General features: G+C 56.1%; 52 protein-coding genes and 1 tRNA gene (2 of these 53 only partly in view). 25 read left to right on the top strand and 28 right to left on the bottom strand.

The genetic code is table 11. The features are described 5' to 3' along the window. Nucleotides 1–1,499: the 5' portion of an alpha/beta hydrolase-fold protein gene (locus tag C0560_RS05660; protein ID WP_248859795.1), read on the bottom strand. The gene continues 70 nt to the left of window position 1, outside the view; only the first 1,499 of its 1,569 coding nucleotides appear in the window; its start codon is at nucleotides 1,497–1,499; its stop codon lies beyond the left edge, outside the window. Between the two features lie 123 nt (nucleotides 1,500–1,622). Here C0560_RS05660 and C0560_RS05655 point away from each other — a divergent pair, with 123 nt between their 5' ends. Continuing rightward, nucleotides 1,623–3,767 carry a TonB-dependent siderophore receptor gene (locus C0560_RS05655; RefSeq protein WP_181827451.1) on the top strand — a complete coding sequence of 715 codons (2,145 nt, stop codon included), beginning with the start codon at nucleotides 1,623–1,625 and terminating at the stop codon, nucleotides 3,765–3,767. A 56-nt stretch (nucleotides 3,768–3,823) separates the two neighbouring features. On the opposite strand, the gene C0560_RS05650 is transcribed toward C0560_RS05655, so the two are convergent. Both C0560_RS05650 and C0560_RS05645 read right to left on the bottom strand, forming a co-directional pair. After that, the gene (locus C0560_RS05650; protein ID WP_020885132.1) at nucleotides 3,824–4,165 is read right to left on the bottom strand and encodes a RamA family antibiotic efflux transcriptional regulator; all 342 of its coding nucleotides are present in this window, start codon (nucleotides 4,163–4,165) and stop codon (nucleotides 3,824–3,826) included. Between the two features lie 35 nt (nucleotides 4,166–4,200). Beyond that, entirely contained in the window at nucleotides 4,201–5,304 is a 1,104-nt protein-coding gene (locus C0560_RS05645; protein WP_123429323.1) for an MBL fold metallo-hydrolase, read from the bottom strand. A 191-nt stretch (nucleotides 5,305–5,495) separates the two neighbouring features. Here C0560_RS05645 and C0560_RS05640 point away from each other — a divergent pair, with 191 nt between their 5' ends. From C0560_RS05640 to nfsB, 3 genes are all read left to right on the top strand, one after another. Further along, nucleotides 5,496–6,086, top strand: a complete 591-nt coding sequence (locus tag C0560_RS05640) for a TetR/AcrR family transcriptional regulator (RefSeq protein ID WP_100777300.1) — start codon at nucleotides 5,496–5,498, stop codon at nucleotides 6,084–6,086. Then, nucleotides 6,076–6,444 (top strand): MmcQ/YjbR family DNA-binding protein, encoded by a 369-nt coding sequence (locus C0560_RS05635; protein WP_100777301.1) that lies wholly within the window; start codon nucleotides 6,076–6,078, stop codon nucleotides 6,442–6,444. The genes C0560_RS05640 and C0560_RS05635 overlap by 11 nt, the downstream gene beginning before the upstream one ends. Before the next feature lie 119 nt (nucleotides 6,445–6,563). Next, nucleotides 6,564–7,217: an oxygen-insensitive NAD(P)H nitroreductase gene (gene nfsB / locus C0560_RS05630; RefSeq protein ID WP_248859794.1), complete on the top strand. Its 654-nt coding sequence runs from the start codon at nucleotides 6,564–6,566 to the stop codon at nucleotides 7,215–7,217. Here the strand turns inward: nfsB and C0560_RS05625 are convergent. Further along, nucleotides 7,214–8,257: a DUF2157 domain-containing protein gene (locus C0560_RS05625; protein ID WP_248859793.1), complete on the bottom strand. Its 1,044-nt coding sequence runs from the start codon at nucleotides 8,255–8,257 to the stop codon at nucleotides 7,214–7,216. The genes nfsB and C0560_RS05625 overlap by 4 nt on opposite strands. Nucleotides 8,258–8,281: 24 nt before the next feature. After that, nucleotides 8,282–9,160, bottom strand: a complete 879-nt coding sequence (locus C0560_RS05620; RefSeq protein ID WP_100777304.1) for a helix-turn-helix transcriptional regulator — start codon at nucleotides 9,158–9,160, stop codon at nucleotides 8,282–8,284. 107 nt (nucleotides 9,161–9,267) lie between these two features. Here C0560_RS05620 and C0560_RS05615 point away from each other — a divergent pair, with 107 nt between their 5' ends. Both C0560_RS05615 and C0560_RS05610 read left to right on the top strand, forming a co-directional pair. Next, nucleotides 9,268–10,695: an MFS transporter gene (locus C0560_RS05615; protein WP_248859792.1), complete on the top strand. Its 1,428-nt coding sequence runs from the start codon at nucleotides 9,268–9,270 to the stop codon at nucleotides 10,693–10,695. 78 nt (nucleotides 10,696–10,773) lie between these two features. Further along, nucleotides 10,774–12,018: a mechanosensitive ion channel family protein gene (locus tag C0560_RS05610; protein ID WP_194512792.1), complete on the top strand. Its 1,245-nt coding sequence runs from the start codon at nucleotides 10,774–10,776 to the stop codon at nucleotides 12,016–12,018. Nucleotides 12,019–12,021: 3 nt separating this feature from the next. Here the strand turns inward: C0560_RS05610 and C0560_RS05605 are convergent, their stop codons facing one another. The 4 genes from C0560_RS05605 to C0560_RS05590 form a co-directional block, all read right to left on the bottom strand. Then, a complete protein-coding gene (locus C0560_RS05605; RefSeq protein ID WP_248859790.1) occupies nucleotides 12,022–12,999 on the bottom strand; it encodes a LacI family DNA-binding transcriptional regulator in 978 nt (325 codons plus the stop codon). A 75-nt stretch (nucleotides 13,000–13,074) separates the two neighbouring features. Next, a complete protein-coding gene (locus tag C0560_RS05600) occupies nucleotides 13,075–14,217 on the bottom strand; it encodes a Gfo/Idh/MocA family protein (protein ID WP_248859788.1) in 1,143 nt (380 codons plus the stop codon). After that, nucleotides 14,210–15,235, bottom strand: a complete 1,026-nt coding sequence (locus tag C0560_RS05595) for a sugar phosphate isomerase/epimerase (protein WP_248859787.1) — start codon at nucleotides 15,233–15,235, stop codon at nucleotides 14,210–14,212. Before C0560_RS05595 ends, C0560_RS05600 begins: the two co-directional genes overlap by 8 nt. Before the next feature lie 15 nt (nucleotides 15,236–15,250). Then, nucleotides 15,251–16,489, bottom strand: coding sequence for an MFS transporter (locus C0560_RS05590; RefSeq protein ID WP_102104236.1), 1,239 nt, complete (start codon nucleotides 16,487–16,489; stop codon nucleotides 15,251–15,253). A gap of 263 nt (nucleotides 16,490–16,752) precedes the next feature. Between C0560_RS05590 and fhuE the strand changes: the two genes are divergently transcribed. Further along, entirely contained in the window at nucleotides 16,753–18,891 is a 2,139-nt protein-coding gene (gene fhuE / locus C0560_RS05585; RefSeq protein ID WP_248859786.1) for a ferric-rhodotorulic acid/ferric-coprogen receptor FhuE, read from the top strand. A gap of 47 nt (nucleotides 18,892–18,938) precedes the next feature. Here the strand turns inward: fhuE and pheP are convergent, their stop codons facing one another. Continuing rightward, entirely contained in the window at nucleotides 18,939–20,333 is a 1,395-nt protein-coding gene (pheP, locus tag C0560_RS05580; protein WP_107704102.1) for a phenylalanine transporter, read from the bottom strand. A gap of 149 nt (nucleotides 20,334–20,482) precedes the next feature. On the opposite strand from pheP, the gene C0560_RS05575 reads away from it, so the two are divergent. Beyond that, the gene (locus tag C0560_RS05575) at nucleotides 20,483–21,403 is read left to right on the top strand and encodes a M14 family metallocarboxypeptidase (RefSeq protein WP_248859785.1); all 921 of its coding nucleotides are present in this window, start codon (nucleotides 20,483–20,485) and stop codon (nucleotides 21,401–21,403) included. 43 nt (nucleotides 21,404–21,446) lie between these two features. On the opposite strand, the gene C0560_RS05570 is transcribed toward C0560_RS05575, so the two are convergent. The 4 genes from C0560_RS05570 to C0560_RS05555 all read right to left on the bottom strand — a co-directional run bounded on the left by C0560_RS05570 (nucleotide 21,447) and on the right by C0560_RS05555 (nucleotide 26,344). Next, on the bottom strand, nucleotides 21,447–23,633 hold the full coding sequence (locus C0560_RS05570; RefSeq protein ID WP_248859784.1) for a TonB-dependent siderophore receptor: 2,187 nt from the start codon (nucleotides 23,631–23,633) through the stop codon (nucleotides 21,447–21,449). 63 nt (nucleotides 23,634–23,696) lie between these two features. Then, the gene (locus C0560_RS05565; RefSeq protein ID WP_123429332.1) at nucleotides 23,697–24,776 is read right to left on the bottom strand and encodes a YncE family protein; all 1,080 of its coding nucleotides are present in this window, start codon (nucleotides 24,774–24,776) and stop codon (nucleotides 23,697–23,699) included. A gap of 286 nt (nucleotides 24,777–25,062) precedes the next feature. Next, complete coding sequence (locus tag C0560_RS05560; RefSeq protein ID WP_142503642.1) at nucleotides 25,063–25,527, bottom strand: hypothetical protein; 465 nt, start codon at nucleotides 25,525–25,527, stop codon at nucleotides 25,063–25,065. Beyond that, the gene (locus C0560_RS05555; protein ID WP_248859783.1) at nucleotides 25,514–26,344 is read right to left on the bottom strand and encodes a transcriptional regulator; all 831 of its coding nucleotides are present in this window, start codon (nucleotides 26,342–26,344) and stop codon (nucleotides 25,514–25,516) included. Before C0560_RS05555 ends, C0560_RS05560 begins: the two co-directional genes overlap by 14 nt. Nucleotides 26,345–26,855: 511 nt before the next feature. On the opposite strand from C0560_RS05555, the gene C0560_RS05550 reads away from it, so the two are divergent. From C0560_RS05550 to C0560_RS05540, 3 genes are all read left to right on the top strand, one after another. Continuing rightward, the gene (locus tag C0560_RS05550; protein WP_102104243.1) at nucleotides 26,856–27,296 is read left to right on the top strand and encodes a winged helix-turn-helix domain-containing protein; all 441 of its coding nucleotides are present in this window, start codon (nucleotides 26,856–26,858) and stop codon (nucleotides 27,294–27,296) included. 152 nt (nucleotides 27,297–27,448) lie between these two features. Continuing rightward, complete coding sequence (locus tag C0560_RS05545; RefSeq protein ID WP_248859782.1) at nucleotides 27,449–29,377, top strand: methyl-accepting chemotaxis protein; 1,929 nt, start codon at nucleotides 27,449–27,451, stop codon at nucleotides 29,375–29,377. Between the two features lie 75 nt (nucleotides 29,378–29,452). Beyond that, complete coding sequence (locus C0560_RS05540; RefSeq protein WP_181827439.1) at nucleotides 29,453–30,301, top strand: EAL domain-containing protein; 849 nt, start codon at nucleotides 29,453–29,455, stop codon at nucleotides 30,299–30,301. 15 nt (nucleotides 30,302–30,316) lie between these two features. Here the strand turns inward: C0560_RS05540 and C0560_RS05535 are convergent. Further along, nucleotides 30,317–30,393, bottom strand: a tRNA-Arg gene (locus tag C0560_RS05535). A gap of 286 nt (nucleotides 30,394–30,679) precedes the next feature. On the opposite strand from C0560_RS05535, the gene C0560_RS05530 reads away from it, so the two are divergent. From C0560_RS05530 to fimZ, 3 genes are all read left to right on the top strand, one after another. Beyond that, nucleotides 30,680–31,414 (top strand): EAL domain-containing protein, encoded by a 735-nt coding sequence (locus tag C0560_RS05530; RefSeq protein ID WP_248859781.1) that lies wholly within the window; start codon nucleotides 30,680–30,682, stop codon nucleotides 31,412–31,414. 10 nt (nucleotides 31,415–31,424) lie between these two features. Next, the gene (locus tag C0560_RS05525) at nucleotides 31,425–32,144 is read left to right on the top strand and encodes a response regulator transcription factor (RefSeq protein ID WP_181827438.1); all 720 of its coding nucleotides are present in this window, start codon (nucleotides 31,425–31,427) and stop codon (nucleotides 32,142–32,144) included. 797 nt (nucleotides 32,145–32,941) lie between these two features. After that, nucleotides 32,942–33,574 (top strand): fimbria biosynthesis transcriptional regulator FimZ, encoded by a 633-nt coding sequence (gene fimZ, locus C0560_RS05520; protein WP_100777328.1) that lies wholly within the window; start codon nucleotides 32,942–32,944, stop codon nucleotides 33,572–33,574. A gap of 51 nt (nucleotides 33,575–33,625) precedes the next feature. Here fimZ and sfmF read toward each other — a convergent pair whose 3' ends face one another. From sfmF to fimA, 6 genes are all read right to left on the bottom strand, one after another. Then, nucleotides 33,626–34,150, bottom strand: coding sequence for a fimbria assembly protein (sfmF, locus tag C0560_RS05515; RefSeq protein WP_371923369.1), 525 nt, complete (start codon nucleotides 34,148–34,150; stop codon nucleotides 33,626–33,628). 10 nt (nucleotides 34,151–34,160) lie between these two features. Continuing rightward, a complete protein-coding gene (gene fimH, locus C0560_RS05510) occupies nucleotides 34,161–35,168 on the bottom strand; it encodes a type 1 fimbria D-mannose specific adhesin FimH (RefSeq protein ID WP_371923368.1) in 1,008 nt (335 codons plus the stop codon). Continuing rightward, a complete protein-coding gene (locus C0560_RS05505) occupies nucleotides 35,161–37,728 on the bottom strand; it encodes a fimbrial biogenesis usher protein (RefSeq protein WP_102104248.1) in 2,568 nt (855 codons plus the stop codon). Before C0560_RS05505 ends, fimH begins: the two co-directional genes overlap by 8 nt. A 14-nt stretch (nucleotides 37,729–37,742) precedes the next feature. After that, the gene (gene fimC / locus C0560_RS05500; RefSeq protein WP_248859780.1) at nucleotides 37,743–38,435 is read right to left on the bottom strand and encodes a type 1 fimbria chaperone FimC; all 693 of its coding nucleotides are present in this window, start codon (nucleotides 38,433–38,435) and stop codon (nucleotides 37,743–37,745) included. Between the two features lie 43 nt (nucleotides 38,436–38,478). Further along, nucleotides 38,479–39,024 (bottom strand): type 1 fimbrial protein subunit FimI, encoded by a 546-nt coding sequence (gene fimI / locus C0560_RS05495; RefSeq protein WP_123429342.1) that lies wholly within the window; start codon nucleotides 39,022–39,024, stop codon nucleotides 38,479–38,481. Nucleotides 39,025–39,089: 65 nt separating this feature from the next. Next, nucleotides 39,090–39,644, bottom strand: a complete 555-nt coding sequence (fimA, locus tag C0560_RS05490) for a type 1 fimbrial major subunit FimA (RefSeq protein ID WP_100777334.1) — start codon at nucleotides 39,642–39,644, stop codon at nucleotides 39,090–39,092. Between the two features lie 307 nt (nucleotides 39,645–39,951). Between fimA and folD the strand changes: the two genes are divergently transcribed. From folD to malI, 4 genes are all read left to right on the top strand, one after another. Further along, complete coding sequence (gene folD / locus C0560_RS05485; protein ID WP_102104250.1) at nucleotides 39,952–40,818, top strand: bifunctional methylenetetrahydrofolate dehydrogenase/methenyltetrahydrofolate cyclohydrolase FolD; 867 nt, start codon at nucleotides 39,952–39,954, stop codon at nucleotides 40,816–40,818. 1 nt (nucleotide 40,819) lies between these two features. Next, complete coding sequence (gene ybcJ, locus C0560_RS05480; protein ID WP_248859779.1) at nucleotides 40,820–41,032, top strand: ribosome-associated protein YbcJ; 213 nt, start codon at nucleotides 40,820–40,822, stop codon at nucleotides 41,030–41,032. Nucleotides 41,033–41,329: 297 nt separating this feature from the next. Then, nucleotides 41,330–42,829 (top strand): PTS transporter subunit EIIC, encoded by a 1,500-nt coding sequence (locus tag C0560_RS05475; protein WP_100777337.1) that lies wholly within the window; start codon nucleotides 41,330–41,332, stop codon nucleotides 42,827–42,829. 83 nt (nucleotides 42,830–42,912) lie between these two features. Continuing rightward, entirely contained in the window at nucleotides 42,913–43,929 is a 1,017-nt protein-coding gene (gene malI / locus C0560_RS05470; protein ID WP_102104251.1) for a Mal regulon transcriptional regulator MalI, read from the top strand. A gap of 71 nt (nucleotides 43,930–44,000) precedes the next feature. On the opposite strand, the gene cysS is transcribed toward malI, so the two are convergent. Then, nucleotides 44,001–45,386 carry a cysteine--tRNA ligase gene (cysS, locus tag C0560_RS05465; protein ID WP_102104252.1) on the bottom strand — a complete coding sequence of 462 codons (1,386 nt, stop codon included), beginning with the start codon at nucleotides 45,384–45,386 and terminating at the stop codon, nucleotides 44,001–44,003. A 173-nt stretch (nucleotides 45,387–45,559) separates the two neighbouring features. On the opposite strand from cysS, the gene ppiB reads away from it, so the two are divergent. The 5 genes from ppiB to mnmH all read left to right on the top strand — a co-directional run bounded on the left by ppiB (nucleotide 45,560) and on the right by mnmH (nucleotide 49,641). Beyond that, nucleotides 45,560–46,054: a peptidylprolyl isomerase B gene (gene ppiB / locus C0560_RS05460; RefSeq protein ID WP_107704116.1), complete on the top strand. Its 495-nt coding sequence runs from the start codon at nucleotides 45,560–45,562 to the stop codon at nucleotides 46,052–46,054. A gap of 3 nt (nucleotides 46,055–46,057) precedes the next feature. Beyond that, nucleotides 46,058–46,780 carry a UDP-2,3-diacylglucosamine diphosphatase gene (gene lpxH, locus C0560_RS05455; protein ID WP_123429440.1) on the top strand — a complete coding sequence of 241 codons (723 nt, stop codon included), beginning with the start codon at nucleotides 46,058–46,060 and terminating at the stop codon, nucleotides 46,778–46,780. Nucleotides 46,781–46,898: 118 nt separating this feature from the next. Beyond that, nucleotides 46,899–47,408: a 5-(carboxyamino)imidazole ribonucleotide mutase gene (purE, locus tag C0560_RS05450; protein ID WP_100777340.1), complete on the top strand. Its 510-nt coding sequence runs from the start codon at nucleotides 46,899–46,901 to the stop codon at nucleotides 47,406–47,408. Beyond that, a complete protein-coding gene (gene purK / locus C0560_RS05445; protein ID WP_123429344.1) occupies nucleotides 47,405–48,472 on the top strand; it encodes a 5-(carboxyamino)imidazole ribonucleotide synthase in 1,068 nt (355 codons plus the stop codon). The genes purE and purK overlap by 4 nt, the downstream gene beginning before the upstream one ends. Nucleotides 48,473–48,570: 98 nt before the next feature. Beyond that, nucleotides 48,571–49,641: a tRNA 2-selenouridine(34) synthase MnmH gene (mnmH, locus tag C0560_RS05440; protein ID WP_123429345.1), complete on the top strand. Its 1,071-nt coding sequence runs from the start codon at nucleotides 48,571–48,573 to the stop codon at nucleotides 49,639–49,641. Nucleotides 49,642–49,645: 4 nt separating this feature from the next. Here mnmH and C0560_RS05435 read toward each other — a convergent pair whose 3' ends face one another. The 6 genes from C0560_RS05435 to ybbA form a co-directional block, all read right to left on the bottom strand. Then, nucleotides 49,646–50,305 (bottom strand): methionine ABC transporter permease, encoded by a 660-nt coding sequence (locus C0560_RS05435; protein WP_100777343.1) that lies wholly within the window; start codon nucleotides 50,303–50,305, stop codon nucleotides 49,646–49,648. Continuing rightward, the gene (gene sfbB / locus C0560_RS05430; protein ID WP_248859778.1) at nucleotides 50,298–51,311 is read right to left on the bottom strand and encodes a virulence-associated ABC transporter ATP-binding protein SfbB; all 1,014 of its coding nucleotides are present in this window, start codon (nucleotides 51,309–51,311) and stop codon (nucleotides 50,298–50,300) included. The genes C0560_RS05435 and sfbB overlap by 8 nt, the downstream gene beginning before the upstream one ends. A gap of 58 nt (nucleotides 51,312–51,369) precedes the next feature. Then, nucleotides 51,370–52,203, bottom strand: coding sequence for a MetQ/NlpA family ABC transporter substrate-binding protein (locus tag C0560_RS05425; protein ID WP_123429346.1), 834 nt, complete (start codon nucleotides 52,201–52,203; stop codon nucleotides 51,370–51,372). A 255-nt stretch (nucleotides 52,204–52,458) separates the two neighbouring features. Then, complete coding sequence (locus C0560_RS05420) at nucleotides 52,459–53,610, bottom strand: porin (RefSeq protein ID WP_181827920.1); 1,152 nt, start codon at nucleotides 53,608–53,610, stop codon at nucleotides 52,459–52,461. A gap of 176 nt (nucleotides 53,611–53,786) precedes the next feature. Beyond that, nucleotides 53,787–56,201 (bottom strand): putative ABC transporter permease subunit YbbP, encoded by a 2,415-nt coding sequence (gene ybbP, locus C0560_RS05415; RefSeq protein ID WP_142503643.1) that lies wholly within the window; start codon nucleotides 56,199–56,201, stop codon nucleotides 53,787–53,789. Continuing rightward, complete coding sequence (gene ybbA / locus C0560_RS05410; protein ID WP_100777348.1) at nucleotides 56,198–56,884, bottom strand: putative ABC transporter ATP-binding protein YbbA; 687 nt, start codon at nucleotides 56,882–56,884, stop codon at nucleotides 56,198–56,200. Before ybbA ends, ybbP begins: the two co-directional genes overlap by 4 nt. Here ybbA and tesA point away from each other — a divergent pair. Both tesA and C0560_RS05400 read left to right on the top strand, forming a co-directional pair. Next, the gene (gene tesA / locus C0560_RS05405; RefSeq protein WP_100780759.1) at nucleotides 56,852–57,478 is read left to right on the top strand and encodes a multifunctional acyl-CoA thioesterase I/protease I/lysophospholipase L1; all 627 of its coding nucleotides are present in this window, start codon (nucleotides 56,852–56,854) and stop codon (nucleotides 57,476–57,478) included. The two genes, ybbA and tesA, sit on opposite strands and share 33 nt — an antisense overlap. A 28-nt stretch (nucleotides 57,479–57,506) precedes the next feature. Next, nucleotides 57,507–57,671, top strand: partial view of an SDR family oxidoreductase gene (locus C0560_RS05400; RefSeq protein ID WP_100777349.1) — the 5' portion only. It continues 606 nt past the right edge of the window; the window shows 165 of its 771 coding nt (coding positions 1–165); it begins with the start codon at nucleotides 57,507–57,509; its stop codon lies beyond the right edge, outside the window.

Raw genomic sequence — 57,671 nt, 5'->3', positions numbered from 1 at the left:
TGGCCGCTGGACCACGGATGGAAGCTCACGCGATAGCCTTTCTCGCGTAATACCTGCTCAAACTTTTCCGTATTGCGATAGATCCCGCCGCCCGGCCCGGAGGTTTCGAAGCGTCCGGCCTGCAGCCAGAAGCGAATCGGATACGTTGGCGACTGCTGATACTGACGCGTGAGCCAGCCCGGCGCATCCTCTTTCGGTGCCCACCAGTACGACCCCGACAAACTCAGCACATTGCCGAACAGATACGGATAGCGCAGCGCCACCCAGGACGACGCAATTCCGCCGTAACTTGATCCCGCCAGCACCGTCTTTTGCCGCTGTAACGCAATCCCCTGCCCGCGCAGCCACGGCAGCAGCTCCTGCGCCATAAAATCGGCGTAATCCGGATTCGGCGGCAGCTCTTTACCGCGACGGGCGTGATCGAGGCTATCAATAAACACCACGTTAATCGGAGGCAGGTGATGGCGGGCGATCAGACCGTCGAGCACATTGGCAAAATGGTACTCATCCTGGTAAATCTGCCCGTCAAACAGGATCAGCGTCCAGCGTGCGGGCTGTGCGCCGCGCGGTTTGTAAATCATCACTTCCCGCGCGTTACCGAGGATATGACTGGTAAACGGCTGGCGCGTCAGCGAGCCATGAGTAAGCGGCTGCGCGGCGGGCTGCGCAGAACAGTAGCGCGCGGGGCTGAGATCGAGCAGCGAATAGCGGTTCCAGCGATCGGCCTGCTGATCGCCGTAGGTTTGTGGATTGAGCGGATCGGCCTGCGCGCTCACCAGAATGGCGCGGCGCTGATCGCGTGCGCTGCCCTCCACGCGCGGCACATCCGGTGCCAGTTTGTACTGCATGATCGTATCCGCCGGCACCACGTAGCTGCGGAACCAGACGTCGGTTTTGCCAAGACGAAACAGCGGATCGTGATCGCCTGCGGGCGATCCGAGAAGAAAAACGTTATCCCGCGCGCCGCGCCATAAGAACGTCACGCGCTTGTGGCTGGCATCGACCGGCTCCACCATCGGCGTTCCCTGCCGAATTTGCGCCTGCCAGAACGCATGCGTATCTCCACCGGCAGCAACCGTTTTAGCCAGCGTTTGCAGCGTCGGGCTTTCTGGCTCAAGCATCTGCGTGCGCGGGAGTGGCGACGTCTCTTTCATCCGCCACGTAAAGCGCCACGGCTTGCCCTCTTCCCCGTGCAGCACCAGAGACGTGCTCTGCTGCACCGGCAGCGCAAACAGCAGTGAGTGCTCGCCATCGCTGGGACCTTTTTCAATCAGCGTACGAATACGGCGGTTTTGCCCGTCCAGCAGCCTGGCATCGGTTACACCGCTCAGCGTCGCGGAAACGTAGTTTTCATCGAGCGCGGGCAGGACGAAACAGACCTCGCCGCTGGCATCGAATTTCCCTTTCTGTTCCCCCTGAATGGAAGGATGCTCGCACGTTGCCGCCAGTGCTGGCAGCGTACTTATCCCTAACAGCAACCCACTCCACGCCCTTTTCATACCGACTCGTTCCCCTGCAAAATTTGTTAGCAACGCTAATGCAAATGGTAATAATTTGCAATATCATCTACGCCGTTATTAGGGTGTTTTTATGGCGATAGCAATTAAGGGATTTTAATAAAAATGTTTAAAAATAATAAGATAATGCAACTCTGGTTGCTGAGTCTGGCCAGCGTCAGCGTGGCGGCTCAGGCAGAAACAAATGAAGAAACGCTTCTGGTCACGCAGAGTATCAGCCAGGAGCCGACCGCTCCGGTGAAGGGGATCGTGGCGACGAAGACCCTTTCGGCGACCAAAACCAGTGCCGATATTGTGAAAACGCCGCAGTCGGTTTCCGTCATTACGCGCGATCAGATGGAGCAGCTGGATGTCACGTCCGTGTCACAGGCCCTGCGCTACTCTGCCGGGGTGTTTACGGAATACCGCGGCTCGTCCAACCGTAACGATGAAGTGTTCGTGCGCGGCTTCAGCTACGTGCCGAAATTCCTCGACGGGCTGAGCTATGGCGCGACGGCCTCCTCGCAAACCGGCACCGTGGATCCGTGGCTGCTGGAGCGCGTCGAGCTGGTGCGCGGCCCGGCCTCAGTGCTGTTTGGTCAGGTCAACCCAGGCGGACTGATCAGCATGACCAGCAAGCGCCCGACCAGTGAGCCTGTCCACAACGTGCAGTTCCGCACCGGCAATCACGATCTCGGCGAAGGGGCGTTTGATTTCGGTGGCCCGCTCAGCGACGATGGGCGCGTGCTGTATCGCGTGAACGGAATTGCCCGCACGCAGCACAACCAGGTGGAGGATTACAAAGAGACGCGGATGGCGATTGCCCCGGCGATCACCTGGTACCCTAACGATCAGACACGCTTTACCCTGCTGACCAGCTACCAGAAAGATCCTGACGCGGGCTATCGCAACTTCCTGCCCGCTTATGGCACGGTGACCAGCGCCAACGGGCGCTATATTCCGCGCGACTTTAACGTCAGCGATCCGGATTACAACCAGTCCTGGCGTGAGCAGACGATGATCGGCTACGAGCTGGAACATCAGTTCGCCGATAACCTCACCTTCCGCCAGAACGCCCGCTACGCCTCGATCAAGCAGAAATATCGCTATCTGGTGTACGCCAACAGCGCGGCAGACAGTACGGTGCTGACCCGCCGCGCCCAGCATGAAGAGCGCACCACCAACGAGTTTGGTCTCGATAACCAGCTGGAATCCCTGTTCACTACCGGCGATGTGAGCCACACCCTGCTCGGCGGGCTGGACTACAAAACCAGCAAAGATAAGCAGTTGCTGGAACGCGGGATGGGCAAACAGTACGACCTCGACTGGACGAAGCCGGTGTATGGCATCAACGTCGATGAGAGCACGTTCAGCACCGCGACGGACGAGCAGCAAAACCTCGACCAGATGGGCGTCTATTTGCAGGATCAGCTGAGCTGGAACAACTGGGAGTGGCTGGTGTCCGGGCGTTACGACTGGACCGAAGTGCGGACCACCGATTTCACCGGCGGCGCGCCGACCCAGCAGAACGATAACAAGTTCACCTGGCGCACCGGGCTGCTCTATGCGTTCGACTTTGGTCTCTCCCCGTACGTCAGCTACAGCACCTCCTTCGAGCCGAGCCTGCAGACCAACCGTGCACCGGGCGTGGCACCGTTTAAACCGACGACCGGCAAGCAGACGGAAATCGGCCTGAAGTATCAGCCGGTCGACTCCACGCTGATGACCCTGGCGCTGTACGATCTGACCCAGAGCAACGTGGCGACCTACAACAGCGCCCAGGGCTGGTTCGAAAACGCGGGCGAAGTGCGCTCCAAAGGGGTGGAGGCCGAGATCCACTCAACGCTGATGGAGAGCATCAACCTCATCGGGTCGTATACCTACACCGATGCGGAAACGCAGAGCACCACGGTGGCAGGCACCGAAGGCAAAACCCCGGCGCGTATTCCGGCACACATGGCGTCGGCCTTCGCCAGCTACACCGTGCCTGGCGGGGCACTGAAAAGCCTGACGGCGGGCGTGGGGATGCGCTATATCGGCACCAGCTATGGCGATGCGAAAAACACCTTCAAAGTGGCCTCGGTGGATCTGTATGACGCGATGATGAGCTATGAGCTGGGTGAGCTGAACAGCAGTCTGAAAGGGGCCAGCGTGCAGTTCAACGTCAATAACGTGGCGGATACCAAGTATGTGGCGTCCTGCGCCAGCGATACGGCGTGTTTCTACGGGATTGGTCGTACGGTAACGGCAACGGTGAATTATCGCTGGTAGTGAGCAATTGCCGGGTGGCGGCACCGCCGCACCCGGCATACAAACGCACACGTTTTTTAATGCGTGCGGCTGTGATTCTCTTTGCGGTACGCACCCGGCGGCTGATTAAAGGTGCGGGTAAAAATCCGCGTAAATGTCTGCTGGGAATCAAACCCGTAGCGCAGACAGATATCATACACCCGTTCGTCGGACTCGCGCAGATCCCGCGCTGCCAGCAGCAGTTTGCGCTCGCGAATGTACCGCCCCAGGCTTTCACCCTTGTATTGCATAAACAACCGCTGCAGATGCCATTTGGAGTACCCCGCGTGACGGGCGATCTCCTCAATGCGCAGCGGCTGATGTAGATTGTCGTCGATCCACTCAACGATGGTGTCGATGACCTGAGCGGAAATAGTCATGCTGCTCTCCCCCTCGACTGCTTGTCGGTTAAACATTATTCCCACCACTCACGAAATTGCTGCGTCGTATCATTCACCCTGACCGGTTCGCCCAGCTCCGGCGTCAGCAGACGAAACTTTTTATCCTGGCTTGCGCGCGTCAGCTGAATTACCGGGTCGTTCCAGCTGTGTTTTGCCAGCACAAAGCGTCCGTAATGGCCCGGCACCACCGCTTTAGCGTTGATATCGGCGGCGGCCTGCGCGGTCTCTTCCGGCAACATGTGAATGTATTTCCAGTCCTGGTCGTACTGTCCGTTTTCCATGATCGCCAGGTCGACCTCGCCGAACTGCTCACCAATGGCTTTAAAGTGCGGGCCGTAGCCAGAATCGCCGCTGTAGTAGACCTTTTGCTCAGGCGTGACGAACATAAAGCTGCCCCACAGGGTCTGATTGCGTTTGAGTCCTCGGCCAGAGAAATGGCGAGCGGGCAGTACGTGTACCGTCAGCTCATCGCTGATGCGCACTGACTGATTCCAGTCGCGCTCGTCGATAATCTGTGGGTCCATTCCCCAGTAGCGCAGATGCGACCCGACGCCGAGCGGCGTGACCACACGCTTCACCTTCGGCATCAGCGCCTTGATGGTGGCGTAATCGAGGTGGTCGTAGTGATCGTGCGAGATGATCAGCAGGTCGATCTCAGGCATCGTTTCCGCGCGCCACGGATATTCCCCGGCAAAGGCTTTGTTGAGGAACGAAAACGGCGCGGCGTAGTTGCTGAAGACCGGATCGATCAGAATGCGTTTGCCCGCCAGCTGCAGATACCACGACGAATGCCCGAGCCAGACCAGCGTCTCCTGCTCCAGCGGAATCGCCGCCAGATCGGTTTTCACCAGCGGCAACGGCTGAGCGGGACGGGCGTTTTCCGTTTTGCTGACCAGAAATTCCCACATCGCCACCAGCATATTTTTGTCGCCGTTGTAGCCCGGCGTCGGCAGCGTATTGTGGAACTGTCCGTCGCGATAGTGTGGCGAGGCCTCCACTTCACTGAGCTGTGCGCCCTGCGGCGGCTGGCCGAATCCGGCATTTAACACAAAGGGCAAACTCGCCGCTGAAGCAATAATCATGACAAACACCACGCTAAGAAGAAGAGGCTTTTTCATATCCTGACCCGAATACGCGCCCCCTTCCGTTGGTTTGCGCGGGTTGAACTTGATTATGAGTGAGTAAGCACTCATTATAGATATGATGATAAAGTCGTCAAGACGTTTTCGATCTTTGACATTCCGCGTTGCAGCGTGGCAAAGAGCATGTTTCAATCAGGGTTTTACACATTGACAGGAGGGGAATTTTAGTGGCACGTCCGAAGAGTGAAGATAAAAGACAGGCGTTACTGGAGGCAGCAACCGCTGCATTTGCGCAGTCAGGGATTGCTGCATCGACGGCGCTTATCGCCCGTAACGCGGGCGTCGCTGAAGGCACGCTGTTTCGCTATTTTGCTACTAAAGACGACCTGCTGAATGCCCTCTATCTGCACCTGAAACAGGATCTCTGCCAGACCATGCTGGCAAACCTGGACCGCGCCATTAACACCCCGAAAGAACATACCCGTAATATCTGGAACAGCTACGTGGACTGGGGGATTCGCAACCCTGTCGCCCACGGCGCTATCCGCCAGCTCGGCGTGAGTGAAAAGATCAACGCCGAAACGGAACAGGCGGTGCATGAGATGTTCCCGGAACTGCACGAACTGTGCCGTCGCTCCGTGCGCCAGGTGTTTATGTCCGACGAGTTTCGCACCTTCGGCGATGCGATTTTCCTATCGCTTGCCGAAACGACGATGGAATTTGCCACCCGCGACCCGTCCCGCGCGAGTGATTTTAAATCCCTTGGCTTTGAATCCATGTGGCGCGCGCTCGCCATTGAGGATGTGAATGGACAGTAAATCCCTGCAGGCCTGCGCCAAACGCGTCGCGCTGGAATTGCCCTTCACCGAGCACTGCTGGCCCTTTGGCCCGGAATATGACGTGTTTAAGATCAACGGGAAGATCTTCATGCTGATGGCGGTCGCCCACGGGCGGGCGCATGTCAGCCTGAAATCCGATCCGGAGAAATCACTGCTCAACCAGCAGATCTATCGCGGCATCGAACCCGGCTATCATCTGAACAAAAAGCACTGGATCTCCCTCTACGAAGCCGACGATATCACGCCAGAACTGGTGGCGGATTTGGTTCTCGACTCGTGGAATCTGGTGGTGGATAAGCTGCCGAAAAAAGATCAGAAGCGCATTCGCCCTGCCTGATTGTTCACGTCAGACGAACAGTATAAGCGCATATCTGGCACTTATCTTTTCCCGTGAGTCCTTGTAATCTGCTCTCTTTTCTCGCCCGCAGACGGCGAATTTATTGACCAGGAGTTGTTATGGATATCATTTCAGTTGCCCTGAAGCGTCACTCGACCAAGGCATTTGATCCCACCAAAAAGTTGACCGCAGAACAGGCAGAACAAATTAAAACGCTGCTGCAGTTCAGCCCGTCCAGCACCAACTCACAGCCGTGGCATTTCATCGTCGCCAGCACCGAAGAGGGCAAAGCGCGCGTGGCAAAATCAGCGGCAGGCACTTACGTGTTCAACGAGCGTAAAATGCTGGATGCGTCCCACGTCGTCGTCTTCTGCGCAAAAACCGCGATGGACGATGCGTGGCTGGAGCGCGTCGTGGATCAGGAAGAAGCTGACGGGCGTTTTGCGACCCCAGAAGCGAAAGCCGCAAACCACAAGGGCCGCTGCTACTTTGCCGACATGCATCGTGTCGATCTAAAAGATGACGATCAGTGGATGGCCAAACAGGTTTACCTGAACGTCGGTAACTTCCTGCTGGGCGTGGGTGCGCTAGGTCTGGACGCGGTGCCGATTGAAGGTTTCGACGCCGCCATCCTCGACGAAGAGTTCGGGCTGAAAGCGCAGGGCTTCACCAGCCTGGTCGTTGTGCCGGTCGGCCATCACAGCGTGGAAGATTTCAACGCCTCTCTGCCAAAATCTCGACTGCCGTTGAGCACGATTATTACTGAGTGCTAATCGACATGGGCACGCTGGTTTCCGGCGTGCCAAATTCTCTCCGCATAACGCCCAATCACCGCCAGCGACGCCGCCAGAATCAGGAAGAAAATCACTTTATTCATCCCGTCCCAGAAGTATTCGAAATAGCGGGTATAGAGGTTAATGGCGAGAAACGTCAGGCCAAAACCGCGCAGCATGCCGTCGTCGGTTTTCAGGCTGATATAAATACAGACAATGGCGGCGACGGCGAAAAGCAGCGCCCACGGCAGCAGCGCGGCGCGGGTGACACCATACCAGCTGTCGATATCGTAATTACCAAAAATCGACATAATCCACAGGGCCACAAACAGGTACGTCAGCCCCATCGCTTTACTGGTGGTGTACAAGTGACGTTTGATTAACATCGTCCGCAGCAACCAGCACAGCGCCAGCAGCGCCCCGCCGAAGAAGATAAACCGCACCGGGTAGTTCATTCCCAGCCAGTAGGCACCCCAACCGGACATATACCCGGTTTCAGCCCCAAACCAGTTGCCGAGCGACAGCAGGAAAAAGAGCCACACCAGCCCCGAGCGCCCAAAGAAGCCCACCAGCCCGTAAACCACGCAGCCCGCAAGGAACAGCGGCGCGATATGCCCGCTGCCGTTATCCAGCCGCTCGCCCAGCTGCCAGAGCGCAATGGCGGTGAAGAGAACGCCGAGAAACAGAATTGCTTCGGTGCTGTAGTGCCACTGGGTTTCTCGCCGCTGGCGGCTGAATCCCCAGAGATAAAAGGCCACCGCCAGCACGGCGGGCAGCCCGATGCGGGCAACGAAAGAGAAGGAGAAAAAGGCGATGATACGTTCCATCAGCTCGCTGTCAGCAAACAGGCTGGCGAAGGCGATCATCACGCAGGCCAGCGCGGTCCAGAAGGCGTAACGGCTGAGTCGCTGCCAGTCCATCGCCACGCGTTTGAGGGTGCCCGCCAGCCGCTGGTGTTCATCGGCACTGAGCGCGCCCTCCTGCTCCCATTCGACGAGCGCCCGACGCAGCAGGCGTTCCTGTTTGCGAGTCACGTTCATGTTCTGTCCCTGAATGAGTGAAATTTAGTTGAGTATAACAGCCTGTTCCGCCAGCCACGTGAGCGCATGTTCCCCCGCGTCGTCCACCGGGAGATAAACCAGCAGCCGCGAGCCGTTGCGCGGAGCGGAGTACCAGTACATCTGCTGAAGCTGAAAATCCCCCAGCTGCGGATGGCTGAAGAGTTTCAGCTGATTTTCCACGCCGCGCACGTCATAGCGCTGGTGCCACAGAGCTTCGAACTCTGCGGAGACAGCAAAGAAGCGCGCCAGCTGCGCTTCCCACTGCGGTTCGCCGCGATGCTCGGCCATTGCCGCGCGGAAGTAGGAGACGAAAATCGGCAGTACGTCATCGCGTTTGCCGAGTCGGCTTCGCCACGCCGGATGGGTGAGAAAGAGGTAGATGCAGTTACGATCTTCCGGCGGAATGGCGTTGAAATCCACCCCCATCAGATGGCCAAAACTGTCGTTCCACGCCACGATGTCGAAGTTCGGTTTCTGGATGCTGGCCGGTTTCGGCATCAGCGTATCCAGCAGACGCCGCGTGCCTTCGCTGATCCCCTCACACACGGTCTGCTGTGGTGCTTCGCCAGGCGGCAGTCCCGCCAGCACAAACAGATGGCGCGTTTCCGTGGCGGTGCATTGCAGGGCTTTCGCCACCGCCACCATGACGGCGCTGGAGGGATTGACGTCCCTGCCCTGCTCAAGCCAGGTGTACCAGGTCACCCCCACATCCGCCAGCATCGCCACCTCTTCACGACGCAACCCCGGCGTGCGGCGCCGACCGCTGCGCGGCAGGCCCAGCCGCTGGGGATCAAGGCTTTCGCGGCGCGCACGTAAAAAAGCCCCGAGCTGCTTGCGGTTGTCGTCCTGCAAAGAGGAAGTGGGTTCGGTCATCAGCGTCATACGGCCCCCTGCGTGGTAGTGCCAGTACCAGTATAAGCAAGAACTGGTACCCGTTTTTATTATCACCGATGCTACGTCCATCTGCTGAATGACGCAATGGAGTCACCATGAATACGTCTGTTGTTTCACCGGGTCGCGCAGGCCTGATATTGCTGCTTACAGGCCAGATGCTGCCGCTGATTGATACCTCAATCACCAACGTGGCGCTGGATTCGATCACCCACTCACTGCACGCCACGGCCACCGAGCTGGAGCTGATTGTGGCGCTGTACGGCGTGGCCTTCGCCGTCTGTCTCGCGCTGGGCAGTAAGCTTGGCGATAACCTTGGCCGCCGCCGTCTGTTTATGTGGGGCGTGGCCGCCTTTGGCGCGGCATCGCTGCTGTGCGGCATGGCGGGAAGCGTGGAGCAACTGCTGGGCGCTCGCGTATTGCAGGGCGCAGGCGCGGCGCTGATCGTGCCGCAAATCCTCGCCACGCTGCACGTCACCCTGAAAGGCACGGCCCACGCCAAAGCCATCAGTCTGTTTGGCGGCATCGGCGGAATTGCGTTTATCGTCGGCCAGATGGGCGGCGGCTGGCTGGTGTCGGCGGATATCGCCGGGCTGGGCTGGCGAAACGCGTTCTTTATCAACGTGCCGATTTGCCTGCTGGTACTGGCCCTGAGCCGTCGCTACGTGCCGGAAACTCGCCGCGAAACGCCGTCGCGCATCGACTGGCAGGGAACCACCCTGCTGGCAATGATCCTGTGCTGCCTGCTGTTCCCGATGGCGCTCGGGCCGGAACTCCACTGGCCGCTGGTGTTGCAGCTGGCGCTGATCGCGGTGGTTCCGCTGATGCTGTGGATGCGCGCCAGCGCGTTGCGTAAGCAGCAGCGCGGCGAACATCCCCTGCTGCCCCCGCGTTTGCTGAAACTCACCAGCATCCGCTTTGGGATGGTGATCGCCCTGCTGTTTTTCAGCGCCTGGTCAGGCTTTATGTTCTGTATGGCACTGACCATGCAGGCCGGGCTGGGGATGGCGCCGTGGCAGTCGGGAAATAGCTTCATCGCCCTCGGCGTGGCCTATTTTGTCTCCGCCTGGTACGCGCCAAAACTGATTGCCCGCTACAGCATGGGGCGCATTCTGATGACCGGCCTGACGGTACAGATCGCGGGCCTGTTGCTGTTGATCGCCACCTTCTGGCGCTTCGGTCAGGCAAATACGGCGCTGACGCTGGCCCCCGCCACAATCCTGATTGGCTATGGCCAGGCGCTGATCGTCAACAGTTTTTACCGGATTGGGATGCGCGATATCAGCAGCTGCGACGCAGGCGCGGGAAGCGCAATCTTGAGCACGCTGCAACAGGCCACACTCGGTCTCGGCCCCGCCATTCTTGGCACCCTGTTCCTGACCTTTGCGCGTCACAACGGCGGCCATTACCCGCAGGCGATGATCGGTTTTCTGAGTATTGAAGTGGTGATGATGCTGGCGCTTGGCGGCATTGCCCTGTGGTTGCGCCACCGCCTGGAGGCCGGCCCGCTGCCTGCCGCATCATAGACACCACCTGCATAGCGTCGCGGGTTGCATAATAAACACGCAGCCGTCATGATAAAAGGAGGATATTCAGGAGACGTTATGCAGGAATTAATTGCTCAGGTTGAAGAGCTTGGAATTGAAATTAATCACACCACTTCGCTGGTGTTAATCTTTGGCATCATTTTACTCACCGCCGTTATTGTCCATCTGATATTGCACAAAGTGGTGCTGCGTCTGTTTGAAAAACGGGCGCAGGCCAGCTCACATTTGTGGCTGCAAATCATTACCCAGAATAAGTTATTTCACCGCCTGGCCTTTACCCTTCAGGGGATAATCGTCAACGTTCAGGCGGCGCTGTGGTTACAAAAAGGCAGCGAAGCGGCTGAAATATTAACCACCTGCGCCCGACTGTGGGTCATGGTTTATGCCCTTCTCTCCTTCTTCTCGTTATTAGATGTGATCTTCAATTTGTCGCAAAAGCTGGCAACCGCCTCTCAGCTTCCGCTCAAAGGAATATTCCAGGGCGTGAAGTTAGTGAGTGCGATCCTCGTCGGCATTCTGATGATCTCCCTGCTGATTGGTCAGTCTCCGGCGATTCTGATCAGCGGTCTTGGCGCGATGGCTGCGGTACTGATGTTGGTCTTTAAAGATCCGATTCTGGGCCTGGTCGCCGGTATTCAGCTCTCGGCGAACGACATGCTTAAACTCGGCGACTGGCTGGAGATGCCGAAATACGGCGCGGATGGCGCGGTGACGGATATCGGCCTGACCACCGTGAAAGTGCGCAACTGGGATAACACCATCAGCACCATTCCTACCTGGGCGCTGGTGTCGGACTCCTTTAAAAACTGGAGCGGCATGTCAGCCTCCGGCGGACGGCGAATTAAGCGCAGCCTGAGCATCGATACCACCAGCATTCATTTTCTTGATGAGCACGAGCAGCAGCGTTTAATTCAGGCGAAACTGTTGAAGCCCTATATGGCGGCGCGTCACGAAGAAATTCATCTCTGGAATCAGGAAAATGGTGAAGGGGAATCGGTATTAAATCTGCGCAAAATGACCAATATTGGTACATTCCGCGCGTACCTGAATGAATATCTGCGCAACCATCCGCGTATTCGTAAAGATATGACCCTGATGGTGCGCCAGCTGGCACCGGACGCCAATGGTTTACCCATTGAGATATATGCGTTCACCAATACCGTGGTTTGGGCGGAATATGAATCCATTCAGGCAGACATTTTCGACCATATTTACGCCGTGGTCGAAGAGTTTGGCCTGCGAATTCACCAGTCACCCACCGGGAACGATATTCGCTCGCTGGCGGACGCGTTCGCGAAATAATCCTCAGGTACTGGCGCGCGCCACGTAGCGCCAGTCCATCATCACCCTTTCCGTCGGCGCATCCGGGTTATCGATTTTATTCAGCAGCAGCTTGACCGCTTTGCGCCCGATATCCCGCGACGGCTGTTCAATGGTACTGAGCGGCGGGGAAACCATCTCCGACAGCTCCGTGCCGTCAAAACCGACCACCGCGATGTCCTGCGGAACCCGCAGCCCGGCCTGTTCGATGGCGCGCAGAGCACCCGCTGCCAGGGTGTCCGATACGGCAAACACCGCATCCGGCGGGTTGTTCGCCAGCAGTTTATTCATTGCCGCCATGCCCGCGCTGGAGCTGAGATCGCTCGCATACTCCACCACCTGATACTCGAGATCGCGCAGATGCAGCACGCTTTTGTAGCCGCGCTCGCGCAGACGGGCATATTTGTAGCTGAGATCGTGGTTAATGAGCGCAATCCGTCGACGCCCGCCGTCGGCCAGCTGGCTGACCACGTGCTGCGACGCGTCCACATCGTTAATGCCCACGCAGGAAACGGTGCCGGAGTCGGCGTATTCCGCGCACTGCACCCAGGGCGCACTGCCGATGAGGGCGGAGAGTTCCGGCAGTTTCGAGAACGCGTCCATGGTGATGATGCCGTCGACGATTTTGCCCGACAGCAGGCTCAGGCCGGAGCGCGACCGTTGCAGATCCGAGCCGGAATTGCACAGTAAAATGCGATAGCCGTTTTTCTCGGCCTCTTCTTCGATGCCTTTCACCACTTCGCCGCAGAACGGGTTGGCGATGTTCGAGACCATCACGAGGATCATGTAGCTGCGCGCGGTACGAAGCTGGCGCGCCAGCAGATTGGGCTGGTAGTTACTCTCTTTAATCGCCTGCAAGACGCGCTCGCGGTTCTTCGCTTTCACCGAGTCGCTGTTGTTAAGCACGCGCGACACGGTCGCCACCGAAACACCGGCGAGCTTAGCGATTTTCTGAATTGACATAACGACGGCACATCCTGCAGTTAGCGTTTTCATCAGGCTAACATAATTTTGCTGCCCGGCGAACCGGGCAGCACGTTACCGCTCAACGCGTATCCAGCGCTGCTGTTGGTGGCTTTTAACAATCGCATCAATGATATACATCACGTTTGCGCCATCGTGGAAGGTCGCAAAAAGTGGCTTCTCGGGCAGGGCATTTGCCTGCACGGCACGATAGAACTGCGCCATCATATTCTTGAACGCATCGGGCCAGCCTTCGATGTGCCCGCCGGGGAAGTGGGCGCTGTCGGCGGCATCTGCATTCATCAGGCCCGGATCGTCTGACAACGTCTGATTTGCCTGCTCGCGATACCCGATCCACAGCTGCTGCGGAATTTCCTGATCCCAGGCCACAGAACGCTCGCTGCCGTTGATTTCAAAACTGAGGCGGTTTTTGCGCCCGGCGCTAACCTGCGAGACGCTGAAACAGCCTTTGCTGCCGTCGTCAAAGCGGAACAGGACTGAGCCAAAATCCTCCGTCGTGACGGCTTTATCCGCATACACGGCGTCGGCCTGGCGGGTAAAGGTATGGTTGCCCGCCACGTTTGCCTTGCGCGTCGGCCAGACGATCGACAGATCGGCCATCACCTCGACAATGCGTCGTCCGGTGACAAACTGCACCGTGTCACACCAGTGTGAACCGATATCCGCCACCGCCCGCGAGGCCCCGCCGAGAGCGGCATCGACGCGCCAGTTGTAGTCGGTCTCCCGCAGCATCCAGTCCTGCAAATAGCTGCCGTGCGAGGCAAACAGCCGCCCCACGCTCCCCTCGCGCATCATGCTCGCCGCCTGGCGCACCATCGCGAAGTGGCGATAGACAAAGCTCACGCCGTGGATCACCCCCGCCTGCCCGGCCAGATCCACCAGTTCCCGCGCCTCTTCCGGCGTCATACACAGGGGCTTTTCAGAGAACACATGTTTGCCCGCTGCCAGAATTTGCCGGTTAATCTGCGCGTGCAGGTGGTTGGGCGTGCAGTTGTGAACCACCTGCAATCCCGGATGGGCAAGCAGTTCGTCCACGCTGCCGTAGGCATGCGGCACATTCAGCGCCCGCGCCTTTTCCTGCGCCTGCTCAAGCGAGCCGTCGCACAGGGCGACGACCTGCACAACACCCAGCCGACGCAGGGCCTCGATATGCCCCGGGCCGATAAAGCCGCTGCCGACGATCCCGACGTTAATCATGCGCGCCTCCTGCGGCAAAATCGTCAAATGCGCGGCCAGAGACCGGAATGATGTGGCGGCGGATGAACTCGCTGCCTTCGCTCGCCCCCACGTCACCGTCTTTCATGCAGCACTCCCACTCCAGCACCGCCCAGCCGTCGTAATCGTACTGCGTGAGCTTGCTGAAAATACCCTTGAAGTCGATCTGCCCGTCGCCCAGCGAGCGAAAACGCCCGGCACGGTTGATCCAGGGCTGATAGCCGCCGTAAACGCCGCTGCGTCCGTTGGCACGAAACTCCGCGTCTTTGACGTGAAACGCCTTGATGCGTGCGTGATAGATATCGATAAACGACAGGTAATCCATCTGCTGCAGCAGCATGTGGCTCGGATCGTAGAGAATATTGCAGCGCGGATGGTTGTCGACCAGCGCGAGGAAGCGCTCGAAGGTCACGCCGTCGTGCAGATCCTCCCCGGGATGCAGCTCAAAACAGAGATCGACGCCGTGCTCCTCAAAGCAGTCGAGGATCGGACGCCAGCGGCGTGCCAGCTCTGCAAACGCATCGCGAAAACGCTGCTCGTTGTGCGGCGGCCACGGGTAGAAAAACGGCCACGCCAGCGAACCGGAAAAGGTGGCGTGGGCGGTTAATCCGAGCTTCGCCGACGCCGCAGCGGCCTGTTTCACTTTGGCGGTTGCCCACGCCTGGCGCGCCGCGTCGTTACCGCGTACCGCAGGCGGCGCGAAGTGGTCAAAGGCCTCGCCGTAGACCGGACTGACCGCTACAAGCTGCCCTTCCAGATGGGTGGATAATTCGCTGATGACAAGCCCATGCCCGCCCAGTATCCCGGTGATCTCATCGCAGTAGGTCTGGCTGTTCGCCGCCTGCTCCAGATCGAAAATCTGTGGATGGTTGCAGGGGATTTGCAGCGCTTTATAGCCTTTCGCCGCCGCCCAGCCCGCCAGCCCGTCGAGGGAGTGAAACGGCGCGCGCTCGCCAATAAATTGCGACAGAAAAATGCCCGGTCCCTTAATCGTCCTCATAACACCTCCAGAAAATTACGCCTTATCTTCATCATATTTGAATGCGATAAGGAAAATCAGCGCGATCGCGGCGGCAGCTATCGCCGGGATCCACCAGAATGTGACCCACGCCTGCGGCACGGCCTGCCCCGCCACCAGGCTGTTATACAGTGCGCCAGAAATCTGTGAGCCGAGCAGCATGCCGATGCCGTAGGTGAACATCACCACCATACTCTGGGCCTGGCCTTTTACCTTTTCGCCCGCCACGCGGTCGGTGTAGATAAAGCCGACGACAAAGAAGAAGTCATAGCATACGCCGTGCAGCAAAATGCCGAGATAGAGCAGGAAGCGCCCCTCTTCGCTGACGCCGAGCGCAAAGAAGGCGTAACGCACAAACCACGCCAGCATGCCAATCAACAGCATGTATTTCACCCCGAGGCGGCGGAACAGCAGCGGGATGACCAGCATAAAGACGATCTCGGACATCTGCCCGAAGGACATGGCGGTACTGACATCTCGGATACCGGCGTCGGCGAGATAGGAGGCGGTGTACGCGTAATAAGTGCCCAGCGGAACGGAGATCAGCATCGCGCACAGGGAGAAGATAAAGAAGTGGCGCGTTTTCAGGAGTGCGAACGCATCCGCACAGAACAGATCGCGCACGGCAACGGGCATGCCTTTTGCCGGAGCTGGCGTGTGCGGCAGCGTCAGGCTATAGAGCGCCAGCAGAACGGAGCTTACCGCCGCGACCTGGAAAATGGTGACGCTGGACGCCACGCCGGTCACGCCGATGAAAATCCCGGCGACAATCCAGCCGATGGTGCCAAAGACGCGCACCACCGGGAACGTTTTGTCGACGTTAGCCAGGCTGTGAAACGCGATGTTGTTGGTCAGCGCCAGCGTCGGCATGTAGCAGAGCGTGTAGCCAAACAGCAGGCCGATCAGCAGCGCACCGTTTTCCGCGATCAGCGCCCCCGGCACGAACCACAAAATCGCCGCGCCAGCAAGGTGCATCACGGCCATCACCTTCTGCGAGGCGAAGAAGCGGTCCACCAGCATCCCGAGCACAAACGGCGACAGAATCGAGGCAATGGGCCCGGCGGAGAACGCATCGCCAATCAGCAGAGACATGTTGTGCTGAGTCATCACCAGCCCGAGCGTGACCGACCAGCTTCCCCAGATAAAAAACTGTAAGAACATCATCAGCGACAGCCGCGGCACCAGCAGCCGATGCTGGGCTATCGCCTTTCCACTACTTTCAGTTGTTGACACCATGATAAGCCTCACCCTTAAAAAGTAATCGATTACAAACATCGCCAACCAAAAAGTAATCGATTACAAAATAAAGATCCTGCGGATCAAAACAGAACTGCGAGAACGGTCACGATCTAAATTTCCGCCCCTTCTCCCACGCTTTCTCCACATTTTAATATTTAGTTACATTTGGCCGATAAATTAGTCTGCGCTTAATTCATTAAATAATTATGATTCCGATTCTCATTCAAAAAATAACATAACAACTCTTCCGGACAGGAAACATGACCTCTTTTAATGGCAAGGAAATCACGAAACCGTTTGCGGTTTCACTTATCGCGCTGGCAATCCAGACCGTCGTTCACCCGGCGCTGGCGGCAGAGAACAAAAGCGAACAGGAGATGGTGGTTTACGGCGACGCAAACACCACGGTGGATGAGCAGCAGGATTACGCGGTTAAAACCACGCGCGCAGGGACCAAAATGTTGCTCGCTCCGCGCGATATCCCGCAGTCGGTGAGCGTCGTAACGCAGCAGCGCATGAAGGATCAGGACCTGCAAAACATCGATGAGGTGCTGACTAACGCCACCGGTGTGTCGTCGCAGCAGATCGACAGCGAGCGCTCGAACTATTTCTCCCGTGGCTTTGAGATCACCAACTTCTCCTACGATGACATCCCGACGTCCATGGGCGACGCGTGGAACTTTGGCGATGCGACAGAAGATACGGCGATTTACGATCGTATCGAAGTGGTACGCGGCGCGGCGGGCCTGATGACCGGTGCGGGCGATCCGGGGGCGTCGGTGAACATGGTGCGTAAACGCGCCGACAGCAAAACCGTGACCGGCAACGTCAGCGCCAGCTATGGCAGCTGGAATAAGCAGCGCTACGTGGCCGATCTCTCTGCCCCGCTCAACGCTGACGGCAGCCTGCGCGGACGGGTGATCGCCGGTTATCAGGATCAGGACAGCTGGCTTGATCGCTACGGTAAACGCAAAAAATTTCTTTACGGCGTGATGGATGCGGATCTTACGGACCACACCACCCTTTCACTCGGCTGGGATTATCAGCAGACCAACACCGCCAACCCGACCTGGGGCGGCCTGCCGAGCCTCTACAGCATCGGTTCGCGCACCCACTACGATCGCAACGTCAACACCTCGGCGGACTGGACGGGCTATTCCATCGAATCACGCAAGGTGTTCGCGAACCTCTCCCACAGCTGGGATAACGGCTGGTCGGTGCGCTTCAACGGCACCCACGGCGAGCAGAACTTTAACGATACGCTGCTCTATGTGATGGGCAATCCGGACGCGACCACGGGCGACGGCGCGAGCGGCTGGGGGAGCAAAGATCGCGGCAAACGCACCCTCGACTCCTTTGACTCCTACGCCAGCGGCCCGTTTGAACTGCTTGGCCGCCAGCACCAGCTGATGGCCGGGGCCAGCTACAGCCGCCAGCATAACGCTACCTTCAGTAAGGATGGCCCGATGGACAGCGTGGGTATCTTTAACAACAACTGGGATGGGAGCGTGGCGGAACCGGCGTGGGGCGACTGGTATCAAAACGCCGATGACATCGTGCGTCAGAAATCGGCCTACACGGCGACACGCCTGTCGCTGGCCGATCCCCTGTCGCTGATTTTAGGCGCGCGTTACACCCAGTACAGCACCAACGGCAGCAGTGGCGATATGCGTAAATACAACACCACCCCGTACGGCGGCCTGGTGTTCGATATCACCGACGCGCTTTCGGCGTACGCCAGTTACACCTCGATTTTCGCGCCGCAGACCAAGCGCAGCAAAGATGGCGCGTGGCTGTCGCCGGTAACCGGCAAAAACTACGAAACCGGCCTGAAAGCCGACTGGATGGACGGTCGCCTGACCACCAACGTTGCGGTATTCCGTATCGAGCAGGAAAACGCGGCGGAGGCGATCAGCGGAGAGTTCGTCAACGGCTCCAGCGAGCAGGCCTATCGCGCAACAAAAGGGGCGGTGAGCAAAGGGGCCGAGTTTGAAGTGAACGGCGCCGTGACCGACGATCTGCAGCTGACCTTCAGCGCCACGCGTTACGTCGCCACCGATACGGATGGCCGCTTCAACAGCTATGCACCGCAGACCCAGCTCAAACTCTTCAGCCGCTATCGCGTGCCGGTACTGCCGGACCTGACGGTCGGCGGCGGCGTGAACTGGCAAAACCGGGTGTATAAAGACGTAACAGGGCCGGATGGCGAAACCCAGCGTCTGTACCAGGGCAGCTACCCGCTGGTCGATCTGTTCGCGAAGTATCAGCTGACCAAACAGCTGGCGGTGCAGGCCAACGTCAGCAATCTGTTTGACCGGGAATATTACTCGTATCTCGACGACTCGGCGGTGTATGGCGAACCGCGAAGTGTCTCAGTGAGTATGAGTTATCTGTTCTGATGAGATGATGTGAAAGCCCGCCTGCGGTTCCGCTGGCGGGCTTTTTGTTAGCGCGCTTTACTGCGCGATAAGGTAAAGGCCACAAACAAGAATACCACCCACACGGGCAGCAGGAACGCCGACAGACGCATGTCATCGATGGTGCACATCAGCACCAGAATCATGCCGAGGAACGCGATACACAGGTAGTTACCCGCCGGATAGAGCAGCGCCTTGAACTGCGTCTCACGCCCTTTACGACGCATCGCCGCACGAAAGCGCAGGTGCGCCAGGCAGATCATGATCCAGTTCAGCAGCAGGGTAGCCACCACCAGCGCCATCAGCAGGCCAAAGGCCTCTTTCGGCAGCAGATAGTTGATCAGCACCACCAGCGAGGTAATGCCTCCGGAGAGCAGCAGCGAATTGACCGGTACGCCGCGACGGCTGACGCGCGTTAAGAACTTCGGCGCATTGCCCTGCACGGAGAGGCCAAACAGCATGCGGCTGTTAGAGTAGACGCCGCTGTTATAGACCGAGAGCGAAGCCACCAGAATGACGAAGTTCAGCGCCGATGCCACCAGGTTGCTGTTCATATCATGGAAAATCATCACAAACGGGCTGCTGTCGGATTTCACCTCTACCCACGGGTAGAGCGCCAGCAGAACCACCAGCGAACCGATATAAAACAGCAGAATACGGTAGACCACCTGGTTGACCGCTTTCGGAATGCTTTTGTGCGGATCGCGCGCTTCTGCCGCCGTTATCCCAATCAGCTCCAGCCCGCCAAAGGAGAACATGATCACCGCCAGGGACATAATCAGTCCGTTCCAGCCGGTCGCGAGGAAACCGCCGTGTTTCCACAGGTTATCGATGTTCGCACGCTCGCCCCCGTGCCCGGAGAAGAGCAGCCACAGGCCAAAGCCGATCATGCCGATAATCGCCAGCACTTTAATCAGCGCGAACCAGAATTCCGTTTCGCCATACAGACGCACGTTCACCAGGTTTACGGCGTTGATAATAATGAAGAAGGCGGCGGCCCAGATCCACGTCGGGACATCCGGGAGCCAGTACTGCATGTAGATGCCCGCGGCGGTGAGTTCAGCCATGCCGACCAGCACGAACATCACCCAGTAGTTCCAGCCGGACAGGAAGCCTGCAAACGGCCCCCAGTATTTGTAAGCAAAGTGGGCGAAAGAGCCAGAAACCGGCTCTTCGACGACCATTTCACCAAGCTGGCGCATAATCAGAAAGGCAATCACGCCCGCAATGCCGTATCCCAGCAGTACCGCAGGCCCGGCCATTTGAATCGCTGGCCCGATGCCGAGAAACAGTCCGGTACCAATCGCGCCGCCGAGGGCAATTAATTGAATATGTCGATTTTGCAAACCACGTTGCAGCGTCGGTGTCTGTTCCGACGAGGCTTCAGAAACCGCATTGTCTGAAGCGGATGACGCGTCTTTCACGTCTGACCCCTGTGTATTTTTATTGGAAGGGGCACCTTTTAACACTTCGGGTCAGCAGGAGCAAGTTGCAGGCCCGGCTCAAATACCCATATGAATTTAAAAGCGCGGCTGGGTATGATGTTGAGAACCCTACACTGACAGAGTGACCTATGACTGAGAAACAGTTCTACCCTATCGGTACGCCAGGCCAGCCATGGACTGCGGCGGAAAAACAGCAGTGGCGCGAGAACCAGACGCGTTTTCGCAGCTATCAGACGGACGTGCTTGACGCGATCAATGCCCTCAAGCCTCGCTACGACGTGAGTCAGTACGGCGAATTACACTACGGCGACCAGACCTTCCCGCTAATGGCCGTGAAATCACACCACTGGGACGACAACCTTCCCGTCGCGCTGATTACCGGCGGTGTTCACGGGTACGAAACCAGTGGCGTGATGGGCGCGCTGAACTTCCTGGCGGAGTATCAGAATGAGTATGCGGGGAAAATCAATTTACTGGTGGTGCCGTGCGTCAGCCCGTGGGCCTACGAGCATATCACTCGCTGGACCTATGAAGCCGTGGATACCAACCGTCAGTTCTGGCCACAAGGGGAAGGTGAAGAAGCCCGCGCGCTGATGGCGTTAACCGCCCCGCTGAAAGGCAAATTCCTGCTGCACGTTGATCTGCACGAAACCACTGACAGCGATGAGAGCGAGTTCCGACCGGCAAAGGCCGCGCGCGACGGACTGCCATTTGAGCCGGGGACAATTCCCGATGGCTACTATCTGGTGAGCGATACGCAGAATTCACGGCTGGATTTCCAGCAGGCGATTATCGACGCCGTGAAGAAAGTCACCCATATCGCCCCTGCCGATGAGAATGGCAAAATGATGGAGTTCACCGTCGTCAGCGAGGGCGTGGTGGAATATGACATTCATGCCTATCATCTGTGCGCCACCCTTACCGGCGCGCCGTTTACCACCACCACGGAAGTTTATCCCGACAGCCCTGGCACCACGCCAGAGGCCTGTACGCGCGCGCAGATTGTGACCGTTCACGCCGCAATTGCGTTTGCGCTGGCGCACGCTTAAGAAATGGATGGGGCATCCGTGCCCCTGATAACGAGGGTAAAACTTAGAACTCGTAGCCGACGGAAACCTTGAAAGTACGCGGCTCGCCCTGGAACAGGTAAGTTCCGGAATCGTCCACGCTTGCCCAGTAGTTTTCGTCCGTCACGTTGTCGATACCGGCACGCACGGTCATTTGATTCTGGTTCTGGTTTACCGCGAAGCGATAGCGCATGCCCAGATCCAGCGTGGTGTAGCTGTCGAGTTTTTTGCTGTTCGCCAGATCCGCGTACTGAGAGCCGGAGTGGTTCACGCGCGCGGTCGCCGTCAGGCCGTCGATCGGTTTGATGTCATATTCCGCACCCAGCACCGCATAGAAATTCGGTACGCCGATGACCTTGTTACCCTGATTCAGCCCGTTGTTGGTTTTGGTCATTTCTGCCTGCAGCCACGTGGCGCTGACATTCAGACGCATTCCCAGCATCGGCTCGCCGAACACGTTCAGCTCCACGCCGCGGTTACGCTGCTCGGCATCCAGACCGTAGTGTTTGGTCACGCTGTCGAGGATCGCCGACGGCATTTTGATTTCGAACAGGGCCAAAGAACCGCCCACGCGTCCGAAGTCTGCTTTCACGCCCACTTCGTTCTGCTTCGAGTGAACAATCCCGGTGCTTTGCCCGTAGTTAGTCGCGGTATCTGGCGCGGTTTTACCCGGCTGCAGCGCTTCGGTGTGGTTAGCGTAGAGCGAAAGTTCGTCCCACGGTTTGTAGACCACGCCGTAGGTTGGCATCCAGCGGCTGCCGTCAAAGCCATCGGCGTCGTTTTCCGCACCGGTGATTTTGTTGTATCCGCGAATCACCACTTTTTGATGGCGCGCGCCAGCGGTAAACAAGAGTTTGTCGTCGAGTACGCCAAGGGTATCGCTGAGCAACCAGCCCTGAGTGCGGGTGCGGCCGCTGGTCAACGGATCGCTATAGTTACCGCCGGAGCCATTGAAGTTGCTGCTGTCAGGTTTATCCACGCCGGTATTGTGATAGATGTTGGTGATCGGGTTATCCGCTGCCGCCGACATCTTCCACGCGATTTTTTCGTTTTTGGTCATTGCGGAGTAGCCCACGTTGACCTTGTGCGACACGAAACCGGTATCGAAGTTACCGCGAATGCCTGCCATGCCGCTCACGGCGTCGCTGATGCGATTGGTATCCAGACGTGTTGCCGTGGCGTTACCGCTCTTATCCATCAGCTTCGCGCCGCTGTACAGCCCCTCTTCGTGGGCGTGCTGCGCACCCAGTCCGGTGTAAGCCGTCCAGCTATCGGTGATGTCGTACTCGCTGCGCCACATGCCGAATTCGTTTTCGATATTGCTGTAGGCCCATTTCTGCGAGTAGTTACGATCGTTTTTCGGTGGCGTCGGCACGAAATCGACCCCGGAAATGTTGACGCCCGTTTCGCTGCCATGGAAAGTTTTCTTCTGATAGCCCATGTCCAGTGAGGTGCGGAAGTTGTCACTTTTGAAATCCAGCCCGGTAGAGAGCAGTGTGGTGCGACGGCGGTCGTTGGCAACCGGTGCTTCGCCTTCGCGGTGGACCAGGTTCACGCGTGCGCCAAACTGGTCACTCTCCCCGAAGCGCCGACCGGCGTCCAGCGTGGTGCCAATCTGCGAATCAGAAGTGTAATCGACGCCAATTTTGGCCTGCGGCGTGTCGCCCGCGTGTTTTGGCTCAAGGTTGATCATCCCGCCGACGCCGGAGCTTGCCGCGCCGTTCATCAGGGAGTTGGCACCTTTGAAGATCTCAATACGATCAACCATCTGCGTATCGACCACCTGACGCGGCAGCACGCCGGAGAGACCGCCAAAAGTCATGTCATCGCCGTCGAATTTCAGGCCGCGAATGCGATAGCTTTCCGCACTGTTGCCGTAGCCCTGCACCGACTGCACGCCCGCATCGTTGGCGACCACATCGGCAATGGTTTTGGCCTGCTGATCTTCCACCAGCTTCGAGGTGTAGCTGATGATGTTAAAAGGCACGTCCATCGCGTTCTGCTGGCCGAGCATCCCCATGCGGCCACCGTTGGCGACCTGTCCGTCAAGGAATGCGGGCACCAGCTGATCGCCGCCCGGTTTGAAATCGCTGGCCGGCGCAGACTGCACCACGAGGGTCTCTTCTTTTGGAGTATCCGCCGCAAAGGCGGAGTGCGTAACCGCGCCGATGGCGAGCGCCAGCAGCGTTTTGTTCATTCTGGTGTTGTTCATGATTAACTCGTTCAACATACGCGCAAAATGGCCCGTCGCCGGGCCTGATAATTTATAAGAGGTTTATTTCAGTGAAATTCTGACAACGCTGTCCGGTCCGTTCGTGGAGTGGTCTTTGTTGAATGCCTGTTTGACGGTGACGTACAGCGTCTGGCCATCTTCGGACAGCAGCAGGCTGTTTGGATTCGGAGGCAGATCCCAGCTCTGTTTGACGGCATAGGTCGTGGCATCCAGGCTCAGCAGTTTTCCGCTTTCGCGCTGGGTGATGTACAGCTCGTTGCGTTTAGCGTTGAATTTCACCGCCAGCGAATCGCCCACATCCAGCTGCTTAATCACTTCCCCGGTGTGGATATCCAGCACCAGCGTGGTTTTGGCTTTGGAGTTATCGGTCACGAACAGGCGACCCGTGGCCTTGTCTTCTGCCAGGTTAAGCAGCAACGCCGGTTTGTCGCCGAGCGGTTTCCAGCGTTTTTCGATGCGATTGTTGCGCGGATTGATAATCAGGATTTCGCCGCCGCCGTTAGCCACGTATATGCGCTGAGTCTGCTCAGACCACAGCAGCCCCGTCACCCACTGCCCGGCATTTTTGATGGTTTTTTTCAGCTTGAGCGTTTCGGCATCCACCACCCAGACCACTGCCGGATCGGCGACACCGCCGATGTAAAGGGTGCCATCATGCAGCAGCACCTGGCGCGCCCCGTACGGGAAACCTTCTTTGTTGCGTTCGGTGAACAGCAGACGATTTTTCACTTTGCCGTCCGCGGTGCTGATGGCGCTGATACCGCCGTCCAGCGAGTTGGTCGCATAGACGGTGCTGCCATCCTTTGATATCGCCAGCGCAAAGTTTTTCAGATCCGTATGGCTGCGGCCAATGGTTTTGAGCGTAGTGGGATCGAGTTTGTAGATCACCCCGCCCTGCACGTCCTTAAACCCTTCGGCGCTGGCGACATACAGCGCATCGCCTTTCGGACTGAGCACCATTTCGTATAAGCCGTCGGCCAGTTCACGCTTCACCACGCCGGTTTCCGCCGGCGCGGTTACGGCGGTGTGGGCTTCAGGGGCAGGTTTGGCGGCATGCTGCGCGGCGCAGCCGGAAAGAGAGGCAGCCACAAGCAGCGCCAGCGCGGACAATTTTTTTGTCATCAGGAACATCCTTTACCGTTCAAAAAGAGAATCAGGCGGGAAACTGCGTCGCATGCTGCTGTGCGATTAAGGTTGTTTTACAGGCTGTGAGGCCAGTGCAGAGTCCACCGTTAACACTCAGTGTTCCGTGTGAGATCTGCGCTCACTGTTGATGCGGGAATCGTCCGTCGCTGCCCACAAACACTAAAGAGAATGAGAACTATACTCATTATCTTTATATGATCAAGCGTAAAAATGGGCAACAAGATAAAACAAGCAGGGATGAGAGGGCGTTAGGTCACCTCATCTACTCTTTTGCGCAATAAATAACAGGGGCGTTTCTGTAGATAATGAAATAGCTGGAGGCGTTCGCCGGTGTTATCTGAACTTTAAGGCCGCGATCGCGCAGACGGAAAAAGTCCGGGACATCCAACCTGAAGGCTTCATTTCTTTTTGGGCGTCCACTGGTGTCGCTGGACACCATAATAATATCCCCCGCTTCTCGCCAGTAATTAAACGCAATTTTATTACTGACTTCGACAGGTGGCTGGCCTTTCTGGGTATATTCCCCGGACGTTGCATAGCTACCTTCCCCGTTCATAAATGAATAATCCATCATGACGTCGAGAAGATAATTATCGTCTACCACCGTTACATGCGCTTCGCAGCTGAAGTGATTACGCTGGTAATGAATATACCACGCATAAAGCAAGGGTGCGGCAATGGCCAGACCGATAAACGTCCAGCGCAGCGTTATTTTATTCATCATCATGATTCTGCGGCCTGTAAATAATGGAATCACACTGCGCATTATTGTCCTTTAGCGGACGGTCACAAATAATGACCGAATGAGCCTGCTGGGAAAAACTGCTGGTCATCCACAGTACCCCTCCGGGTTTGCACTGAATGGGATAGCGTTTCGCCAGCCCCGCCAGCATTTCACTGGTTTTCTCTTTATCCCGCCAGGATGAATATACTTCACACCCGTTAAATTGACTCACCGACTGATAATGCGTCAGAGAGGACTTATCCTCTTTAATCAGAAAGTACGATATCGCGCAGGAGAGCAGAAAAAGAATGCCTGCCACCCCATAGGAAAGCTTTGCCGGGAAAAAAGGGGGTTTGCGAATCACCTCAGAAACAGCCACCGCCGTAACCTCTGCAACGGGATATTCTTCGGGTAAAACCGAAACCAGCGCCGTTGTCTGCGGGCGAATAAACTCGTCCAGTACCCCTTCGCGCAGCTGGGCAATCGACTTAAATCCCTCTTTAGGCAGGGTCTTAATGATGTTTTCTTCCAACCCCGCAAATTTCAGCGCCTTGCGGATTTGGGAAATGGTCTGGTAAAGGGCATTGGTACTGACAATCGCCCCCTGTTTCTCCCAAATGGAGGCAAACAGAACCCGCTGCGTCACGACCTGGTTGTTGTTTTCAAGGAGTAAAAGCAGGCACTCGCTCACCGGGCCATGAAGCGTGGTAGCCCTCTGGGGATACCCGTCCAGCGGGCCGAGACGCCGCAAATCAGGTTCAAACAGCAAGGTATCGTTGATAACGTACACTTTTTTCATGGTGCGATCGATAGTTGACATAGAAAACCTGATTCAGAATTTAGTTATTATATATCAGCAGGTTGAAATAAACACCTTCATGCAAAAAACCGCTCTTCGCTCGCGCCTTAAGCCTCTTAATCAGTATAAATCATATAACTTCACTCACGTTTTTGTCAGGCAATTCTTAAAGTTGTGGCATCGGAAACCCATGGATGAAGGAATCGTGATCATCGACACTCACAATCAGCCATTGATGCTTGAAAACCAGAAAACTTCGCGACTTTATGTTGAGTGGTTGATTCATTACGCGTTTTTAGCATTAATCTCCAGAAATCATAAAAAACAAGGTGTATAGCACTACAGATGCAACTTATGTAAATAGAAACTCTATAAACAAATCGTCAACACAGGGTTTCTTATAGCGCATAGGGTTGTGTATTGGAAAGCACGAACGGCATACATATAATCCACCTTATAAAATGTATGGTTTATTAGAAAAGTGTATTTCCAGCGGCGTATGTCAGGTTGACTCTAATGCAGGAATAAAGAGATGGGCTATCGTCTATATGGCTTTATGATTGGTGATGAAATTCACTTCGATATTACCAATCGCAGACTGTACCGACTTACCGGTAGTCACAACGATAAAAGTGTGGCGTTTGCATCAATCTATTTTAACGAAACAATGTTACGGCTTTTCCTATATTTGCTGGAACATGGTCGTAAGAAAGTCATCGCCAAAGAAGAGTTGTTCGAAAAGATCTGGGAGGATAATAACCTCAGTCCTTCGACCCAGCGTTTATGGCAAGTGCTCCATAATCTGAACAACAAACTGAATCTTCTTGGATTACCCGAGGACTTTATTCGCAATATTAGAGGGCATGGTTACATCATTAATTACCAGGATGTCGTCCCCGTATATTATAGAATGAGCGAACTCCCTGCTCACTCTGTTAAAAAAGAGGAGAAGTCTGATCCCCTGAGTGAGTGATGTCAACTCAGCGGTTTTGCCCTTCGTACCTGAGTGCAAAGGGCTTTTTTTTACTTCTTCAGTTTCATGTTTTGCATTCCATTAATGATGGCAACATAGCTAAAAATATTGTCGCTCGGTAAAAACCGGCCCGGGAAAAATAGATGAGTATAATGAATCGTTTTCAAAATTTAAAAGTCAGCCGAAAACTCTTATTCGGCTTTTCGACTATTTTATTGGTGACACTGGCCATTCTGCTGTCGGGAATGCTGGGGATGGTGAGCATTCAGGATCGCGTCGAGAAAAATGAACATACCACCGGCCTGTTTAACGCACTGTCTGCCGTGCGACTGGCCCGTCTGAACTATCTGTATACGCAGGATCAGACGTATCTCGATCAGACCAACGATGCCGCCCAGACGATGCAGGATATGATCGCCCGGCTGGAAACTTACACCTGGACGCCAGAGGGAAAAGTTTCCGTGGATAAGACGGACGCTGCGGTGAAAAACTACATCGCGTCCCTGACGCCGTTTACCAAAGCGGCGAGCGAAAAAACGGACAGTGAGCGCAAACTCAATACGCAATCCCTGTGCGATAACTCTGAAATCGCATCGAAATTAAGCCGCAGCGCGGCGTTAACTCCACAGCAGACGCTGGTTGCGTCCCAGGTGGCCTTCATCCTGAGCGATATTGACTCCCAGGTCTCTCTCTATAAGCAGCACCCGACAGAGGCGGCAAAGCAAAACGTCCTGACGCGTCTGGACGCGGCCAAAAACGGGATAACAGAGATGCTGCAGTTTGTGCCGGAAGATCAAAACGCCTGGCTGAACAGCACTCTTAAAGATATGCAGGCAATCGCTGCAGAACTCGACCACTACAAAGTTGTGTGGGCAGAGCAATCGACCCTATCAGAAACCCTGACAGATAAAGCAGAGACTCTGATTGAGACTATTCAGTCGATGTTCGCCAGACAGCAACAAAAAGTGGTTGAGACCGTTGATGGCGTCCGGCTGCAGATGAGCATTGTGGCTGCCATTGGTATTGCCCTTGGCCTGCTGCTGGCAATGGGGATCACCGCATCGATCACCCGTCCGCTGAACGAAACCTTGCGCGTCGCAGAGCAAATCGCCAAAGGCGATCTCACCAGTACGTTGACCAGCACGCGTCATGACGAACCTGGGCTGCTGATGCAGGCCGTTTCAACCATGAACGAAAACCTGAAAAGCATTATTAATGACGTGCGCGAAGGGGTGGAAAGCGTGGCCCGCTCCTCCACGGAAATCGCCGCAGGCAATATGGATTTATCTTCACGCACCGAGCAGCAGTCTGCTGCCGTGGTGGAGACCGCAGCCAGCATGGAAGAGCTGACCTCAACCGTCGCGCTGAATGCGGAAAACGCTAACCAGGCGCGCCTGCTGGCGGAAGAAGCGTCGCAAAATGCCAGCGAAGGCAGCCTGATTTCGCAGAAAGTGATCGATACCATGAAAAATGTGCGACTCAGCTCGCACCGTATTTCTGAGATCACCACGGTGATTAACAGCATCGCTTTCCAGACCAACATTCTGGCGCTCAATGCCGCCGTGGAAGCCGCACGCGCGGGCGATCAGGGGAAAGGCTTTGCGGTTGTCGCCGCCGAAGTGCGCACCCTGGCGCAACGCAGCGCGCAGTCGGCAAAAGAGATTGAGAACCTGATCCACGAATCCGCCGTTCACGTCGATACCGGTTTTAACCTGGTGGAAGGCGCCGGTGCCGCGATGTTCAAAATTGAAAAATCGGTGGCGCAGGTGCGCGATATCATGAGTGAAATCGCGACCGCGACGGACGAACAGAGCCGAGGGATTTCGCAGATTGCGCAGGCGATGGCCGAGATGGATACCACCACGCAGCAGAATGCCGCGCTGGTTGAAGAATCTTCCGCTGCGGCCAGTTCGCTGGAAGATCAGGCCGTGCAGCTTGAAAAAGTGGTGTCGATCTTCCGTGTATCGAATACTCCACGCCAGCTTAAGGAGAGCCGTCCGGCAGGCAAAGGGCATGTTATTGCGCTGGCCCCCGGCAAAAAAGAGAGCGTCAGCGACGAGGACGACTGGGTGAAATTCTAATCCAGCCTGTGATTCCCCCTTCTCGTCAGGTAAACCTTCCCGGTTTGCCTGACGAAAACGCGATAAAAGTGACCTATGGAAAACACCCTTAAAAAAGATCCTACGTTTCTCAACGGGCTGGGATCATCGTTGATCCGCGGTCTGTCACGCTTTAAAACGATCCCCGCCCGGCCTGGGTTGAAAACCCTGAAAACGGCCATCGCGCAAAAGCAAATCACCCCTGTTTATCAGCCGTTTATCAACGCGCAGACCGGGAAAATCGCGGGCATCGAAGTCCTCGCCCGCTGGCGGCACCCCACTTATGGCGATGTTTCACCCGACGTGTTTATCCCGCTGGCAGAGCAACACGGCCTGATTATTTCGCTGACCCATCTGCTTATCCAGCAGGTGATTGCCGATCTCGAACACCCGATTCAGCACTTCCCGGTGGGAACTTATATTTGCATTAATATCAGCGCGCAAAATTGTCTCGATCCGAATTTCGAGATCGACACCTGTGAGCTGTTAAAGAAATGCGTCGCGAATCAGAGTCAGGTGGTGATGGAAATCACCGAGAGACACCCGCTGCATTTTACCCCGCAGCTGAGCAACTGGTTTGCTGCCCTACGGCGCGCCAACATCTCTGTCGCGCTGGATGACTTTGGCACCGGCTATTCGAACCTGTCCTATATTTCTGCCCTGAATCCGGAATTCATCAAGATCGATAAAATGTTTATCAGCCAGATTGGCGTCAGTGCCGATACACGGCTCGTGGACAGCATGATTGCGCTGGCCAAAAACATGCATCTGAAGATTATTGCCGAAGGGGTGGAAACACAGGTACAGGCGAACTATCTGCGTGCTAAACAGATCGATTTCTTGCAGGGGTTTTATTTTTGCCGACCGCTACCGGTGGAGGAGTTGCTTAACGTGGTGATGGCGTGAGTAACAGCGACTTAATGGTACGCCCTGTAGGATTCGAACCTACGACCTACGGCTTAGAAGGCCGTTGCTCTATCCAACTGAGCTAAGGGCGCACGGAGAAGCGTGCACTTGCGGTGTGAAACGCCTGGAATTATACGGTCAATGGCTAGTGAGTCAATGCCTTTTAGCGCAATCGCCTGCCTTCTCACCATCCCCCTGTTTATCCCTCGTCAATACGTCTGTTTTTTCGACATTCCTCTCATTTTTCTGCCACTTGATGACTCTACGAAAAGGCTTAACGCCGTTTAAGTAACGCCTGGTATTTTCTGCCGACCATCGCTCTCACACTAGCCTCCGGTATCCCGGCGCCGAGGAGCCGGAAGATAACAGGACAGTGTAGTGACCTCCCCATTCCCGCTTAACCATTCCGGCTTGCCAGAATGCGATCTTCCCCCACTGCGTAGCGTCTCGCCAGAGATTATCGGCATCAAGCTGGAGCCTATCGTGGCTCTCTCCTCTTCGCGTGTGGTCGGGCGCGAAGTGCTTAGCCTTCTCGCCTCCCCTGAGCAAAGTGAAGCGTTTTTTCAGCAACAGTCGGTGAAACAGTCGCTTAGGCTGCTTGAACTGCAGCTCGCCATGTTAAAAAACACACTTTACGCTAAAAACCTTTTTATCAACCTGCCGATAACCGTATTGAGTGACCCAGAATCCTTCGCCCGAATCCTGCCGCTGCTTAACGCCGGCCAGAATATTGAAATTGTCGAACCCAGCGCACTCTTCAGACTTCCGGCTTCCATGCGTGAGCACGTGACCCGCCACTGGTGGACGCTCGTCGAACGCGGATGCCATCTCTGGCTCGATGACGTAAACACGGCTTCTGTTCGTCCATTTTTAGGCTGTCGTTTACCGTTATGTGGCGTCAAGATCGATAAGATGGCGTTCTGGCGAAAAAAAGGCTCGCCTGCGCTAGCCCAGCTGGTAAATCTCTGCGCACAGGTCGCCAGCAATGTGCTTATTGAAGGTATTGAGTCAAACAGGGATCGGGAGTACGCGCTGCAGGCAGGAGCGGGATTCGGTCAGGGATATTACTGGCCGTCTGTAGGCTGGTCTGAAGAAAAAAGGACATTAGCCTGAGAGAGAATCTATGCGCATGACCGTACGCCGCTATCGGCGTCGTCGTAAAGGAAGCGATTCGCTGGGTTTTTCACATTCGCGTTCCAGCGCCCCTTTTTTTGATCGTCTTGTTTATTTGAGTCAATCCATCAACCAGACACGCAGACCCGACGCCCCCTTTATCGTTCTCGTGACCCACGATCGTTTCCTGCATGCAGGAATTCAGCACGGCCCATCCCCCCTGAAACACTGCTGCGGATATGACACGCTTGAATCGGCCTTCAGCGCGCTGGAAAACTGGCCCTCGGCCAGACTGGTTGTCGATATGGAGAGCCGCACGATGCCGCTGATGGAGATGCTCACCACGCTTCGACGCGCCATTCTGTATCCCCCCTACACTGCCGTGAGCCTGCTGATACGCGCTGATGACTATGACGCCCGGCTGTTTTGCAAAACCAGCGGTCCCTTTGATGTGCTTGAGCGCCAGCTCCCGGCTCAGGCGCTGCAACATGCGTTAGCGACCGCCCTCCCTCCCGTGAATAATCGCCACATCTACTTTTCCAGAGAAGAGTGGTTTGTCCTGCAATATCTGACGCAGGGGGAATCACTAAGAAATATTGCGCTTTTTCGCCAGCGCCCTTACAGCCGCGTGGTTTATCGTCTGGGACGAATTCTCAGTAAATTAGGGTTAAACCATCGTCAGGAATTACTGCATCTGCTGCATCGCCTTTCTGTCTCCTCTCCCGAATAACCCCTTAATTCCTAAAGACCTTTAAGAAATTACTTACGCACAATATTAAAATTATGTTTTAAATTAACATTTATGCAAAGATTACAACTATTCCTAATCCAGGATTTCTCGTGATGTTAATCTCTGCGTAGCGATCAAAAAACAGCATTTTCATCCAGAAGTTAAGTTTTAATTTCATCCGTTAAAAAGATGATAACGATGTAAAAACGTGAGTATTCAATGAGTCGCTAAAAACGCTATCCCTTGCTGGCAGCAGATCCTTCTGCAATCGACGGCTTTTTTTGCTGAAAGGTGAACAGCACTTTCAAATGAAGGTCTCGCGCGGAAAGCGGCAATAAATCTTCCGCCATGATGGCGCAGAAGATTCCGCGTACAGTGGGTGAAATGGCAACATTAAATTAACATTGAGGGGATTCTATTATTTTTTGCAATTACATAAATAGGATAATCCACATTAAGAGGAATGTCTGGTGATTTAGCCCAAATTTAAAATAATCACTTTCCGTCTCCAGAAGATCATATTAATAAGCACACCCTGAATAATTTACAGGCTTTTCGGAGAAAACTTACACGGTATAATAAGCATGTTCCAAAGGAGAATAAGAAATACCTTTACTCTTTCCAAAATATTAATAAGCCAACGCGCTACTGCCATTTTTTATCAGAATGCAAACAAGGATGCTTACGCTTTTTCCAGGGAATTACCCCCGTATAAGGATCTGCAGAATTATCCTTCCGGCTTACCAGGCACTTTTGCACAGATTGCAATTGCGCTTTCACAACCTGAGGCATAAAAAATGAAACCGGCATCCGTCATCATTATTGACGAGCACCCTATCGTCAGAATGTCAATTGAAGTCCTGCTCCAGAAAAACAAAAGCATTGAGATTAAACTCAAGTCAGGAGACAGCCATGAAGCACTCGACTACATTCGCAATCACCCTATCGATCTGGTGATCCTCGACATCGAATTACCTGGCACAGATGGGTTTTCATTGCTAAAAAGAATCAAGAACTTAGATGACAACATAAAAATTCTGTTTTTGTCTTCCAAATCAGAATCGTTTTACGCTGGCCGCGCCATGCGCGCAGGTGCAAATGGATTTGTGAGCAAAAGAAAAGATCTGAATGATATCTATAACGCCGTGGAAATGTTGCTCTCGGGATATTCCTTCTTTCCCTATGAGACCCTGAGCTTTATAAATCATCAAGGCTCACACCGGGGAGCAATAAATGACATGCCGTTATCAAACCGCGAGGTGACTGTTTTGCGTTATCTGGCCAATGGATTATCTAACAAGGAAATCGCGCAGCAATTATTACTTAGCAACAAAACAATTAGTGCGCATAAGTCCAACATCTACTCGAAATTAGGTGTGCAGACTATTGTAGAGCTGATTGATTATGCCAAAGCGCACGAGCTGCTTTAATCTGAAAGTCCTCCCTGAGACTCCAGTGAGTTTCAGGGAGGGTGTTTAGGCTTAATTATAATTAATCATAAAGGTCGCATCGGCATCTGCACGCCCCGGCTGGGGATTATTTGCCGTAGCGATATAATTCGCATAAAAATTCAAAACCGCATTTCCCTGCTCATCTACCACCACATCCTGGCTCGCCTGCTGTAATGGCAGACGCGTTTTATCCCGATCGCGTATTTCTACCGCCACATTCGTCGCCTGGCTGGCATCGTTTAAGGCCAGCAGTTCTGGGTCCTGCGGATCTGTCTTTCCTGAAAAGGTAATCGACGCCGCACCCGGTGGGCAGCCGGTCAGCTTCAGCGTAAACGGCATCGCCTGGGTTCTGCTGCCCGTGGTGCCGAGCTGTTTGGTCGGCCAGGTGCCCAGCGTCACCGATTTATCGCTGTCGCTCCCCTCAGCCACACAGGTAAAATCGATAATATTGCCGTACAGTTCGATATNGATTTCGCCCAGTGGGCTTGCCGCCAGCACGCCTTTCACAGGCATAAAGGCTACGGCTACAGCGGCAACTAAAATCCCTATGCGCATCACCCTCTCCTTAATCGTAATCCACGNGAAGATAGCCGCGTGAGGTGAAGCGCCCTTCGCTCGGTTTATTCCCGGTGACGCTCACCGGCCAGGCAGTGATCCCAATGACTGCCGAGGCGTTATCATCCAGGCGGAACGGGATCTTGCTGGCAAGATTATTGGGCGTCAGGGGCGTGTTGTTCGTGCTGGCGACGATAAAACCGAGATCAGGATTATCAGAAACCAGCGCATTTCCGGACACTTTTTCCGTTTCCACTCGCATAGTCAGGTAGGCGTTGGCCTCCACGTTAGTGCATTTTATGGCGATGGTCTGGGTTTTAGGCGAGACGTTCTGCGGGCGATTTCCCGCCCCGGCCTGGCTAAACTGCGAGGCGCCAATATCACCAAAATCGAATTCCACCACTTGACCGGCGTTAATCGCACAGCTCTGCGGCACCTGAATGGTTCCGCTGTAGCTGATGGTATACACCGGGGTCGTCAGCGGGTCCGATGAGGTGGTCGTGACATAGACCCGGAACATCGTCTGACGCGGGATCTCCACCATATTGATAAACCGTCGCGTCACCTTCAGGCGAAACACCAGATTCGAGTCTTTCACCCCGAAAGGTTGATTTTTAGAGACGTTCGGGTGACTCCCCATCTGAATAAAATTCTGCGGCGGGTAAAACACGCCAGAGTAGCTGTCGGTGATCTTCATCGCGCCATCCAGATACTCATTCAGCTTCAGATATTTGTAGCCATCAATGGTACTGGTGATCGGGAAATCAGTCACGTAGCTGCGCTTGGTGGTGTTGCCCGATGTCCCTTTCGGGCAGACCGCGTTGACCCCCACCCACTGGGATTTCTCCGCAAGCGTGACAATCTGCCCAATCTGGTTATTGGAACTATTAAACTTATCCGTCAGATCGTAATAGATATCCGTCGGCACACCGTTTTCGTTAGCACAGACCGTGGCCAGCGCCTGCGTGACAGGAAGCATTACCAGCAGCGCGGCCATCAGGTATCGACTCTTAATCACAGCGAATCTCCTTCATCGTGATTGCCTGTTGCAGGCTCTTTTCAGGCAGGACGTACGGCGCGTGGCACTGGGCGCTGGCGCCGTTGCCCCACTGAACCAGCAGCTCGCCTTTAAGCGGCAGCCCGCTGAGGTAAATTTGCCCGTCATCGCCCACCATGCTGGTGACGCCGCTTCCGGTTTCGCGCACTACGGCACCGAAAGGCACCGGCTGATTGCCGCGCATGACGGTCAGCAGCGCACGAACGCCAATGCGCGTATCAAAGCTGGCACGCACCAGCGCACCGTTGGTCGGCACCACGCTGCTGACGTTGTTTTCGATATCGGTACTGTTGTTCATGGTATTGGTATCCAGCGCCACGCGGTTGTAGCGATAGACCGTGGCGTAAGGCATCACGGCGTAACCCCGCCAGTCGGTTTTCACACCGGTCTGGTTTTCGACATTCACCCCGGACGCGCCCGGCGCTTTGATCAGCACGTTGGTATCCCCCAGCGGCTGGCTGAAGGTCACACCGTCCGCATGGCCCACCACGCCGCCTGACATTTGCCAGTTCAGATCGTGCTGGTCGCGGGAATAGTTGTATCCGGCCCCGAAGGTGCCGTAGGTGGCCTGCCAGTTTGCGCTGGCGCTGCCGCTTGCACCGTTGGTGCTGGTGTGTCCCTGACTCACGCTGTAGTTCAGGTTTCGATCTTCCAGCAAGGTGCCGCTGACGCCGGTCTGCCAGGTGGTATCTCCGCTGCTGTTGCGGCTGGCAGAGGCCGTGGCGTAGGCGCGATCGAAGGCGCTGTCACGGCGATAACCGTGACGGGTAAACAGGCTGAACGGAACCGACACGTTGAACGAGGCCAGCTTGTCTGTGCCATCAATACCCACCGCCTGATTCCACGACCAGGAGACGGAATAGCTCACGCCTCGCCAGCCGCCGGCATAACCCAGCTGATACCAGACGCTGGAATCGCTGGTTCCCCAGTAGGTTTGCTCGCTGCCCGACACATAGAGCGACCCGTAATCCCCCAGCGACTGAGAGATGTTCACCTGGAAGCGCCCTTTTTTGTTCCACGTCAGATTGTGATAACTCACCACATCCGACACGCCGTTCTCGTCCTTGCTGTCGCTGTACTGGTAACCTTCCATGGCTTTCCACGCCACGTCATCCAGGGTGTAGAACCCTTTGGTGGAATAGCGATAGCCAAGCAGCTGGAAGTTAGTCCCGAAGCCGTTCAGAGATTTGGCATACAGGAAACGTAAAGATTGCCCTTCGTGACGACTGTCGTCAGCCAGCTGACTGCGCGCCTGGGTGACATCGAGTGAAATCGCCCCCCAGTCGCCGAAGTTTTTCCCCGCACCGAGCGCGATGGCGCTGTAGCGTGAGGCGAGCTGGGTGCCGCCATACAGGGTGTAACCGTTGCTCAGGCCGGCAATCAGCGTGCCCTGGGTGAAGAACGGCGTGTCCTGATCGTCGTTGCCGCTGCGGTAATCCCCCGCCACCAGATCGTATTTCATGCGGCCTTCACGCTGTAAGAGCGGCACCGTGGAGTACGGCACCGTATAGCGCTGCGGGTTGCCGTCTTTCTCTTCAACCGTGACCTCAAGGTCGCCGCTCGACGACGTCGGGTTCAGATCGCTGATGGCAAATGCCCCTGCCTGCACGTAGCTCTGATAGATGACATACCCGTTCTGGCGGATCACCACTTTCGCTGGGGTGCGGGCGATACCGCGCACGGTCGGCGCGTAGCCCTGCATGCTGTCCGGGTACATGCTGTCAGAGGAGTACATGCGCAGCCCGCGGAAACCGAGGCTGTCGAACACGTCATTGCCGGTGTTGCTGTCCCCGGCCACCAGCTCGCTTTTCAGGGGAATGATCGTCCGCTGGGCGGATGTGCTGATGTTCTGCCACTCGCGATGGCTTTCCCCGTTGCTCTCGGTGTAGCGCCACGCACCGTTGTTACGCAGCCGCCACGGGCCATAGTTCAGTCCGCTTTGCAGATTCAGGTAGTAGCTGTTGTCGGCGTCATTGCCTTTGTTGCCGCTGAAGCTGTAGTTCAGTAGCAGCGCCGGTATGCCTTCGTCCCACTGATCCGGCGGAATATAACCGCGCGCGCTGTTCTGCATTGCTACCTGCGGCAGGCTGACGTTCAGGCGCAGCGAGGCAAAATTGAAGCCAATCTCCGAGCCGGGGATCGCCGTCGCCAGCGGAACGCAGGTTTCGCCGGTCACGTTAAGCAGTTCAGGGAAGGCAGTGATGTTGACGCCAAAGCGGTCCAGCATCGCGCGCGTGATGCACGGCGACAGCCCGCCCGCGACCGGAGGCGTATTTTCATCCCCGGCCTCAAAGCGGACATCCTGGGTACCGATAAACTCATCGTTACGCCAGATATCCACGCGATAGGTGCCAGGCGCCTGCTGATGCCCCTGCTCAAAGCGCGACAGATCCGCCACGCCCGCCGTGTCATCGGACAAAAACGCGGGGTTAAAATAGTTCTCAGACCAGGCTATCCCCGGGCAGAGCACCGCCATTATGGCCAGCACACACGGGCGGTAACGCCATCGTGAAGGATTCATCACTGTGACTCTGCTCAAAGACTGACGCGACGCGCGGGAGTGATCGCGCCGTAATCATTCACGCTCTGCCAGGAGAGCGTGCCGCTGGCCCCGTCAGGTAGCGCCTGCTGGGCTGAATTCTTCGGCGCAATCATGATATTTTCCAGCTTCTTCCCGCCGAGTTGCAGGTTCACCAGCGTGACGTAATAGGGTGAAGCATTGCTGACTTTCAGGTGGTTGCCCGCGCGTTCAAAGCGCAGCTGCGAAAGCGCCTCTTCCGGCGGCATCGCCAGATTTTTTGGTCGCACAAACAGTTTGATACGCGACAGAATCGCCAGCTGCAGAACGTTTTTCCCTTCCAGGTTGGCTTTGTTCACCGAAGGAATGGCTTTCACGTTCATGTAAAACAGGGATTCGCGATCCGTTGGCAGCGGCGGCCCCGCATAGATTATGCGCAGCGTGTTCTCGCTGTCGGGTTCGCTGACAAACAGCGGCGGCGTGACCGCGAAGGTTTTTTCTTTCTGCCCGCGATCGTTTTCAATCCACGCGTTAATTAAATAGCGCTCTTGTTTATTGCTGTTCGTGATCGCGAGCGATGTCTGTTTCGCGTCGGCCGGATAAATCACGCGCGTCGCCCCCAGAGCAATCCCACCGGATGCCTGAACGGGCAGAGAAATTATCATCAAAATAAGCGAAAAGATCAGTCCTGGTTTTATTAGGGAGTTCATCACAACAATACCTTTACTATTAAGTTCGCAGGCGTGTACGACGTTATGGATAAATCAACGTAAACCAGACATCCGACTGAATATTGCCCGGCACAAGGTGTTCTGAAATAGCCCGATAGCGCGCACTGAAATGAAAGTTCAGCTCGGGCGTGTCGATCGGCAGCATATTATTGGCGGAGGCGTTGGGAATAATCTGTCGCTTCTGCGAATCAAAAAGTGCCAGCCCAATCCCGCTACTGACGCGGCTGTTGCCGGGACGGGATGTTGCCAGAAAAACCTGCGGATCTTCAGCGGGCGTAATGCCCTGAAACATCATCCCGACCGTGCGGGAAACATCTACACTGCAATCCACCAGACGCAGGGTAAAAGGCACATCCACCGTCGAAAAACTGCCCACACCGTGAAAGGCGTTGGTGCGATACTGCCCCATCTCCACGCGCAGGCTTTGACTCTCGGGCGCCACGGCGCAACCGCCGTTGACCAGCTCACCTTTGAGATGTACCCGTCCGCCATCCACCACCACGCGGTGCGCCATCACAGGCTGTACGGCAGTAATCGTCAGCAGAAACAGAAGCCCAATTCTGGTCATCCTTAGCCCTCGATGTGGATCAAACTGGCCTCTTCCCTGAGGCCCGGTCTTCCCTGAAAAGCCGATTATTCGTATTTCAAGACGAAAGTGGCGTCCGCGTTCGCCTGACCAGGCTCAGTGGTTGCCGCAGTCGATTTGTAGCGTGCGGTGAAGTTCAGGGTGTTGGTCCCTGCGATCAGCGTTTTCGCTGCGGAGAAGGTTGCACCGTCTGGTGTCAGGGTGCTGGACGCGCTATCCAGGATCTCGATACCAACACCTTTAGCCGTGTTGTCGTTATCGCCTGCGGTTACAGCCAGCAGGGTTTTATCGGTCGCATCAATCTGGCCGGTGAAGGCAACAGCAGCGGTGGCTGCCACTTCTGGATCGCAATCATTCAGTTCAATGTTGAACGGAATATTAGAAGTGGTATCGCCCACTTTCGTGAATTTAGCGGTACGATATTGACCCAGAGTCACGATCTGATCCGCAGATTCAGTATTTACTGCGCATGCCGCATTAACTAATTCACCTTTAAAGTGAACGGTACCGCCATTGACGGAAACGGGATCTGCTGCATGAGCTGCACCCGCAACCAATACCAGCGAAGCAATGACGGAAGAAGCAATATTGCTAAGTTTCATATCTGTTCCTTTGGAATATAAAAAGCCCTTCCCGGGTTAATTCGGGAATAAAAAACACATTCAATTGCGTAATTGAAAGTTTATTTTGGAAGCAACAAAGTAGCCCACGTACAAATATTAAAACAGGTCAAAACACTGCGATAATTCCAGGCTACATCCTAATTTCCCTTAGGAAAAGACCATTCAATGAGCAGGGTTTAGGGCCTGATTGTGGAAATCTCTCAATGGGTGACTGACAGCGGGCCTCGCTTCTGACAAAATATAGGCAATCCCCCTTTCAAACGTTACAGACGGAATCCTCTCTCTGATGGCAGCAAAGATTATTGACGGTAAAACGATTGCGCAGCAGGTGCGCTCTGAGGTCGCGGAAAAAGTGAAGGCGCGTACAGCGGCCGGAAAACGCGCTCCAGGGTTAGCCGTTGTGCTGGTTGGCAGCAACCCGGCATCGCAAATTTATGTCGGCAGTAAACGTAAAGCATGTGAAGAGGTGGGCTTCGTCTCCCGTTCCTACGATCTGCCGGAAACCACCAGCGAAGCAGAACTGCTTGAGCTGATTGACACCCTGAATGCCGACGACGCGATCGACGGTATTCTGGTGCAGTTGCCGCTGCCTGCGGGCATCGACAACGTGAAGGTGCTGGAGCGTATCGCACCGGATAAAGACGTGGACGGTTTCCATCCGTATAACGTTGGACGTCTGTGCCAGCGCGCACCGCGTCTGCGTCCGTGTACGCCGCGCGGTATTGTGACGCTGCTGGAGCGCTACAACATCGACACCTACGGTCTGAACGCCGTGGTGATTGGCGCATCCAACATCGTTGGCCGCCCGATGAGCATGGAGCTGCTGCTGGCCGGTTGCACCACCACCGTGACGCACCGCTTTACCAAAAACCTGCGTCAGCACGTCGAGAATGCCGACCTGCTGATCGTGGCGGTCGGTAAGCCGGGCTTTATTCCGGGTGAGTGGATCAAAGAAGGTGCCATCGTAGTGGACGTGGGTATTAACCGTCTGGAAAACGGCAAAGTGGTGGGTGACGTGGTATTTGAAGACGCCGCCGCGCGCGCGTCTTACATCACACCGGTACCGGGTGGCGTGGGTCCAATGACCGTAGCAACCCTGATTCAGAATACATTGCAAGCATGCGTTGAGTATCACGACGCAGAGGAAGCGTAAGATGGCGACATTTTCATTAGGTAAACACCCGCACGTTGAACTGTGCGATCTGCTGAAGCTGGAAGGCTGGAGCGAAAGCGGCGCGCAGGCGAAGATTTTCATCGCCGACGGCCTGGTTAAAGTCGATGGCGTGGTTGAAACTCGCAAGCGCTGCAAAATTGTCGCAGGGCAGACGGTCACCTTCGAAAACCAGAGCATCACCATTACCACCTGAGTCGCTCAAGGCCCGGCGGCGCTTAGCTTGCCGGGCCAATGACGCGTGATTGGTGTTTGTAGACCGGGTAAGGCATTTCTGCCGCCCGGTATTTCCCCCCCTCTCAGCTCCCTGATTTCCCCTCAACCATAACGGTTAATTCTCGATCAACTTCAAAGAATCACTATTTCGTTTGTTGAAATGTGAAAATTAAGTTGCACGAATTTCAGGCTTCTCTCACGATAAGTAGAACGTTCTACTAAAACGTTCTACTTACAATAACAGCGCCTCTCAAAGCGCTTCTCGGGGGAAATCAGCATGAGTCTGATATCAGGGTTTGTTAAATCGTTGTCTAAGTTATCGATGATTGGTCGCGCGTTGATGCTGCCAATTTCACTGCTTCCTGCTGCGGGCCTGCTGTTAGCCTTCGGCGATAAATTCCACATGCCGCTGATGATGAACGCCGGTGGGGTTATTTTTGATAACCTGCCGATGCTGTTCGCCATTGGTTCTGCCGTCGGCCTGGCGTCTGAATCCGGGATCGCAGCCTTGTCGGCGGCGGTATCGGTATTTGTCACTAACATCACCATCGGCACCGTTCTGAGCATTACGCCGGAAATGGCCTCCCAGGGCGGGAAATACGCCATGGTGGTGGGCATTCCGACACTGCAAATGGGCGTTTTCGGCGGGCTTATCTGCGGTATTCTTGCGGCCTGGTGCTATAACCGCTTCCACACCATGCAGCTGCCGGAATTCCTCGGCTTCTTCTCCGGCAAGCGTTTTGTCGCCATCGCCACTGCGTTTCTGTCATTCGTTCTCGGTTTGCTGCTGCCGTATGTCTGGCAGCACATTCAGGCGGGGATCGATGCCCTGTCGGTAATTGTGAACGGCGATAATCAGGCGGCCTCGACCTTTATCTTTGGTCTGGTTGAACGTGCGTTAATCCCGCTCGGCCTCCATCACATCTGGTATCCGTCGTTCTGGTACTCGTTCGGCGATTACACCACTCAGGCGGGTCAGGTGATCCACGGCGATCAGACAATCTGGTTCAAAATGCTGGAAGAAGGGACCAAATCCTTTAGCAGCGACACCTACCAGAACGCCGGTAAATTCATGCAGGGTGAGTTCCCGCTGATGCTGTTCGCGTTGCCTGCGGCCTGTCTGGCGATGTATCACGAAGCCCACACCAAGAATAAGAAAATCGCCTTCGGTATTCTGTTCTCGGCGGCGCTGACCTGCTTCCTGACGGGTATCACCGAGCCGGTGGAGTTCACCTTTATCTTCGTGGCCCCGATCCTGTACGTCTTTAACGCTATTATGGCGGGTCTGGCCTACATGACGATGTACCTTCTGCACGCTCACATCGCCAAATCCTTCTCTGCGGGCCTGATTGACTACATTTCGTTTGGTATCCTGCCGTCGTTCAACGGCTATCAGACTAACTTCCTCAACGCCGTGATCATCGGTATTCCGATGGCGCTGATCTACTACTTCACCTTCCGCTTCGTCATCCGCCGTTTCGACGTCAAAACGCCGGGCCGCACGGAAGTGACCGCCACCACGGATGACAAAACCGACACCGAAATCGCGACCGAAATCATCGGCCTGCTGGGTGGCGCGAAAAACATCGACTCCGTCGGCTCCTGTATCACGCGTCTGCGTCTGGAAGTGGCGAAGAGTGATGAAGTGGATAAAGACGGGCTGAACGGTCTGGGTGCGCGCGGCGTCGTCTTCGTCGGCGATAACGGTATTCAGGTGATTTTCGGTGCCAGAGCACAGTTTATCGCCCAGACCATGTCCACCATGATCGGTAAATAATAAGATGCCGGACCGGCACGTCTCCTGTACTCTGGGAGGCGTGTCTTATCTGGCTGATAATCGAGAAATTTCAGGGAGCGAGTTTGAAGAAAGTCAGCATTATTGATGTCGCAAAACACGCAGGCGTATCGGTGTCCACCGTCTCGCTGGTGTTACGTCAGAAAGGGAAAATCTCAGAGGCAACGATTGAGAAAGTCCACGCTGCCATCAATACGCTTGGCTACATTCATAACGTCGCTGCCGCCAATCTTCGCGCCAACACCTCCAATCTTATCGGCCTGATCCTGCGTGATTTCAGCGACAGTTTCTCCATCAAAGTGATGGCGAGCATCGTGCAGGAGCTGGAAAAGCAAGGCTATATGGTTTTCCTCGGGCAGCCGCTTAACGATCACGAGCATCTTGAGCGCTGCCTGCTTTCGTTTAAACAGCAGGGCGTCGCCGGGGTGATCTATCTGGCGTCCGATACACGAACCTCCACGCTTCCGGCGCAAATCCGCGAATGCCCGTTACCGCTGGTCGTGGTCTCCCAGTCCTTGCTGAATGAAACCTGCAATCTGGTGATGCGCGATAATCGCCAGGCGGCGAATCTCGCCACCCGTTATCTGATTGAGCGCGGGCATCGTAATATCGCCTATATCGGCGGGCGGGAAGGCTGTCTGATCCGCGAGCAGCGCCTGCTCGGTTTTCGCAGCGCGATGACGCAATACGGCCTGGTGAACCGCGAAGAGTCCGCCCCGGTCTGTAGCGACGATACCCAGGCGGCGGGGTTTATCACCCGTCAGCTGCTGGAAAAAAACAACACCATCACCGCCCTGCTCTGCCATTCGCCGGATGCGATGATCGGTTCGATTTCCGGGATTCATCAGGTCGGGCGTACCGTCGGTAAAGATGTGTTTCTGACGCAGCAGGTCGCGCTGGTCGGGTTTGAAGATATGCTGCATGTGAATCTGACCTCGCCGTCCTTCACCTATGTGTCGTCGGCGAGTGAAGAGACGGGCCGTCAGGCGGCCGGTTTAATGATTCGCAAGCTGAAAGAGCCGGATCTGCAAACGCAGCGGATTACCCTTTCCGGGCAGTTGATCGCGCGGGAGTCGGCCTAGAAATAGCAAAACGCCCGAACATGTCGGGCGCTTTATTGACTGTTTTACGGAATTGACCGGGTAACAGTGACCTACTTACGACGCCAGGTGGTGCCCTGCGGGCCATCTTCCAGGATGATCCCCATTTCGGTCAGGCGATTACGCGCCGCATCCGCCGCCGCCCAGTCTTTCGCCTGACGCGCTTCCAGACGCGCTTTGATCAACGCCTCAATTTCCGCCACTTCGCCATCGTCCGCCTGCGCGCTGCTTTGCAGGAACACTTCCGGCTCTTGCTCCAGCAGGCCGAGCACCGCAGAGAGTTTGCGCAGATGAGCGGCCAGCGCGTTCGCGGCAGCCATATCTTCTGTTTTCAGGCGGTTCACTTCACGCGCCATATCAAACAGCACCGAGTAGGCTTCCGGGGTGTTGAAATCGTCGTTCATCACCTCGATAAAGCGTGCTTCGAACGCATCGCCCCCTGCCGGTGCGACAGATTTGTCGGTGCCGCGCAGCGCGGTGTACAGACGCTCCAGCGCAGAACGCGCCTGTTTCAGGTTCTCTTCGCTGTAGTTCAGCTGGCTGCGATAGTGGCCGGACATCAGGAAGTAGCGAACGGTTTCCGCGTCGTAATATTTCAGCACGTCGCGCACGGTAAAGAAGTTGCCCAGTGATTTGGACATCTTTTCGCGATCGACCATCACCATGCCGGAGTGCATCCAGTAGTTCACGTACTCGCCGCCGTGAGCACAGGTGGACTGAGCGATTTCGTTTTCATGGTGCGGGAACATCAGATCCGACCCGCCGCCGTGAATATCAAAATGCTTGCCGAGCTGCTTGCAGTTCATCGCCGAGCACTCAATGTGCCAGCCCGGACGCCCTTCGCCCCACGGGGATGGCCAGCTTGGTTCACCGGCTTTGGACATTTTCCACAGCACGAAGTCCATCGGGTTGCGCTTCACGTCAACGACGTCAACGCGCGCACCGGCCTGCAGCTGGTCCAGATCCTGGCGAGAGAGCTGGCCGTAGTTCGGATCGGTCGGTACCGAGAACATCACATCGCCGTTGTCGGCAACATAGGCGTGACCGCGGGCAATCAGCTTTTCGGTGATATCGATAATTTCATGAATGTGGTGGGTGGCACGCGGCTCGCTGTCCGGACGCAGAATATTGAGTGCATCAAAATCTTTGTGCATCTCGGCGATCATGCGATCCACCAGCGCGACAAAACTCTCACCGTTTTCATTAGCGCGTTTAATGATTTTGTCATCAATGTCGGTGATGTTACGCACGTACTTGAGCGTATAGCCCAGGAAACGCAGGTAGCGAGAGACCACGTCGAACGAGACAAAAGTACGCCCATGACCGATATGACAGAGATCGTAAACAGTGATACCACACACGTACATGCCGACTTCCCCGGCATGGATAGGTTTAAATTCCTCTTTTTGGCGCGTCAGAGTATTAAAGATTTTTAACATCGAAGATTCCGTGTAGACGTGTGTGGATAATAAAGTCTGTATAATACCCATAATTCAGACCGGAATCAGCACACAATGCAAGATGATCCCGTCTTACGGTTATGCTATAACAGCCCTCTTATCTGTGACCTTACAGAGGTCGACGTACCACAATACCGGAACAGGATGCAAAAATGGTTACTTTCCACACTAATCATGGCGATATCGTCATCAAAACTTTTGACGATAAAGCGCCTGAAACAGTTAAAAACTTCCTGGACTACTGCCGCGAAGGTTTCTACAACAACACTATTTTCCACCGCGTAATCAATGGCTTTATGATTCAGGGCGGCGGTTTTGAACCTGGCATGAACCAGAAAGAAACCAAAGAAGCGATCAAAAACGAAGCGAACAACGGTCTGAAAAACACCCGTGGTACGCTGGCAATGGCGCGTACCCAGGCTCCACACTCTGCGACTGCTCAGTTCTTCATTAACGTGGCTGACAACGACTTCCTGAACTTCTCCGGCGAAAGCATGCAGGGCTGGGGCTACTGCGTATTCGCAGAAGTGGTTGAAGGCATGGACGTGGTTGAGAAAATCAAAGGCGTGGCAACTGGCCGCAGCGGTATGCACCAGGACGTTCCTAAAGAAGACGTTATCATTACCAGCGTGACCGTCAGCGAGTAATTGGTGGCGACACTCTTTATTGCAGACCTCCATCTGCAAACAGAAGAACCGGCGATCACCGCCGGTTTTCTGCGTTTTTTACAAGGCGAAGCCCGCTCTGCCGATGCGCTCTACATTCTGGGCGACCTCTTTGAAGCCTGGATTGGCGACGACGACCCCAACCCTCTGCACCGTGAAATCGCTGCCGCCATCAAAGCGCTGGTTGATTCCGGGGTTCCCTGCTTCTTCATCCACGGCAATCGCGATTTTCTGATTGGCAAACGCTTTGCCCGTGAAAGCGGCATGATGCTGCTGCCGGAAGAACAGGTGCTCGATCTCTACGGTCGCCAGGTGCTGATCATGCACGGCGACACGCTCTGCACCGACGATACCGGCTATCTGGCGTTTCGCGCCAAAGTCCATACGCCATGGATTCAGACCCTGTTTCTCGCTCTGCCGCTGTTTATCCGCAACCGCATTGCCGCCAAAATGCGCGCAGGCAGTAAAGCCGCCAACAGCAGCAAATCCCTGTCCATCATGGATGTGAATCCGCAGGCGGTTATCGAGGTGATGGAAAAACATCGCGTGCAATGGCTTATTCACGGCCATACCCATCGCCCGGACGTCCACACGCTGAGCGCTAACGGCGAGCCCGCGCACCGCGTCGTGTTAGGCGCGTGGCATACGGAAGGCTCAATGGTAAAAGTCACGCCAAACGGTATAGAACTGATCCCTTTCCCGTTTTAATCCCCCTCTCTTTGTTGCCGAAAACATCGCTACGCAATCGTTTTCCTGCTCGTGATTTAATGCTATTCTCTGTGCCCTCAAAGCAGTGTGTTCCGCACCCACAGGAGTTTTAAGACGCATGTCTTCCCGCAATAATCCGGCGCGTGTCGCCATCGTGATGGGGTCCAAAAGCGACTGGGCTACCATGCAGTTTGCCGCCGAAATCTTCGAAATCCTGAACGTTCCACATCATATTGAAGTGGTCTCCGCGCACCGTACTCCCGATAAACTGTTCAGCTTCGCCGAAGGCGCAGAAGAGAACGGCTATCAGGTGATCATTGCCGGTGCGGGCGGTGCTGCACATCTGCCAGGCATGATTGCCGCCAAAACGCTGGTGCCGGTGCTGGGCGTGCCGGTGCAAAGTGCTGCCCTGAGCGGCGTCGACAGCCTCTATTCCATCGTACAGATGCCGCGCGGAATCCCGGTCGGTACGCTGGCGATTGGCAAAGCGGGTGCCGCGAACGCTGCGCTGCTGGCGGCACAAATTCTGGCAACACACGATAAAGAGCTGCATCAGCGTCTGGCAGAGTGGCGTAAAGCCCAGACCGACGAGGTGCTGGAGAATCCGGATCCGCGAGGTGAGGCATGAAACAGGTCTGCGTCCTCGGGAACGGTCAGCTGGGCCGAATGCTGCGTCAGGCGGGTGAGCCGCTGGGCATCAGCGTCTGGCCCGTCGGGCTGGACGCTGAGCCAGAAGCCGTGCCGTTTCAGCAAAGCGTCATCACCGCTGAAATCGAGCGTTGGCCGGAAACTGCGTTAACCCGCGAGCTGGCGCGTCATAACGCCTTCGTGAACCGCGATGTGTTCCCGATTATTGCTGACCGACTGACGCAAAAACAGCTGTTCGACAAGCTGGGCCTGGCGACGGCCCCGTGGCAATTGCTGGCGGATAAAAGCGAATGGCCGGCGGTCTTCGAGACCCTCGGCGAGCTGACGATCGTGAAGCGTCGCACCGGCGGCTACGACGGGCGCGGCCAGTGGCGTTTGCGTGCAAACGAAACCGCCGAGCTGCCGGACGAGTGCTACGGCGAATGTATCGTCGAGCAGGGGATCAATTTTAGCGGCGAAGTGTCGCTGGTTGGCGCGCGCGCCCATGACGGCAGCACGGTGTTTTATCCCCTGACCCATAACCTGCATCAGGACGGCATTCTGCGCACCAGCGTGGTGTTCCCGCAGGCGAACGCCACTCAGCAGGCGCAGGCCGAAGATATGCTCTCAGCCATCATGCATGAGCTGGGCTATGTCGGCGTCATGGCGATGGAGTGCTTTATCACGCCAGCCGGTCTGCTGATCAACGAACTCGCCCCGCGCGTGCATAACAGTGGCCACTGGACACAAAACGGCGCCTCTATCAGCCAGTTTGAGCTGCACCTGCGCGCCATCACCGATCTGCCGCTGCCGCAGCCGGTGGTGAACAGCCCGTCGGTGATGATCAATCTCATCGGTACCGATCTGAATTATGACTGGCTGAAACTGCCGCTGGTCCATCTGCACTGGTACGACAAAGAGGTGCGCGAAGGCCGAAAAGTCGGGCATCTCAATCTGAACGATGACGACGCTGGCCGCCTGAGCGCCACCCTCGAAGCGATGGTTCCGCTGCTGCCACCTGAGTACGCAAGCGGCATCGCCTGGGCGCAAAGCAAACTCAAATAAGGTCTAAATGCCGGGGAGTTGATCTTTTCCTTCCCCGGCATCTTTCAACGCGCGTAAAATCCCCGCCTATTGCTGTTTTGTTTCCTTCAGGACTTCTCATGAACGATGGAACGGACTATCGCGCGATCCTTGCCGCCGATATCCCTTTAATCGACGTTCGCGCGCCGATCGAATTCACCCAGGGCGCCATGCCTGCTGCGCTCAATCTGCCGCTGATGACCGACGACGAACGCGCCGCCGTGGGCACGTGCTATAAACGCCAGGGGCCAGAAGCTGCGCTGGCGTTGGGCCATAGTCTGGTCAGCGGCAACACGCGGGAAGAGCGGATTAACGCCTGGCGCGACGCCTGCCTGGCAAACCCTGGCGGTTATCTCTGCTGCGCGCGTGGCGGACAGCGCTCGCACATTGCCCAGGCGTGGCTAAACGCGGTGGGCATTGATTACCCGCTGATTGTGGGCGGCTACAAAGCCCTGCGTCAGACCGCGATCCAAGCCACCGCCGAACAGGTGCAAAAGCCGATGGTGCTGATTGGCGGCTGTACCGGCAGCGGCAAAACGCTGCTGGTTAAACAGCACGCGTCGGGCATCGACCTGGAGGGGCTGGCGCGTCATCGCGGCTCATCCTTTGGCCGCACGCTTAACGCTCAGCTGTCGCAGGCCAGTTTTGAAAATCAGCTGGCCGTTGCGCTGCTGAAAAAGGACGCCGCACGCTGGGTGCTGGAAGACGAAGGCCGAATGATTGGCTCCAACCATCTGCCGGAGTGTCTGCGCGAGCGCATGGCGGAATCGCCTATCGTGGTGGTGGACGATCCTTTTGATATTCGTCTTGAACGCCTGCGCGAGGAGTATTTCGCGCACATGTGGCAGGATTTTTCAGCCGCATTCGGCGAAGAAAAAGGCTGGCAGGAGTACACCGACTATCTGCACCACGGCCTGTTTGCCATCCGCCGCCGTCTGGGGTTACAGCGGTTTGCAGAGTTCAGCGCCTTACTTGATTCCGCGCTCATCGAGCAGCAGCGCACCGGACGTACCGAGGCGCACTATTCCTGGCTTGCGCCACTGCTCAATGACTATTACGACCCGATGTACCGCTTTCAGCTGGCGAAAAAAGCCGATAAAATTGTCTTTCGGGGCGAATTTAACGCGGTGGCCGCCTGGCTGGCGGCCTGATTCTCTAACGGCGATCGCGCTTATCGGCGCGCTTCGCCAGCCAGTCGCCCAGCACCTGAACAATCTGCACCAGCACGATCAGCGCGATCACGGTGACAACCATCACCTGGGTTTCGTAACGGTAATAGCCGTAGCGGATCGCCAGATCCCCTACCCCACCGCCGCCGACAATTCCCGCCATCGCCGAGTAACCGATCAGGCTCACCAGCGTAATGGTCAGGCCACGCAGCAGCCCGGCGCTCGCTTCCGGCAGTAAAACGGTGCAGATAATCCGCATCGGGCTGGCACCAAAGGCTTCTGCCGCTTCGATGATCCCTTTGTCGACTTCTCGCAGCGCGCTGTCCACCAGACGAGCGTAAAACGCAATCGCCGCCACGGAGAGCGGAACCGACGCCGCAATCGGACCGATGGTGTTGCCGAGCAGCAGCTGCGTCAACGGCAGCAGCAGAACCAGCAGGATCACGAACGGCACCGAACGGATAATGTTCACCAGCACGGAGCTCACCAGATAGACAGCGCGGTTTTGCCAGAACAGGTGGCGGTCGGTGACGAAAATCAAAAAGCCGAGCGGCAGGCCGCCAATTATCGCCAGCACCGTTGAGATGCTCAGCATCTGGAAGGTTTCGTTAAACGCAAGGCCCAGATCGGCCACTAAATCATCCACGGATCACCTCCACCTGGGCTGTACGATGACGAATATGTTCCACGGCAGACGCCACCACGGACGGGTCATCCGCCGTCAGCTGCACCACCAGAATCCCCAGCGCGCGTTCACCGATGTACTCGATTTTGCCGTGCAGAATATTCACCGCCACGCCAAATTTGATCGCCACATCCGAGAGCACGGGCTGCTCGGCGGAATCCCCGATAAACAGAATTTTCAGCAGTTGCCCCGGCAGGTGTTGCTGCAACCGCTCCGGCAGGGTCAGGTTCAGAGTATGGGAGACCAGCTGCTGCGTGAACGGATGCTGCGGATGGGCAAAGACGTCAAACACCTCGCCCAGCTCCACCACTTCGCCGCCGGACATCACCGCCACGCGATCGCAGATAGATTTGATCACGTTCATCTCATGGGTGATCAGCACGATCGTGATCCCCATTTGCTGGTTGATCTGCTTCAGCAGCGCCAGAATGGTGGCCGAGGTTTCCAGATCCAGCGCGGATGTCGGTTCGTCGCAGAGCAGGACGTCAGGATGGTTGGCAATCGCACGGGCGATCCCCACGCGCTGTTTCTGCCCGCCGCTCAGCTGCACCGGGTAGCGATTCGCTTTGTCCGTCAGCCCGACCAGGGCGAGGATCTCCGCCACACGCGGGGCAATATTACTGCGCGCCCATCCGGCGGCTTTGAGGCTAAACGCCACGTTCTGCGCCACCGTGCGGGTATGCATTAAATTGAAATGCTGGAAAATCATACCGATGCGCTGGCGCGCTTTACGCAGATTCACGCCTTCGAGGGCAGAAATCTCCACGCCGTTAACATTCACGCGCCCCGCGCTCGGGCGCTGGAGCGCGTTAAGGGTGCGCAGCAGCGTGCTTTTCCCGGCGCCGCTGGTGCCGACAATGCCAAAAATCTCGCCCGTCGCAATCGTCAGGCTGACGTCGGAAACCGCACGGGTGGAAGGTCCACGTCCTGTCTGGAAGTCGACGCATACCTTGTCTAACTCAATCATGACTACCTCAGAAATGCGAAAAGGGCAGACTCGGCTGCCCTGTCGATCGGTTATGCGATTACGGTTTTGCGGCCGTCATCCAGTCCGGTTTCTGGAAAGCGGTGTACACGTTTTTCGGATCGTCGATCACCGCGCGATAGGCCGGGGACTGCACCACCGCCACGATATCTTTCGCGAAGGGTTTATCCGCATCTTCCGTGCGTACGGCGATGATATTTTTCAGGTTTTCATCGAGATGCTCCTGCGCCAGAGCGCTGGAGAGATCCAGCCCGGCGGCAATCGCAAAGTTGCCGTTCACCAGCGAGGCCGTGACGCTATCAAGCGTGCGCGGCAGCTGCGCGGCTTCCAGCGGTTTGAAGACCAGCCCTTTCGGGTTGCTGGCAATATCGCGCTCAGAGGCTTTGGTTGGATCGATGTTGTCTTTGATGGTGATTAATTTCAGGGACTGCAGGAAACGCAGGCCGCGCGCGAGGTTGGTCGGGTCGTTTGACAGGGTCACAATATCGCCCTTTTTAAGCTGATCCAGGCTCTTGATTTGGCGCGAGTAAAAGCCCATTCCCGCAGTCGGCACGGTGAGTAATTTGGTCAGTTTCAGCCCTTTATCCGCCGTGAACTTATTAAAATAGAGCGAGTGCTGGAACAGGTTAGCGTCGATGCTGCCGTTTGAGAGCGCCATGTTTGGCTGCACGTAATCACTGAATTCGCGCACCACGACTTTGTAGCCCTTCTCTTTCAACGAGGGGGCAATGGCCTGTTTCACCATATCGCCGTAAGGGCCTGGGGCAACGCCAAACACAATGGTGTGCGGATCGCTGTTAGCGTGGGCGGTCTGCAAACCGCAGAGCAGCAAAAGCGCACCGGCAGCGGCGCGAAGCGTGTGACGAATTCCCATGAGATCTCCATTTCAAAGCGGTGTGACGTTGTGATGCCCCGTACGATGCGGGGCAGAGTCTGTTTAACATGACACAGATCACAAGCGGCTGTCCTTGAAATTATTTCATGATGTTGCGGAATATGTCGTTGAATGTGCAGGAGATTGGGATATGCGTTTTATGGGAAAGGATAGTCAGTGCGTGTATATAACCGGGGAGATCGGCACAGTTCGTGGCCCCGGTAGCAATGTGCCACCGGGGCCACGCGTTCAGACTTAGAAGTCGTAACGCAGACGTACTAGGTTCATATCACCCAGGTCGTCGGTGCTGGAGGTAAAGACGTGCTCGTAATCAACACGGAAACCGTAATCCAGCTGGAAGCTCACACCCACGCCATTATCGGTGCGCTGGTAGTTGCGGCCATTCACATACTCAATACGATCGCCCATCACGTACGGCTGAACGGATTTCAGCGCATACTGACCAACCGGGATTTTGTAGCCCGCGAAGTATTCAATACCCCACGCATCACCGGCAAAGTAGTCGTTCACGGACACTTTTTTGGTGGTCATGAAGTTCTGATACCAGCCGCCGCCTGCGGAGAAGGTCCAGTTGTCCGGGGTCCAGCTCAATGCCGTACCGAGGATATTCTGGTCGTAAGATTTGCTGTCGCCGTTATCCGGGTTACGCATATCCGCACGGGTGTAGTTCCACGCCGCGCCCCAGGTCAGGTCGGTAGTCAGGTGATAATCCAGACCCAGTGAACCGCCGCCTTTACGTTTGTAACGCAGGCCGTTACCTGGCAGGTATTCACCGTCTTCAAACAGGTAGGAGGCGTAGATATCGGCATCGCCCACGGTTTTCTTATATTTCAGCATTTTGCGTGAACGATAAGAGCCGTCGTAGTCGCCGTTAATGCCGTTACCCGGAGCCTGACCGATCATGTCATAGTCCCAAATATCGGTTTTCGCGCCCACCACATCGTAATAGACGCTGTTCTGTTGACCGAAGGTCAGCGTACCCCAGGTATCGCTTTTCAGGCCGGTGTAGAGCATACGGCGAGAGGTGTCGTTCGCGCCTTCTGCGTAGTGATTATCCCAGTCGAACAGCGCCGGAATGTTCACACCCAGCTCGTAGTAGCTTATCCAGCTGATGTCATCGAACAGGTAGTAATCTGCGGCGAAACGGAAACGTGTACCGCCGTCGAAGCCGTTACGCTTGTAAGAACCTTTATCGCCGTCGCCCGTCATCATGTTGAACTGAGGACGAATACTGCCGCCAACGGTGAAGTTAAGACGACTCAGGGGGTTGCCCGCCTGCGGATCTTGTTTCAGTACGGTGATTTCCGCTTGTGCTGCGAAAGACGCCAATGCCACTGCCGCGCCGATCGTTGCCGCCAGCGCTGTTTTTTTTATGGTCATTATTATTCCTTGATAGACACGCTGCTAATTATTTAGCAGACAAATAATATCCGGAATTAAACGAGCCGTGGTGTTGGGTTTTTAATGTTTTGTGCTGCTAAAAGTGGGGGTATTATCGATTTGTGCTACTAAATGATTACACACCAGTATATAAACCGGTGCGTAATCATCACGTGAGGGAATTAACTGGCAAACTGACGGAACAGGGCTTTGCCTTTTAGCAGACGCGTACCCAGCCAGCCGCCGCACAAGGAGAGCAGCACTGCGCCGGAGACCGGAAGGATCAGCCACAGCCGCCAGTCCGGCTCCCACGGGAAATCGAAGACTTTGGTCTGAAGCACGGCCAGCGCGGTTTCAGCACCGATGGCCGCCACCAGTCCCGACACCAGTCCCAGCAGCGCAAACTCGCACCACAAGGTTGTGCGCAGCAGGGATTTACTCGCGCCGAGCGTGCGGTACACCACCAGCTCCTGATGGCGCTGTCGCATCCCCACCTGCACCTGCGCCAGCAGCAGCAATAGGCCGCAGGCGGTGACCAGCACCACCATGACCTCCAGCGCACGGCTTACCTGCTCCAGCACCTGGCCGACCTGTTTCAGGATCGCGCCAATATCCAGCAGGCTCACCGTCGGGAACTCGCGGTTCAGCTGCGTCAGCATGCCATTGCCGTTTTCCCAGCGGAAGCTGGTCAGCCAGCTTTGCGGCTGCCCGTCGAGCGCCCCGGACGGAAAGATAAAGAAGAAGTTCGGACGCAGGCTTTCCCAGTCCACTTTACGCAGACTGGTCACTTTGGCGCTAAAGTCCTGGGTATCGCCAGTGAAGGTCACCGTATCGCCTAAACCGACTTTCAGCCGCGCAGCCAGCCCTTCTTCCATCGACACTTCACCCGCTTTTGGCGGCCAGTTTCCGGCGGTAATCGGGTTATGATCCGGACGCTTATCCTGCCAGGTCAGATTCAGCTCACGGTTAAGCGCCTCGTCCTGATTCCCCTCCGTCGGCTTGCCGTTAATCTGCGTCAGCCGCGCGCGGACAATCGGATAGAACGACTCGGGCACAATCTGATGCTCAGACAGGAAACCCTTCAGCGGCGTGACCTGCTCCGGCGCGATGTTAATCAGGAAATAGTTCGGACTTTCCGGCGGGAGCTGCTGCTGCCAGCGGTCAAGTAGATCGCCGCGCAGCACCAGCAGCATCGCCAGCAGCATAAAGGAGAGTGAAAATGCCGACAGCTGGCTGAGGGTGGACCACGGCTGGCGCAGCAGACGATTCACCGCCAGACGCACGGGCAGGGATTTCAGTGTCAGCCCTTTCAGCACGTTCAGCAGCATCCAGCCCAGCACGCCGCACAGCAGCGCCAGCACAACGGCGCCGGCCAGCACCGCCCACAGCAACATGCTGCCGCCCATCAGCCAGGCGAGCAACATCACCACTACTGCCACCACAACCGGCAGATAGAATTTCAGCGGCCAGACGCTGGCGACCACATCCCTGCGCAGCACTCGCAACGGCTGTGTGGCCAGCAGCAAGCGATAAGGGCGAAGCCCCACCAGCAGCGAAATCACCACCATCGCCCCCATGGCCCACAGCCACGGCCACAGGCTGGCTGGCGGAAGTGCGGCAGGCAGCACCGGCTTCAGCAGGATCATCAGCACTTTTTCAAACAGCAGCCCAATCGCCCCGCCGGTAATGGCAGACAACGCCAGCACCATCAGCCACTGGCCGACGATCAGCTTACGCAGCTGCGCCCTGCCCGCGCCGAGGGTTTTCAGGATCGCCACCAGATCGTAGCGGCTGCGGCAATAGTGCCCCATCGCCACCGCCACGGCAGCAACCGCCAGCAGCAGGGTCAGCAGCGCAGAGAGCAGTAAAAACTGCTGCGAGCGTTCGAGGGATTTCCCCAGCGCGCCGTCGTCCTGCTCCATGCCAATCCAGCGATGTTCCGGTTTCAGCTGCGGTTTCAGCCACTTTTCGTAGGCGTCGATCTGCGCAGGCGTGCCGCCAAATTTGTAGCGCCAGGTGACGCGGCTGCCCGGTTGTACGGCTCCGGTTTTTGCCACATCAGCGGTATTCATCAGCAGACGTGGTGCCATCTGGAAGGGGTTAAAGCCGGAGTCCGGCTCCTGCACCACTTCCCCGGCGATTTTCAGCGTGGCGTCGCCCACGTCGATGCTGTCGCCGGTTTTCAGGTTCAGCAGCGCCATCAGCCGTGGGGCAAGTAGCACTGAGCCTGCCGTCGGTTTTAAACCCGGCGGCTCGGTGTGCAGCTCGCCGTACATGGGATAGATGTCGTCGACCGCTTTCACGCTCGCCAGCTGGGGCGTATCAGCGGCGAAGGTCATGGTCTGGAAACTCAACTGCTGACCGACCTTCAGCCCCTGTTTACGCGCCTCATCGATCCACGCCTGCGGCACATCGCGTGAGCTGCTCAGGGTGCGGTCGCCCGCCATAAACTCGCGGCTTTGCTGACTTAAGCCCTTTTCCATACGATCGCTGACGCTGCCGAGCGCCAGCACGCAGGCCACCGCCAGACTCAGCGCCAGCCAGACAATCAACAGCGAGGGCGAGCGCCATTCGCGCCAGAACCAGCGTGCAATCATGCTTCCTCCTGCAATTGCCCGTTAACCAGACGCAGACGTCTGTCGCAGCGGGCGGCAAGCTGCGGATCGTGGGTGACCAGAATCAGCGTGGTGCCGTGCTCGCGGTTGAGGGAGAAGAGTAAATCGGCAATTTTATCACCGGTCTGCCGGTCGAGATTCCCCGTCGGTTCATCGGCAAACAGCACCTCCGGGCGACCGTTGAACGCCCGCGCCAGTGCCACACGCTGCTGCTCGCCACCGGAAAGCTGCGCCGGAAGATGATCCAGACGCTTGCCTAACCCAAGCTGCTCCAGCAGCGCTTTTGCACTGCTGCGGCTCTGACTGGCGTTTTCACCGCGCAGCAGACCCGGCAGCTCAACGTTTTCCAGCGCATTGAGGGTCGGAATGAGCATGAAAGACTGAAACACAAAGCCGATATGCTTTGCTCGCAGCGCCGCACGCGCCTCTTCATCGAGCTTATGCAGCGGCTGACCGACCAGGTTGACCTCCCCGCTGCTGCCATCGTCCAGCCCGGCCAGAATCGCCAGCAGCGTGGACTTACCGGAACCAGATTCACCAATCAGCGCAATGGTTTCAGCGCGTTTGACAACGAGTTCAACTCCGGTGAGGATGGATAGCTCGTGCTCACCCTGACCGACGGACTTCTTAAGATGATGAACTGCAACAATGTTTTCCGCTGGCATTTGCCCTTCCTGTTTCTGATTCTGATGACCTTTCGCGCCGCTGCGGCGGACACGTTACTGGTGCTGGGTGACAGCCTGAGTGCGGGCTACCGGATGGCGGCCACTGCCGCCTGGCCTGCGCTGCTCAACGATAAGTGGCAGACCCAAACGCCGGTGCTGAATGCCAGCATCAGCGGCGATACGTCCCAGCAGGGGCTTGCGCGCCTGCCCGCTTTGCTCAAACAACATCAACCGCGCTGGGTGCTGGTCGAACTGGGCGGTAACGACGGTCTGCGGGGATTCCAGCCGCAACAGACAGAAGAAACCTTACGCAAAATTATTACGGATATTCAGGCCGCCAATGCGCAGCCGTTATTAATGCAAATTCGTCTGCCTGCGAACTACGGACGCCGTTATAATGAGGCCTTTAGCGCCATCTATCCCAAGCTTGCCAAAGAATTCGATATTCCGCTGCTGCCATTTTTCATGGAGGAGGTCTATCTGAAACCGCAATGGATGCAGGATGACGGTATTCACCCCAATCGCGACGCCCAGCCCTTTATTGCAGACTGGATGGCGACTCGACTGGCTCCTCTAGTTAAACATGACTCTTAATTAAGCGGAGATCCTGACAGGTAAAGTTATGCAAAAATCGGTCTTAATTACAGGATGTTCCAGCGGAATTGGCCTTGAAAGCGCGTTCGAACTGAAGCGCCAGGGATTTTGGGTAATCGCCGCATGCCGGAAACAAGAAGACGTGGAACGCATGAACAGCAAAGGTTTTCAGGGCGTGTTACTGGATCTGGAC

This window comes from Lelliottia sp. AC1 (genome assembly GCF_023278595.1).
GTDB classification, from domain to species: Bacteria; Pseudomonadota; Gammaproteobacteria; order Enterobacterales; family Enterobacteriaceae; genus Enterobacter; species Enterobacter nimipressuralis.
This window is presented reverse-complemented; position numbering and strand designations above follow the sequence as displayed.

Bases quoted from the DNA above. Each gene is read 5' to 3' on its own strand.
- C0560_RS05655 (WP_181827451.1), top strand. From the start codon at position 1,623: ATGTTTAAAAATAATAAGATAATGCAACTCTGGTTGCTGAGTCTGGCC.
- C0560_RS05650 (WP_020885132.1), bottom strand. From the start codon at position 4,165: ATGACTATTTCCGCTCAGGTCATCGACACCATCGTTGAGTGGATCGAC.
- C0560_RS05645 (WP_123429323.1), bottom strand. From the start codon at position 5,304: ATGAAAAAGCCTCTTCTTCTTAGCGTGGTGTTTGTCATGATTATTGCT.
- C0560_RS05635 (WP_100777301.1), top strand. From the start codon at position 6,076: ATGGACAGTAAATCCCTGCAGGCCTGCGCCAAACGCGTCGCGCTGGAA.
- nfsB (WP_248859794.1), top strand. From the start codon at position 6,564: ATGGATATCATTTCAGTTGCCCTGAAGCGTCACTCGACCAAGGCATTT.
- C0560_RS05625 (WP_248859793.1), bottom strand. From the start codon at position 8,257: ATGAACGTGACTCGCAAACAGGAACGCCTGCTGCGTCGGGCGCTCGTC.
- C0560_RS05620 (WP_100777304.1), bottom strand. From the start codon at position 9,160: ATGACGCTGATGACCGAACCCACTTCCTCTTTGCAGGACGACAACCGC.
- C0560_RS05615 (WP_248859792.1), top strand. From the start codon at position 9,268: ATGAATACGTCTGTTGTTTCACCGGGTCGCGCAGGCCTGATATTGCTG.
- C0560_RS05610 (WP_194512792.1), top strand. From the start codon at position 10,774: ATGCAGGAATTAATTGCTCAGGTTGAAGAGCTTGGAATTGAAATTAAT.
- C0560_RS05605 (WP_248859790.1), bottom strand. From the start codon at position 12,999: ATGTCAATTCAGAAAATCGCTAAGCTCGCCGGTGTTTCGGTGGCGACC.
- C0560_RS05600 (WP_248859788.1), bottom strand. From the start codon at position 14,217: ATGATTAACGTCGGGATCGTCGGCAGCGGCTTTATCGGCCCGGGGCAT.
- C0560_RS05595 (WP_248859787.1), bottom strand. From the start codon at position 15,235: ATGAGGACGATTAAGGGACCGGGCATTTTTCTGTCGCAATTTATTGGC.
- C0560_RS05590 (WP_102104236.1), bottom strand. From the start codon at position 16,489: ATGGTGTCAACAACTGAAAGTAGTGGAAAGGCGATAGCCCAGCATCGG.
- fhuE (WP_248859786.1), top strand. From the start codon at position 16,753: ATGACCTCTTTTAATGGCAAGGAAATCACGAAACCGTTTGCGGTTTCA.
- C0560_RS05575 (WP_248859785.1), top strand. From the start codon at position 20,483: ATGACTGAGAAACAGTTCTACCCTATCGGTACGCCAGGCCAGCCATGG.
- C0560_RS05570 (WP_248859784.1), bottom strand. From the start codon at position 23,633: ATGAACAACACCAGAATGAACAAAACGCTGCTGGCGCTCGCCATCGGC.
- C0560_RS05565 (WP_123429332.1), bottom strand. From the start codon at position 24,776: ATGACAAAAAAATTGTCCGCGCTGGCGCTGCTTGTGGCTGCCTCTCTT.
- C0560_RS05560 (WP_142503642.1), bottom strand. From the start codon at position 25,527: ATGATGATGAATAAAATAACGCTGCGCTGGACGTTTATCGGTCTGGCC.
- C0560_RS05555 (WP_248859783.1), bottom strand. From the start codon at position 26,344: ATGTCAACTATCGATCGCACCATGAAAAAAGTGTACGTTATCAACGAT.
- C0560_RS05550 (WP_102104243.1), top strand. From the start codon at position 26,856: ATGGGCTATCGTCTATATGGCTTTATGATTGGTGATGAAATTCACTTC.
- C0560_RS05545 (WP_248859782.1), top strand. From the start codon at position 27,449: ATGAATCGTTTTCAAAATTTAAAAGTCAGCCGAAAACTCTTATTCGGC.
- C0560_RS05540 (WP_181827439.1), top strand. From the start codon at position 29,453: ATGGAAAACACCCTTAAAAAAGATCCTACGTTTCTCAACGGGCTGGGA.
- C0560_RS05525 (WP_181827438.1), top strand. From the start codon at position 31,425: ATGCGCATGACCGTACGCCGCTATCGGCGTCGTCGTAAAGGAAGCGAT.
- fimZ (WP_100777328.1), top strand. From the start codon at position 32,942: ATGAAACCGGCATCCGTCATCATTATTGACGAGCACCCTATCGTCAGA.
- C0560_RS05505 (WP_102104248.1), bottom strand. From the start codon at position 37,728: ATGAATCCTTCACGATGGCGTTACCGCCCGTGTGTGCTGGCCATAATG.
- fimC (WP_248859780.1), bottom strand. From the start codon at position 38,435: ATGAACTCCCTAATAAAACCAGGACTGATCTTTTCGCTTATTTTGATG.
- fimI (WP_123429342.1), bottom strand. From the start codon at position 39,024: ATGACCAGAATTGGGCTTCTGTTTCTGCTGACGATTACTGCCGTACAG.
- fimA (WP_100777334.1), bottom strand. From the start codon at position 39,644: ATGAAACTTAGCAATATTGCTTCTTCCGTCATTGCTTCGCTGGTATTG.
- folD (WP_102104250.1), top strand. From the start codon at position 39,952: ATGGCAGCAAAGATTATTGACGGTAAAACGATTGCGCAGCAGGTGCGC.
- ybcJ (WP_248859779.1), top strand. From the start codon at position 40,820: ATGGCGACATTTTCATTAGGTAAACACCCGCACGTTGAACTGTGCGAT.
- C0560_RS05475 (WP_100777337.1), top strand. From the start codon at position 41,330: ATGAGTCTGATATCAGGGTTTGTTAAATCGTTGTCTAAGTTATCGATG.
- cysS (WP_102104252.1), bottom strand. From the start codon at position 45,386: ATGTTAAAAATCTTTAATACTCTGACGCGCCAAAAAGAGGAATTTAAA.
- ppiB (WP_107704116.1), top strand. From the start codon at position 45,560: ATGGTTACTTTCCACACTAATCATGGCGATATCGTCATCAAAACTTTT.
- purE (WP_100777340.1), top strand. From the start codon at position 46,899: ATGTCTTCCCGCAATAATCCGGCGCGTGTCGCCATCGTGATGGGGTCC.
- purK (WP_123429344.1), top strand. From the start codon at position 47,405: ATGAAACAGGTCTGCGTCCTCGGGAACGGTCAGCTGGGCCGAATGCTG.
- mnmH (WP_123429345.1), top strand. From the start codon at position 48,571: ATGAACGATGGAACGGACTATCGCGCGATCCTTGCCGCCGATATCCCT.
- sfbB (WP_248859778.1), bottom strand. From the start codon at position 51,311: ATGATTGAGTTAGACAAGGTATGCGTCGACTTCCAGACAGGACGTGGA.
- C0560_RS05425 (WP_123429346.1), bottom strand. From the start codon at position 52,203: ATGGGAATTCGTCACACGCTTCGCGCCGCTGCCGGTGCGCTTTTGCTG.
- ybbP (WP_142503643.1), bottom strand. From the start codon at position 56,201: ATGATTGCACGCTGGTTCTGGCGCGAATGGCGCTCGCCCTCGCTGTTG.
- tesA (WP_100780759.1), top strand. From the start codon at position 56,852: ATGATGAACTGCAACAATGTTTTCCGCTGGCATTTGCCCTTCCTGTTT.
- ybbA (WP_100777348.1), bottom strand. From the start codon at position 56,884: ATGCCAGCGGAAAACATTGTTGCAGTTCATCATCTTAAGAAGTCCGTC.